This is a genomic window from Reichenbachiella sp., from assembly GCF_039941815.1.
In the GTDB taxonomy this organism is placed as follows: domain Bacteria; phylum Bacteroidota; class Bacteroidia; order Cytophagales; family Cyclobacteriaceae; genus Reichenbachiella.
This window is the reverse complement of record NZ_JBDVDW010000026.1, coordinates 115,344-173,014: the sequence shown is the minus strand read 5'-3', so window position 1 is coordinate 173,014 and position 57,671 is coordinate 115,344. Positions and strand designations below refer to the sequence as shown.

General features: G+C 41.8%; 52 protein-coding genes (1 of these 52 only partly in view). 22 read left to right on the top strand and 30 right to left on the bottom strand.

The window, feature by feature from the left end; genetic code table 11:
• Positions 1 to 282 carry the 5' portion of an aspartate 1-decarboxylase gene (panD, locus tag ABJF11_RS05425; RefSeq protein WP_348118620.1) on the bottom strand. Its footprint begins 87 nt before the window's first position, so only the first 282 of its 369 coding nucleotides appear in the window; the start codon lies at positions 280 to 282; its stop codon lies beyond the left edge, outside the window.
• A gap of 247 nt (positions 283 to 529) precedes the next feature.
• On the opposite strand from panD, the gene ABJF11_RS05420 reads away from it, so the two are divergent.
• Genes ABJF11_RS05420 through ABJF11_RS05410 form a run of 3 tightly spaced genes read left to right on the top strand, consistent with a single transcriptional unit; the run spans position 530 to position 3,034 of the window.
• Positions 530 to 937, top strand: a complete 408-nt coding sequence (locus ABJF11_RS05420; protein ID WP_348118618.1) for a YciI family protein — start codon at positions 530 to 532, stop codon at positions 935 to 937.
• A gap of 37 nt (positions 938 to 974) precedes the next feature.
• The gene (locus ABJF11_RS05415) at positions 975 to 1,646 is read left to right on the top strand and encodes an arylesterase (protein ID WP_348118617.1); all 672 of its coding nucleotides are present in this window, start codon (positions 975 to 977) and stop codon (positions 1,644 to 1,646) included.
• Between the two features lie 14 nt (positions 1,647 to 1,660).
• Entirely contained in the window at positions 1,661 to 3,034 is a 1,374-nt protein-coding gene (locus ABJF11_RS05410; protein ID WP_348118616.1) for an alanine/glycine:cation symporter family protein, read from the top strand.
• A 56-nt stretch (positions 3,035 to 3,090) separates the two neighbouring features.
• Here the strand turns inward: ABJF11_RS05410 and ABJF11_RS05405 are convergent, their stop codons facing one another.
• Both ABJF11_RS05405 and ABJF11_RS05400 read right to left on the bottom strand, forming a co-directional pair.
• Positions 3,091 to 4,059, bottom strand: coding sequence for a YpdA family putative bacillithiol disulfide reductase (locus ABJF11_RS05405; RefSeq protein WP_348118615.1), 969 nt, complete (start codon positions 4,057 to 4,059; stop codon positions 3,091 to 3,093).
• Positions 4,060 to 4,068: 9 nt separating this feature from the next.
• Positions 4,069 to 4,662 carry a 5-formyltetrahydrofolate cyclo-ligase gene (locus ABJF11_RS05400; RefSeq protein ID WP_348118614.1) on the bottom strand — a complete coding sequence of 198 codons (594 nt, stop codon included), beginning with the start codon at positions 4,660 to 4,662 and terminating at the stop codon, positions 4,069 to 4,071.
• Positions 4,663 to 4,773: 111 nt separating this feature from the next.
• Between ABJF11_RS05400 and ABJF11_RS05395 the strand changes: the two genes are divergently transcribed.
• From ABJF11_RS05395 to ABJF11_RS05385, 3 genes are all read left to right on the top strand, one after another.
• On the top strand, positions 4,774 to 5,352 hold the full coding sequence (locus ABJF11_RS05395) for a sigma-70 family RNA polymerase sigma factor (RefSeq protein WP_348118613.1): 579 nt from the start codon (positions 4,774 to 4,776) through the stop codon (positions 5,350 to 5,352).
• A complete protein-coding gene (locus ABJF11_RS05390) occupies positions 5,345 to 5,605 on the top strand; it encodes a hypothetical protein (RefSeq protein ID WP_348118611.1) in 261 nt (86 codons plus the stop codon). The genes ABJF11_RS05395 and ABJF11_RS05390 overlap by 8 nt, the downstream gene beginning before the upstream one ends.
• An 87-nt stretch (positions 5,606 to 5,692) precedes the next feature.
• Positions 5,693 to 6,367, top strand: coding sequence for an energy transducer TonB (locus ABJF11_RS05385; RefSeq protein WP_348118610.1), 675 nt, complete (start codon positions 5,693 to 5,695; stop codon positions 6,365 to 6,367).
• A 52-nt stretch (positions 6,368 to 6,419) separates the two neighbouring features.
• Here the strand turns inward: ABJF11_RS05385 and ABJF11_RS05380 are convergent, their stop codons facing one another.
• Positions 6,420 to 7,619: a hypothetical protein gene (locus ABJF11_RS05380; protein ID WP_348118608.1), complete on the bottom strand. Its 1,200-nt coding sequence runs from the start codon at positions 7,617 to 7,619 to the stop codon at positions 6,420 to 6,422.
• Positions 7,620 to 8,020: 401 nt separating this feature from the next.
• On the opposite strand from ABJF11_RS05380, the gene ABJF11_RS05375 reads away from it, so the two are divergent.
• The 5 genes from ABJF11_RS05375 (at position 8,021) to ABJF11_RS05355 (ending at position 15,504) form a co-directional block, all read left to right on the top strand.
• A complete protein-coding gene (locus ABJF11_RS05375) occupies positions 8,021 to 8,434 on the top strand; it encodes a TerB family tellurite resistance protein (RefSeq protein ID WP_348118607.1) in 414 nt (137 codons plus the stop codon).
• Between the two features lie 42 nt (positions 8,435 to 8,476).
• The gene (locus tag ABJF11_RS05370; RefSeq protein ID WP_348118606.1) at positions 8,477 to 8,872 is read left to right on the top strand and encodes a TerB family tellurite resistance protein; all 396 of its coding nucleotides are present in this window, start codon (positions 8,477 to 8,479) and stop codon (positions 8,870 to 8,872) included.
• A 160-nt stretch (positions 8,873 to 9,032) separates the two neighbouring features.
• Entirely contained in the window at positions 9,033 to 11,441 is a 2,409-nt protein-coding gene (locus tag ABJF11_RS05365; protein ID WP_348118605.1) for an MMPL family transporter, read from the top strand.
• Between the two features lie 41 nt (positions 11,442 to 11,482).
• Positions 11,483 to 14,857 (top strand): isoleucine--tRNA ligase, encoded by a 3,375-nt coding sequence (gene ileS, locus ABJF11_RS05360; protein ID WP_348118604.1) that lies wholly within the window; start codon positions 11,483 to 11,485, stop codon positions 14,855 to 14,857.
• Between the two features lie 11 nt (positions 14,858 to 14,868).
• Entirely contained in the window at positions 14,869 to 15,504 is a 636-nt protein-coding gene (locus tag ABJF11_RS05355) for a lipoprotein signal peptidase (RefSeq protein WP_348118603.1), read from the top strand.
• 66 nt (positions 15,505 to 15,570) lie between these two features.
• Here ABJF11_RS05355 and accD read toward each other — a convergent pair whose 3' ends face one another.
• From accD to ABJF11_RS05310, 9 genes are all read right to left on the bottom strand, one after another.
• A complete protein-coding gene (gene accD / locus ABJF11_RS05350) occupies positions 15,571 to 16,413 on the bottom strand; it encodes an acetyl-CoA carboxylase, carboxyltransferase subunit beta (RefSeq protein ID WP_348118601.1) in 843 nt (280 codons plus the stop codon).
• 82 nt (positions 16,414 to 16,495) lie between these two features.
• Positions 16,496 to 17,707 (bottom strand): NAD(P)-dependent oxidoreductase, encoded by a 1,212-nt coding sequence (locus tag ABJF11_RS05345; RefSeq protein ID WP_348118600.1) that lies wholly within the window; start codon positions 17,705 to 17,707, stop codon positions 16,496 to 16,498.
• A 121-nt stretch (positions 17,708 to 17,828) separates the two neighbouring features.
• Entirely contained in the window at positions 17,829 to 18,596 is a 768-nt protein-coding gene (locus ABJF11_RS05340; protein WP_348118599.1) for a TIGR00266 family protein, read from the bottom strand.
• A 31-nt stretch (positions 18,597 to 18,627) separates the two neighbouring features.
• Positions 18,628 to 18,813 (bottom strand): hypothetical protein, encoded by a 186-nt coding sequence (locus ABJF11_RS05335; RefSeq protein WP_348118598.1) that lies wholly within the window; start codon positions 18,811 to 18,813, stop codon positions 18,628 to 18,630.
• Complete coding sequence (gltX, locus tag ABJF11_RS05330) at positions 18,806 to 20,350, bottom strand: glutamate--tRNA ligase (RefSeq protein WP_348118597.1); 1,545 nt, start codon at positions 20,348 to 20,350, stop codon at positions 18,806 to 18,808. The genes ABJF11_RS05335 and gltX overlap by 8 nt, the downstream gene beginning before the upstream one ends.
• 72 nt (positions 20,351 to 20,422) lie before the next feature.
• Positions 20,423 to 20,800, bottom strand: a complete 378-nt coding sequence (locus tag ABJF11_RS05325; RefSeq protein WP_348118596.1) for a RidA family protein — start codon at positions 20,798 to 20,800, stop codon at positions 20,423 to 20,425.
• A gap of 3 nt (positions 20,801 to 20,803) precedes the next feature.
• Positions 20,804 to 22,639 carry a glutamine--fructose-6-phosphate transaminase (isomerizing) gene (glmS, locus tag ABJF11_RS05320; RefSeq protein ID WP_348118594.1) on the bottom strand — a complete coding sequence of 612 codons (1,836 nt, stop codon included), beginning with the start codon at positions 22,637 to 22,639 and terminating at the stop codon, positions 20,804 to 20,806.
• Between the two features lie 6 nt (positions 22,640 to 22,645).
• Positions 22,646 to 24,046 carry a DUF4270 family protein gene (locus ABJF11_RS05315; protein WP_348118593.1) on the bottom strand — a complete coding sequence of 467 codons (1,401 nt, stop codon included), beginning with the start codon at positions 24,044 to 24,046 and terminating at the stop codon, positions 22,646 to 22,648.
• Positions 24,030 to 24,842 (bottom strand): glycogen/starch synthase, encoded by an 813-nt coding sequence (locus ABJF11_RS05310; RefSeq protein ID WP_348118591.1) that lies wholly within the window; start codon positions 24,840 to 24,842, stop codon positions 24,030 to 24,032. The genes ABJF11_RS05315 and ABJF11_RS05310 overlap by 17 nt, the downstream gene beginning before the upstream one ends.
• A gap of 114 nt (positions 24,843 to 24,956) precedes the next feature.
• Here ABJF11_RS05310 and panC point away from each other — a divergent pair, with 114 nt between their 5' ends.
• The 5 genes from panC (at position 24,957) to ABJF11_RS05285 (ending at position 29,933) form a co-directional block, all read left to right on the top strand.
• Complete coding sequence (panC, locus tag ABJF11_RS05305; RefSeq protein WP_348118589.1) at positions 24,957 to 25,817, top strand: pantoate--beta-alanine ligase; 861 nt, start codon at positions 24,957 to 24,959, stop codon at positions 25,815 to 25,817.
• Positions 25,814 to 26,827: a lysylphosphatidylglycerol synthase transmembrane domain-containing protein gene (locus ABJF11_RS05300; protein ID WP_348118588.1), complete on the top strand. Its 1,014-nt coding sequence runs from the start codon at positions 25,814 to 25,816 to the stop codon at positions 26,825 to 26,827. The genes panC and ABJF11_RS05300 overlap by 4 nt, the downstream gene beginning before the upstream one ends.
• 38 nt (positions 26,828 to 26,865) lie before the next feature.
• On the top strand, positions 26,866 to 27,552 hold the full coding sequence (locus ABJF11_RS05295) for a zinc metallopeptidase (protein WP_348118586.1): 687 nt from the start codon (positions 26,866 to 26,868) through the stop codon (positions 27,550 to 27,552).
• Between the two features lie 197 nt (positions 27,553 to 27,749).
• On the top strand, positions 27,750 to 28,889 hold the full coding sequence (locus ABJF11_RS05290; RefSeq protein ID WP_348118584.1) for an acyl-CoA dehydrogenase: 1,140 nt from the start codon (positions 27,750 to 27,752) through the stop codon (positions 28,887 to 28,889).
• 123 nt (positions 28,890 to 29,012) lie between these two features.
• Positions 29,013 to 29,933: an AraC family transcriptional regulator gene (locus ABJF11_RS05285; RefSeq protein WP_348118583.1), complete on the top strand. Its 921-nt coding sequence runs from the start codon at positions 29,013 to 29,015 to the stop codon at positions 29,931 to 29,933.
• Here the strand turns inward: ABJF11_RS05285 and ABJF11_RS05280 are convergent.
• The 12 genes from ABJF11_RS05280 to ABJF11_RS05225 all read right to left on the bottom strand — a co-directional run bounded on the left by ABJF11_RS05280 (position 29,919) and on the right by ABJF11_RS05225 (position 41,546).
• Positions 29,919 to 30,683 (bottom strand): geranylgeranylglyceryl/heptaprenylglyceryl phosphate synthase, encoded by a 765-nt coding sequence (locus ABJF11_RS05280; RefSeq protein WP_348118582.1) that lies wholly within the window; start codon positions 30,681 to 30,683, stop codon positions 29,919 to 29,921. The genes ABJF11_RS05285 and ABJF11_RS05280 overlap by 15 nt on opposite strands.
• Complete coding sequence (locus ABJF11_RS05275; protein ID WP_348118580.1) at positions 30,652 to 31,029, bottom strand: hypothetical protein; 378 nt, start codon at positions 31,027 to 31,029, stop codon at positions 30,652 to 30,654. Before ABJF11_RS05275 ends, ABJF11_RS05280 begins: the two co-directional genes overlap by 32 nt.
• The gene (locus tag ABJF11_RS05270; protein WP_348118579.1) at positions 31,026 to 31,379 is read right to left on the bottom strand and encodes a phage holin family protein; all 354 of its coding nucleotides are present in this window, start codon (positions 31,377 to 31,379) and stop codon (positions 31,026 to 31,028) included. Before ABJF11_RS05270 ends, ABJF11_RS05275 begins: the two co-directional genes overlap by 4 nt.
• A gap of 56 nt (positions 31,380 to 31,435) precedes the next feature.
• Entirely contained in the window at positions 31,436 to 32,875 is a 1,440-nt protein-coding gene (locus ABJF11_RS05265; protein ID WP_348118577.1) for an SLC13 family permease, read from the bottom strand.
• Positions 32,872 to 34,065, bottom strand: a complete 1,194-nt coding sequence (locus ABJF11_RS05260) for a M20 family metallopeptidase (RefSeq protein WP_348118576.1) — start codon at positions 34,063 to 34,065, stop codon at positions 32,872 to 32,874. Before ABJF11_RS05260 ends, ABJF11_RS05265 begins: the two co-directional genes overlap by 4 nt.
• 129 nt (positions 34,066 to 34,194) lie before the next feature.
• Positions 34,195 to 34,731: a hypothetical protein gene (locus ABJF11_RS05255; protein WP_348118575.1), complete on the bottom strand. Its 537-nt coding sequence runs from the start codon at positions 34,729 to 34,731 to the stop codon at positions 34,195 to 34,197.
• 51 nt (positions 34,732 to 34,782) lie between these two features.
• Positions 34,783 to 38,136, bottom strand: coding sequence for a preprotein translocase subunit SecA (gene secA, locus ABJF11_RS05250; protein WP_348118574.1), 3,354 nt, complete (start codon positions 38,134 to 38,136; stop codon positions 34,783 to 34,785).
• 97 nt (positions 38,137 to 38,233) lie between these two features.
• Positions 38,234 to 39,004, bottom strand: a complete 771-nt coding sequence (dapF, locus tag ABJF11_RS05245) for a diaminopimelate epimerase (RefSeq protein WP_348118573.1) — start codon at positions 39,002 to 39,004, stop codon at positions 38,234 to 38,236.
• Positions 39,005 to 39,101: 97 nt separating this feature from the next.
• Positions 39,102 to 39,455 carry a 50S ribosomal protein L19 gene (gene rplS / locus ABJF11_RS05240; protein WP_348118571.1) on the bottom strand — a complete coding sequence of 118 codons (354 nt, stop codon included), beginning with the start codon at positions 39,453 to 39,455 and terminating at the stop codon, positions 39,102 to 39,104.
• 101 nt (positions 39,456 to 39,556) lie between these two features.
• Positions 39,557 to 40,249 carry a tRNA (guanosine(37)-N1)-methyltransferase TrmD gene (gene trmD / locus ABJF11_RS05235; protein WP_348118570.1) on the bottom strand — a complete coding sequence of 231 codons (693 nt, stop codon included), beginning with the start codon at positions 40,247 to 40,249 and terminating at the stop codon, positions 39,557 to 39,559.
• Positions 40,239 to 40,772 carry a ribosome maturation factor RimM gene (gene rimM, locus ABJF11_RS05230; RefSeq protein WP_348118569.1) on the bottom strand — a complete coding sequence of 178 codons (534 nt, stop codon included), beginning with the start codon at positions 40,770 to 40,772 and terminating at the stop codon, positions 40,239 to 40,241. The genes trmD and rimM overlap by 11 nt, the downstream gene beginning before the upstream one ends.
• 6 nt (positions 40,773 to 40,778) lie before the next feature.
• Positions 40,779 to 41,546, bottom strand: a complete 768-nt coding sequence (locus ABJF11_RS05225; protein ID WP_348118568.1) for a 30S ribosomal protein S16 — start codon at positions 41,544 to 41,546, stop codon at positions 40,779 to 40,781.
• Between the two features lie 231 nt (positions 41,547 to 41,777).
• Between ABJF11_RS05225 and ABJF11_RS05220 the strand changes: the two genes are divergently transcribed.
• From ABJF11_RS05220 to lpdA, 4 genes are all read left to right on the top strand, one after another.
• Positions 41,778 to 44,498 (top strand): 2-oxoglutarate dehydrogenase E1 component, encoded by a 2,721-nt coding sequence (locus ABJF11_RS05220; protein ID WP_348118567.1) that lies wholly within the window; start codon positions 41,778 to 41,780, stop codon positions 44,496 to 44,498.
• Between the two features lie 34 nt (positions 44,499 to 44,532).
• Positions 44,533 to 46,050, top strand: coding sequence for a 2-oxoglutarate dehydrogenase complex dihydrolipoyllysine-residue succinyltransferase (gene odhB / locus ABJF11_RS05215; RefSeq protein WP_348118566.1), 1,518 nt, complete (start codon positions 44,533 to 44,535; stop codon positions 46,048 to 46,050).
• A gap of 100 nt (positions 46,051 to 46,150) precedes the next feature.
• Positions 46,151 to 46,498 (top strand): four helix bundle protein, encoded by a 348-nt coding sequence (locus tag ABJF11_RS05210; protein ID WP_348118565.1) that lies wholly within the window; start codon positions 46,151 to 46,153, stop codon positions 46,496 to 46,498.
• A gap of 101 nt (positions 46,499 to 46,599) precedes the next feature.
• A complete protein-coding gene (gene lpdA, locus ABJF11_RS05205; protein ID WP_348118564.1) occupies positions 46,600 to 47,994 on the top strand; it encodes a dihydrolipoyl dehydrogenase in 1,395 nt (464 codons plus the stop codon).
• Between the two features lie 244 nt (positions 47,995 to 48,238).
• Here the strand turns inward: lpdA and ABJF11_RS05200 are convergent, their stop codons facing one another.
• Positions 48,239 to 52,399: a T9SS type A sorting domain-containing protein gene (locus ABJF11_RS05200; RefSeq protein ID WP_348118563.1), complete on the bottom strand. Its 4,161-nt coding sequence runs from the start codon at positions 52,397 to 52,399 to the stop codon at positions 48,239 to 48,241.
• Between the two features lie 419 nt (positions 52,400 to 52,818).
• Between ABJF11_RS05200 and ABJF11_RS05195 the strand changes: the two genes are divergently transcribed.
• Positions 52,819 to 52,983, top strand: coding sequence for a hypothetical protein (locus tag ABJF11_RS05195; protein WP_348118561.1), 165 nt, complete (start codon positions 52,819 to 52,821; stop codon positions 52,981 to 52,983).
• A gap of 77 nt (positions 52,984 to 53,060) precedes the next feature.
• Here the strand turns inward: ABJF11_RS05195 and ABJF11_RS05190 are convergent, their stop codons facing one another.
• Positions 53,061 to 53,405: a DoxX family protein gene (locus tag ABJF11_RS05190; protein WP_348118560.1), complete on the bottom strand. Its 345-nt coding sequence runs from the start codon at positions 53,403 to 53,405 to the stop codon at positions 53,061 to 53,063.
• A 100-nt stretch (positions 53,406 to 53,505) separates the two neighbouring features.
• Between ABJF11_RS05190 and ABJF11_RS05185 the strand changes: the two genes are divergently transcribed.
• Entirely contained in the window at positions 53,506 to 55,089 is a 1,584-nt protein-coding gene (locus ABJF11_RS05185) for a hypothetical protein (RefSeq protein ID WP_348118558.1), read from the top strand.
• On the opposite strand, the gene ABJF11_RS05180 is transcribed toward ABJF11_RS05185, so the two are convergent.
• The 3 genes from ABJF11_RS05180 to ABJF11_RS05170 all read right to left on the bottom strand — a co-directional run bounded on the left by ABJF11_RS05180 (position 55,086) and on the right by ABJF11_RS05170 (position 57,621).
• Entirely contained in the window at positions 55,086 to 55,838 is a 753-nt protein-coding gene (locus tag ABJF11_RS05180) for a hypothetical protein (protein WP_348118557.1), read from the bottom strand. The two genes, ABJF11_RS05185 and ABJF11_RS05180, sit on opposite strands and share 4 nt — an antisense overlap.
• Before the next feature lie 36 nt (positions 55,839 to 55,874).
• On the bottom strand, positions 55,875 to 56,966 hold the full coding sequence (locus ABJF11_RS05175) for a BT_3928 family protein (RefSeq protein ID WP_348118556.1): 1,092 nt from the start codon (positions 56,964 to 56,966) through the stop codon (positions 55,875 to 55,877).
• Between the two features lie 103 nt (positions 56,967 to 57,069).
• Positions 57,070 to 57,621, bottom strand: a complete 552-nt coding sequence (locus tag ABJF11_RS05170; RefSeq protein WP_348118554.1) for a DUF1599 domain-containing protein — start codon at positions 57,619 to 57,621, stop codon at positions 57,070 to 57,072.
• Positions 57,622 to 57,671 lie beyond the last annotated feature (50 nt).

The following is a 57,671-nucleotide window of genomic DNA, read 5'->3' as shown; positions in this document are numbered from 1 at the left end:
CGGTTTGATTTCCTGATCAGTAAGCTCATAGCCCATGATAATGATCTCCTCACCCTCTTTTATGAGATGAGCCGCTGCTCCATTCATACAGATGGCACCTGACCCCCGAGGTCCTTCGATTACATAAGTCTCCAGACGCGAACCAGATGTATTACTTACAATCTGTACCTTTTCACCTTTTCTTAATCCAACCAAGTCGATCAGATCTCGGTCAATTGTGATACTGCCCACATAGTTTAGATTCGCTTCAGTTACTACCGCTTTGTGAATCTTTGATCTCATGATCCATCTCATACGCTTCTTGACTTTAATGTTGATTGCGCCGCGAATTTAAATAAAACTCAGAGCATAATAATGTACATCTGCAAAATTAGGGGTTTTTACCTAAACTGAGTTGCGAATAAAAAGGTTCGAATTATTCAAACATAGAAGTGCTCCAATTATGTCATCTCAAGAGCCTTTAATCCGAATTCTGGATCTATACTTTCTTCGGTAATTGAATAATGTTTATCTTTTGAAAAAAACCAATATGAAAAAAATAACAGTACTAGCCGCGCTGGTTCTCATCATTTGGAATGCCTCTGCTCAGGCACCGAGGGAATTTGAAATGAAAGATGGTGACACTACCTACGTCATGAAGCAATATTTTATGGGATTTTTGATGCGAGTTCCTGACAAACCCGAACTTGACTCTGCTAAAGTCATGGAAATTCAAATGGCACATCAAGCTTACATGAGCGCCAATGCGAAAACTGGGACATTGCTAATCGCAGGTCCATTTGGTGATGATGGAGACATGCGGGGAATAGTTATATATGACGTGGCTACCAAAGCTGAAGCAGATAGTATTATCAACAATGACCCTGCGGTAAAAGCTGGTAGACTAGCCATTGACGTCAAACCCTGGTGGGCAGCCAAAGGGAGCGTGTTGAAGTAAAGGGTAATCATTTCACAGAAATTCCTATCTTCGACGAATGAATAGGTCAATTGCTCTTATATGCTTCGTATTTTTATTTAGCTGTCAGCCAGAGAAGAAAACCGAGAAAGTAGAAACCTCAAAACCAAACCAGACAAAGGACATACAACAAGAATCCAAAAAGAAAACCATTCTCTTTTTTGGCAATAGTATTACCGCTGGTTATCAACTTGACCTTTCTGAGGCGTTTCCTGCTTTGATTCAGGAGCGGCTGGACTCATTGGCTCTGGACTATCGGGCCGTCAATGCCGGATTGAGTGGAGAGACTACGGCAAGCGGCAATTCGCGCATAGAGTGGGTGATGAAAAACCCAATGGATATTTTCGTACTTGAGCTCGGAGCCAATGATGGACTCAGAGGAATAAGTACAGCAGAAACACGAAAAAATCTGAAAGCGATTATCGAAAAGGTGAAGGCAAAATTTCCTGATTGCAGGATCGTCCTGGCAGGAATGATGATTCCACCTAATATGGGACAGGAGTACACAGAGAGCTTTCAACAGATATATCCAGAGTTGTCCGAAGAGTACGACATTCCTTTGATACCCTTTCTGCTGGAAGGTGTAGCGGGCAATCCCGAACTCAACCTTGCAGATGGCATCCATCCTACAGCTGAGGGGCACAAAATATTGGCTGAAAACGTCTGGAAAGTGCTCTCCACACTACTTTAAATAGATAAAAAAATATGTTTGAATTGCTTCAATCCCTTGAGAATTTTTTCAATGCAGCCGTGGGGTATGTCTGGGGAATGCCACTTTTGATCTTGCTATTAGGAGGGGGATTGTTTTTCACAATTTATGCTCGGTTTCTTCCATTCAGATATTTCAAGCATGGAATAGATGTGCTCAGAGGGAAATATGACAACCCAGAAGAAAAAGGAGAAATCAGCCATTTTCAAGCTTTGTCCGGACATTTGGCAGCCACAGTAGGCATGGGCAATATCAGTGGCGTAGCACTCGCCATAGTGGCTGGTGGCCCTGGAGCAATTTTTTGGATGTGGATCAGTGCGTTGCTGGGAATCACGACCAAATTTTTCACCTGCTCCCTGGCTGTCATGTATAGAGGTAGAGATAGTCAAGGAGACCTGCAAGGAGGGCCGATGTATGTGATTCGCGAAGGCATGCCCAAGATATGGAAGCCCCTCGCGGCGTTTTTCTGTATCGCAGGCCTGTTCGGAGCGACACCGATATTTCAAGCCAATCAAATCGTACAAGTGACCAAGGATGTACTGCTTCGTCCCATGGGATTGGTTGGGGAAAATGAGTTAATGATCAATATTATCATTGGCCTGATCATAACTTTTTTTACCGCACTTGTCATTTTTGGAGGAATCAAGAGAATCGCTGATGTGGCGTCAAAACTGGTGCCAGCCATGGTAGTGATTTATGGATTCAGTGTGTTGATTATTATGATGATCAATGCAGATGCAGTAATTACAAACTTCCTATTAATTTTTGAGGATGCTTTCACCGCAAATGCGGTCTTAGGAGGAGCTGTTGGAGCCGTGATCATAGAAGGAGCTAAGCGTGCGGCGTTTTCCAATGAGGCTGGTATTGGTACTGCCCCTATGATGCATGGGGCAGCTAAAACTGATGAACCGATAAGAGAAGGTTTGGTAGCTATGCTTGGGCCAGTAATAGACACACTCATCGTTTGTACGATGACAGGTCTTTGTATCCTTTCTACAGGTGTTTGGCAGACCGGCGGTCAGGATGGAATCTCACTTACAGCCCAGGCTTTTGATCAATCGATTCCTGTTGTCGGCTCGTACATTCTGTTTATTCCAGTATTGATTTTTGCTTTCACCACAGTATTTGGAATGGCCTACTATGGAAAGAAATGTTTCTCTTTTCTTTTTGGTGCTGAGAACGGCCATTATTTCAATTACTGGTATGTAGCTATTATTGTGATAGGTTCTGTTTGGTCATTGAATGGAGTGGTTAATCTGATATTTGTGATGTACGGTCTTATGGCCATACCCACTATGATTTCTGCCATCTACCTTTCACCAAAAGTGATTAAAGAAGCCAAGAGGTATTTTTCTAGTTTGAACGAATAGATAATCAAAATAGAAAAGCTTCCTCCAGAAGAAGGATCAGGTAGGATAAGAATCAATTACTGCTGATTTTTCAATATTTGCTTGATTATCACTTCAGCATGCACACGAGAGTTTTCAATAAACCATTTATTGGTTTGAAGTCCACCACAAATTACACCAGCGAGAAAAATACCCTTGATGTTTGATTCCATTGTCTCTGCATTGTGGGTAGGCGTTTTCATTTCATCCGTACCGATAGTTATGCCCAGAGACTGTAAGAAGGTAAAATCTGGTTGGTATCCAGTCATAGCGAGTACAAAGTCATTAGCAAGTGTAGTACTGCCTGATGGAGTCCTGATATCCACTTCTGTTTCGCGTATCTCTGTGATATTGGATTCGAAATAGGCCTTGATAGATGATTCTTTGATTCGGTTTTCTATATCAGGACGTACCCAATACTTTACCCTCGGATTGATTTCAGGCTCTCTCACCACCATTGTCACCTCAGCTCCTTTTCTATAGGTTTCCAGCGCTACGTCCACTGCAGAATTGGCAGCGCCTACCACGATTATTTTTTGTCCGAAGTATGGGTGAGGCTCATCGTAATAGTGTTTCACCTTTGGCAGGTTTTCACCAGGGACATTCAGCAGAAAGGGCAAATCATAAAACCCAGTCGCTATGATGAGGTTTTTGGCCTTGTATGAGTGCTTCTCAGAAGTTATTTCAAAAACATCGCCCTTTTTTATATCTGATACCCCCTCATAGAGGTTTACATTTAGATTCCAGCTGGTAGTGACTCTGCGGTAGTATTCTAGGGCTTCGGACCGGGTAGGCTTGTTGTTGTGCGAGATAAATGGAACCCCGCCTATCTCCAGCTTATCAGCTGTGGAGAAAAACGTCATATTCATTGGGTAGTTGTATAGAGAATTGACGAGACATCCCTTTTCCAATATTTGATAGGAGAGCTGGTTTTTTTGGGCTTCAATGCCACATGCGAGGCCAATGGGTCCAGCCCCAATAATCAATACGTCGAGAGAATTGTTCATAAGGCTAAATTAGGTCTTGAAATCGTAGATCCCCAAAGGAGTAATACAATAGTCCATGGCAACGTCATGAGCCTCAGAAAAAGGGATTTTATCCAACGGGGGAGCCAGGCTCAAGCCAATTTTTAGGCAGTCAGATGAGCACGCTGCCAAAAAACGGTCATAGTACCCTGCTCCGTATCCAATTCTTTGTCCCAGGCGGTCAAAGACAATTAAGGGAATTAAGACCGCGTTAATAGAATCAGGTGTGATTTCAATTCCATGCTGGGGTTCGGGTATACCATAGGAGCTTTCTTTGAGCTGATCATAATTTTCGAACAGGTAGTGTGTAAGCTCATTGCTGTTGGTACTACATCTGGAAATTGCAATTTGTTTTCCTTGAGTTCGAAGCCATTCGACCAACGGCCAGGTATTGACCTCCTTATTTTTCGAAATAGAGAGAAAAGAGTGTACAAGCGATGCGCTGGAGGAGTCGAAAAAACGGTGAAAGTGGTAGAGCAGCCTCGCATTTTTCAGATCAAAATCCTTGGAGGAAAGCATCCTTCTTTTCCTCAGATAAACCGTACGATATTTTTTTTTGTCAATGACTGATTGGCTCTCGCTCATAGCTCTAATTTAATGCATTCTGAGAGGCATAGAAGAACAGGCTATTTTTTTTGGTAAGAAAGTTGTGACTTTTTTTATACAGAACGATTATACCTACAAAACATTAATCAATTGGATACAAATACTGATCGTAATGATGTGGAAGACGAAGAAGCAATGATCGCTCTAGCGAAAAAGGATTTGCAGCACTTCGAGCCCATCTACAACAGGTATTACGAGTCGATTTTTAGATATGTATTCAGGAAAACAGATGACGAAGACGTAGCTGCAGACCTGACATCAAAAGTGTTTATGAATGCCATGAATGCCATTCATAAATTTGAATATCGAGGGGTCCCATTTGGTGCATGGTTGTATCGAATTGCAGCTAATGAGGCCAATAAGTATTTTAGAGAAAGCAAAAGGCAACTGCTGGCGTTAGAGGACCATAAAGTAAGAATGGTCATGAACTGTGGCAACTTGGAAGAGGCTGACGCCGAACAAAAGCAAAAAGTGCTGGCAGAGCTCATTCGGGAGTTGGATGATGAGGAGATACAAATTTTGGAGTTAAAATTTTTTGAAAACAAAAACTTTAAGGAAATAGCCTTCATTTTAGAAAAGAAGGAGAGTGCCGTAAAAATGAAAATGTATCGATCTTTGAACAAGTTGAAAGAGAGATATGAAAAAATGAATAAGTTAGGGGATGACTAAATACGACATCAGACTGAGAAGGAAGGCTTTGAGCAAAGGTCAGATTGAAAGACACAAGGATTTCAAGGGGCTTTATCATAAGGAATCTTCGGATAGAAGAAGAGGCAGCGGCTGGTTTAGAATTTTGGCCATAGTGCTGGCCACCCTGGCTATAGTTGCTATGGTAGTGGCGGGAGTAAAACGACTCCAAGAGAAAAGAGTACCTGTAGAACAGGACGATACTGACATATTTGACGAATTCAAAACAGAATAAATAAGAGTACAAGACTCGCCCGGGAAAGTCTTAATTCTAGTTCACCAAGGCGGTGAGCACATTATCTTAACTATAAATAGTATAATCATGGAATTAAGAAAAAATCCAAAGATTGATTTGGAAAAGAAAAGGAGTGCGTTTTTCAATATAGGCTTGGCCATTAGTCTGGTACTAGTCACCTCCGCATTTGAATGGAAATTTTATGATGATGGAAAATTCGTTGTTCTTGACGAACCAGATTCGGATTTCGATGAGTTAATAGATTTACCTCCGACCGTTCACCCAATACCGCCACCACCAGTGGTAGTGTTACCTAAAATAATCGAAATTGAGGACGAAGTAGAAATAATAGAGCAGGTGAAGGTTATTATAGATACTGAGGTAAGTGAAGACGATATAATTGAAGCCCTAGTTTTCGATGAGCCCATTGAAGATGAAGAGACGGACGAAATCATAGATATCGTTGAAGTAAACCCTGCTCCCCTCGGTGGAATGAATGCTTTCTATAAGTATGTAAGCAAAAACATGAGATACCCAAGTCAAGCTAGAAAAATGGGTATTGAGGGCCGTGTTTTTGTTCAATTTGTTGTGGACCAGAATGGTAAGTTGATTATGGTCAAAGCAATCAAAGGTATAGGTGGTGGTTGCGACGAGGAGGCTGTAAGGGTCATCAGTAATGCTGCTCCTTGGTCTCCGGGAAAACAAAGAGGGCGCCCGGTCAAGGTAAGAATGGTGCTACCGGTGACTTTCAGGTTGAAGTAACAAAAAAGGCGAATCGGGAGATTCGCCTTTTCAATTTTTTTGTAGAAAGAGTTTAATTGATACTTAGCACTCTCACAGTAGATACAAGGAAGTCAGCTATAGAAGCTGCCAATTCGTTGTCAGCACTTCTGCCAATGATGTAGGCAATAAATAGGAAGTATATAATCAACAGCATGAAAGCTTTAAGTTTTCCAATATACTTAGTCGAAGTGAATATCACCACTGCCAGAATTGTCAGCAACAAGAGTAAGAAACGCAACTCACTACTCAAATCTACAATCTCTGGGGGCATATGAATAGGCCCATGAATGATACAGAAAATAAATAGTGGGAAGCCTAGAGCAAAACACACATCGAATATATTACTACCTAGCGCATTTGAAATCGCATCATCGTACTGCCCTCTCTGGGCATCCTTAATAGAGATGATAGTGTCAGGGAAACTGGAAGCTGCGGAAGCCAATACCAAGGCAACAAACATAAGTGGAATGCCAAGACCATTAAACGATCCTAAGTAAGGCACTTCGTATACTTCTGCCCCCATCCATTCACAGGCCACTACCAATAGATAGCATACCAGGGCGATAGATAAGGTAGAGAAAAACAGTAGAGGCCAGGCATTTTTGCCAGAGACCTTGTTGTTTCTGATGAATAAATCCTCCAGATTGAAAGTGAGCAAGCTTAAGAAAAACGACGGAGCAGGGCCTCTGTCTTCCTCTTCCTCCTCCTCTTCTTCTTCTTCAACTTTTCCTGTGTCAGCTTTTTTCTGGCTACTTCTCATGGACATAAACATGTAAGTGATGTATACCACATAAACACCCATCAAGATAAGCCCATGATACCAGTCTAGCTTAGAGCCACTAATCAGAACTAAGAATATCATTTCGGTAATAATCAGTGCAATACCATCTCTGAGCATCACTTTTTTTGATACTTCGATCCTTTTTGCCAGACCTATACCTATTACCGCTATTACAGATACTGCTGGAATAACCATGCTATTGAAAATTGCACTACCAGCCGTAGTTCCAATTCCGCCCGAAAATCCTGAAGCGTCCATCAATACAAAAAGAAAAAATAGGGAGGTAAATACTTCTGGCATTGAACTGGCTATGGCGTTGATTGATGCTCCTCTAACACCTTCCGATAGGTTTCTGCCGATATATTCTGATGCTGTCATAAAGCCATCTCCAGCTCTCCAAATCACCACACAGCTAATGGCTATTAATATCAACGGTATAATTATGCCCATATATTTTACTATTTTAAGTTATGCTAAGCACAGAAAAATATTAATTCAAGAAAGCACAACTCAATATATATAATGTTTTTAAAATGCTGATTGGGATTCTAAATTAAAGTATTTTTTTAAACATACAGCAACTGAAGGTCAATTATGTAAAAGTTGCAATAAGTAAATTCTGGAGCCCTGACGTGTTGTTTTGCATGGAATGTAAGGGAGCAAGCGGTTTAAGCGCCATTAGAAGCTTGAGTCAAACAATCTTAGCCAGAGTTCTGAATGTATCATAAATCGTCATTCAGGATTATTTCACTGTAGGGATGTCATTTTTTGCTCTTTTAAGACACTTTATTGGGCTTCCATAAATCTTAATATTTTTTGTATCTTTAATGCAAAGCGTTGAAGCATTATTCATGGACTTTCGTACCCAGATGAGCATTCTTATTCAACTTTCTCTTGTCGACAATCAATTGTCTCCACCAGAGAAAAGAATGATTTATGCGCTGGGCGAAGCGAACAAAATCCCTGAATCCGAAATCGATGAATTATTCGAAAAGCTATTGGCAAAAAAAAGCCACGAACTCCCTCCAATCGTGAATCTCACTGATGAAGATAAGTTTGAATACCTCTATAGTTTAATTCAACTCATGAAAGTAGATAAAAAAGTATATTTGAGTGAAATTCGATTTTGTGAAGAATTAGCCACGAGACTTGGTTATAAAAAGCATGTGGTAAGCGCACTGAGTACAAGGATATTTGGTGATGCGGCATTTGGAGCGACCAGAGAAAATTTGCAGGCATTGGCAAATAAGTATAAATCGACTTAACTAGACTGAAACATAATACGCATTAATAAACTGTAAGTAATAATGAGCATAAAATCACAACTTAGTATGTTGGTGAAGTTGGCAAATATAGACAACGACTTCGCAGACGATGAGAAGGATATGATTCTGATGGTGGGTAAAGCCAATGGTGTCACAGAAGACGAAATCACTGGTCTGTTGGAGAATCCAGAGCCATTGCCACCTTTGAGTACCATGACTGATGATGAGAAGTTTGAATACCTGTTCAATGTGGTCCAACTCATGAAGATAGATAAGGAAGTATTTTTAAGCGAAGTGAAATATTGTGAAGAAGTAGCAGTCAAGCTCGGCTTCAAGAAAGCTGTAATTGCAGAGTTATCAGCCAAGGTCTATTCTGATCCTACTATAGTTGCCAATCGAGACTCGTTGAAAAAAGCTGTACTAAAGTATCAGAACTAGCGTTAATACGAAATTAACAAGACAAAAAGGAGGAAAATTTTCCTCCTTTTTTTGTGTTAACGGACTCGAGATTTCATGGATAAAATGGGTCATATGATTATCAAAAACACGCCTTATATAAATAGTAAAAATCCTTACCTTTGCAGATTCATTTTTACTCATGTGGTATAAACTTTCTCAGATAATTCTTAAGTACAGGCTCATACTGATCCTGACGCTCTTTGGCATTACAGGCTTTATGGCCTATAAAGCGCAATTCGTCCAGTGGTCCTTTAGTCTCGCCAATATTGTCCCGAATACGGATCCAGAGATGATCTATTTCAAAAATTTCAAAAAGGAATTTGGGGAAGACGGAAACATCCTTGCGATAGGAATTAAGGACAGTTCAGTTTTCGAAGAAGATAACTTTCGTATGCTCAAATACATGACTGATGAGCTTGAAAATATTAAATATGTAAAAGATGTATTGAGTATCCCTAGCTTGAAAAGACTGGTCAGAGACAAAGAGGAAAAACGATTTGAACTTGTAAATGTCTTTGATGAAGTGCCACAGAGTCAAGCCAAACTCGATAGCCTCATTGCCTATTGCCTAAGTCTAAAATTTTATAGCGGCCAACTCATTAACTCGGAGAATGGAGCCAATATGGTGCTTGTCACTATAGAAAACGAAGTGATGAACTCTAAGGCGCGTAACACTGTAGTGGGCGATGTCTTACAGGTAACTGAGCAATTCAAAGAACATACTGGAATAAATCTGAGGTATGCCGGCCTGCCTTTTGTGCGATATATCAATACCGTAAAAATCAAGAAGGAACTCAATATGTTTCTGATCTTCTCGGTGATGGTTACCGGCTTTATACTTTTCTTGTTTTTCAGATCATTTAAAGTGGTCATAGTAGCTCTTGTCATTATAGGTATGATCGTAGTGTGGGTCATGGGGACATTAGCTCTTTTTGATTTTCAAATCACCTTACTCACCGGACTGATTCCACCCATTATAGTAGTGATCGGCATCCCCAATGCGGTATACATGCTCAACAAGTACCATCAGGAGTATTTCCTACATGGTGACCAAAGAAAAGCACTCGAACGTATCATTCGAAAAATTGGGATTGTTACACTAATCACCAATTTCACTACTGCGGTAGGGTTTCTCGTCTTGGCCTTTACAGATATTGTAGTTCTTAGGGAATTTGGAATCATTGCGGGGGTAAATATTCTGGCCACTTTTGTAGTGAGTCTTATCATGATTCCAGCAGTGTTTTCATATCTCAAACCACCATCGAGTCGTCATCTTAGACATCTCAAATTCGCCCCGCTGGACAAAGTGCTTACCGGTTTGGATCTGCTCGTGCATAGACATAAGTATTACATTTTTGCAGGAGCTACTATCATTGTTGGTTTATCTGCCTATGGCATCACGAAAATCGAAGCCCGATCCTACATGGTCGATGATTTACCAGAGGAAAGTCAGGTAAAGCAAGATTTAAAATTCTTTGAAGACAATTTTGCCGGAGTCATGCCGCTCGAAATCATCATTGATACCGGGACTAAAAAGGGAGTACAAAGCCTTAAAAACCTTAAAAAGATAGATGAATTTGAAACATTTCTCAATTCACTAGACGATGTGTCCCAGCCGCTTTCTGTGGTGAGTTTTATAAAGGCTACAAGGCAGGCGTTCTATAATGACAACCCGTCGAAGTATTCACTGCCTAATAACAGAGACAAAAATTTCATATTCAGATACCTTAAAAAGGAATCTGATCAGCAAGGCATATCTAAGGCATTTGTTGATTCAACTGGGCAGAAAATACGGGTATCATTAAAAATTGCGGACATTGGCTCCAACAAGCTAGATTCACTTGTGAATCAAGTCATCCAACCACAAATTGATGAGATCTTTGGAAGTACTAAGATGAACGTGACTATTACAGGCACAACACTGCTCTTTATCAAAGGAAATAGGTTTTTGATCGACAACCTAATTACCAGTATGATCATTGCATTCGTAATCATTGCCTTTATTATGGCCTTGTTATTCAAGAATTTCAAGATGATCATATTGTGTCTGATACCTAATATTATTCCATTGATGATCACCGGCGGTATGATGGGATTTGCGGGGATTCCGCTCAAACCAAGTACAGCACTGATATTCAGCATAGCGTTTGGTATATCCGTAGATGACTCCATTCACTTTCTCGCTAAGTATAGACAAGAGCTGTTTGCCAACAACTTTTTTGTGCCATTGGCAGTAAGTAAAAGCTTAAGAGAAACTGGCGCAAGCATGATTTATACTTCGATTATTTTATTCTTCGGGTTTGTCATATTTGCAGCATCTGAATTTGGAGGTACAGTTGCTCTTGGTGCTTTGACATCCACCACACTACTTATGGCCATGCTCACCAACTTGATCGTATTGCCGGCCTTGTTGTTGAGATTTGATACCGGAAGTAGCAGTAGAGAAAACCATCCTCTCATTGAAAAATATCCCGAATTCTATGATGAATTCGAAGATGAGGAAATTGATATCGATATGATCGAAGTGGCTGATAAGGACAACGATTGACCCCGTATAGAAGACTTTTGTAAGAATTAGAAATTAAGAAATTGAGTTATAAAGAGTATAAGAATATCAACTATGCCGAAGTGGCAGATGAGGTATTGGGTTATTGGAAAAACAACAACATTTTTCAAAAGTCAATAGATGAAAGAGAAGGCGCCGAGACTTTCGTGTTTTACGAGGGACCACCTTCTGCCAATGGTACTCCGGGCATTCATCATGTGATGGCTCGAGCAGTAAAGGATATTTTTTGCAGATACAAAACCTTAAAAGGCTTTCAGGTAAAAAGAAAAGGTGGATGGGATACCCATGGACTTCCGGTTGAGCTACAAGTAGAGAAGGAGCTTGGAATCACGAAAGAAGACATAGGGAAGAAAATTACGGTCGAAGAGTACAATGCAAAATGCCGAGAGGCAGTCATGAAATTCAAAGACCAATGGGATGATCTGACTGAGAAGATGGGGTATTGGGTAGACCTTGATGACCCTTATATTACCTTCGAAAAGGAGTATATCGAAAGCCTTTGGCACCTACTCAAGAAATTTCACGATAAGGGGTTATTGTATAAAGGATACACAGTTCAGCCTTTTTCTCCTGCCGCAGGGACAGGACTTAGTTCTCATGAACTCAATCAGCCTGGAACATATAGAGATGTCAAGGACACCTCGGTTGTGGCGCAGTTCAAAGTCAAAAAAAATGAGGTTTCGAATAAACTATTCTCGAAGGATGAGGAAGTGTTTTTCCTAGCCTGGACCACTACACCATGGACGTTGCCTTCAAACGGTGCTCTGGTGGTTGGCAAAAAGATTAAGTATGTCAAAGTTCGAACCTTCAATCAATATACATTTCAACCCATAGCCGTGATTTTGGCTAAGGATCTGGTCGGCAAGCACTTTTCCGATAAGTCCAAAGATATTAGTCTGGAAGATTACAAAGAGGGTGACAAACTCATCCCATGGCAAATAGAGTCGGAATATGTGGGTGCAGATCTACTGGATGTCAGATATGAACAGCTGTTTCCATATGTTACAAATACTGAGTTGGAAGCTGATGCTTTCAAGGTGATCCCAGGTGATTATGTAACGACAGAGGATGGTACGGGAATCGTGCATGCTGCAGCTTTGTTCGGGGCGGACGATTATTTTGTTTCGAAGGCAGCAGGTGTACCGCCAGTTGTAGCCAAGGATGAAAAAGGAGATGATATTCCACTTGTAGATAAGCAAGGACGATTTATCAATGAGGTTACCGACTTTGCTGGGAAGTATGTAAAGGAAGAGTATTACTCTGATCAAGAGCGTGCGGCACCAGACTTTAAACCTACTGATGTCCTGATTGCCATCCATCTCAAGGAGACCAATAGAGCATTCAAAGTCGAAAAATATGAGCACAGTTATCCGCATTGCTGGAGAACTGACAAGCCCGTATTGTACTATCCATTGGATTCCTGGTTTATCAAGACTACGGCCTATAAGGATCGTCTGGTAGAATTAAATAATACTATCAATTGGAAGCCCGCCTCGACAGGAAGTGGACGGTTTGGCAATTGGCTAGAAAACCTTGTGGACTGGAATTTGAGCCGATCCAGGTATTGGGGCACACCTTTACCTATTTGGGTGACCGAAGATCGTCAAGAGCAAAAATGTATTGGGTCTATCGCAGAGCTGGAAGAAGAAGTGAAAAAATCAGTAGCTGCTGGTTTTATGGAAACTGAACTGAGTGAAGATTTCGACCTTCATCGTCCGTATGTTGACGATATATTTTTGGTGAGTGATTCTGGCAAAAGGATGACCAGAGAGCCAGATTTGATAGATGTATGGTTTGACTCCGGTGCAATGCCGTATGCCCAATTTCATTTTATGGGCGACGACCCAAAAGCTGCGTCTCAGGCCGATGGAGGACTTAACGATGTATATCCGGCAGATTTTATTGCGGAAGGGGTAGATCAGACCAGAGGCTGGTTTTTCACTTTGCATGCCATTGCTGTGATGCTTTTTGATCAGGTCTCCTTCAAAAATGTAATAGCAAATGGGCTGGTGCTGGATAAGAAAGGCAATAAAATGTCTAAACGTTTGGGCAACGCTGTCAATCCATTTGAGACCTTGAAAAAATATGGGCCTGATGCCACCAGGTGGTACATGATATCTAATGCCAACCCTTGGGACAATCTCAAATTTGATATTGAAGGTGTGGCTGAGGTACAAAGGAGGTTTTTTGGCACCCTTTACAATACCTATTCATTTTTCTCACTGTATGCTAATTTGGACAATTTCAGCTATAGCGAAAGCGAAGTAGATCAGGGTAAAAGAACGGAAAGTGATCGATGGATAATTAGTAAACTCAATACACTGATCAATCAGGTGGACGAGGCCTACAATGAGTACGAACCTACTAAAGCAGCTCGATTGATACAGGATTTTGTGATCGATGACATGAGCAACTGGTATGTCCGACTCAATAGAAAACGTTTTTGGAAAGGAGATTATAATGAGGATAAGATGGCTGCATACCAGGCATTGTATACCTGCTTGAAGACTATAGCCAAATTGGCTTCACCAATAGCGCCATTTTACATGGACAGGCTCTACTGTGATCTGAATGCTGTATCTGGGCATGAAAACCATGATTCCGTGCATCTTTCGAACTATCCTAAAGCGGATGCTGGATTGATCGATGCAGCCTTGGAGATCAGAATGGAAATGGCTCAAAAAATTTCCTCACTAGTACATTCTCTGAGAAAAAAGGAAAAGTTGAAGGTAAGACAGCCGCTTTCCAGAATTATGATTCCTGTCCTCAATAAGGATACTAAAGCTCATGTGATGGCTGTGGAAGAATTGATTCTGAGCGAGGTCAATGTGAAGGCAATAGAATTTATTGACGATACTTCTGGTATTCTGGTAAAATCGATTAAACCTAATTTTAGAAAATTGGGTAAAGAGCATGGCTCGCGGATGAAAGATATTTCGCAGAAAATTACATCTTTCTCTAAGGAAGATATTTCTGAATTGGAACGAGAAAATAATTTTTTACTTGATTTAGGTGATCAAAAGATTACGCTGACCTTGGAGGATGTGGAAATTTCCTCACAGGATATTCCGGGATGGTTGGTAGCAAGTGAGAATGGACTTACAGTAGCTCTTGATATACAGCTTTCTGATGACCTAAAGCATGAAGGAATTGCAAGGGATTTGGTGAATCGAATTCAAAACCTGAGAAAGGATAGTGGATTAGAAGTGCAAGACAAGATTGCAGTCCAGTTGAAAAGCGATGATGATTTTGTAAAGGCATCGATCGAATCATTTAGAGACTATATTTGTCAGGAAACGCAAGCAAATGAGCTGGTACTCGTTACTTCAATTCAAGGAGGAGAGAAGCTGGAAATGGATGCGTTTGAGGTGGAGGTGAAGTTGAATGTATTAAATTAGAATTGATAAGCGTGAAGTACTACAAATATTATTTATTGAGCCTTGGGGTGATTTTATTAGATCAGGTAGTTAAGCTACTTGTACATTTCAATATGGACATGGGGATGCCCGGACAGATACATGTGGTCGGAGACTTTTTCAAATTATATTATCTGACTAATCCAGGGATGGCATTTGGAATGAAGCTCGGCACAGAATACGGAAAGCTTTTCCTTACACTTTTTCGTTTGGTGGCCATGGTCGGTATAGGGTACTACTTGTATACTCTGGTCAATAGAGGTGTACATAAAGGAATGCTCATTTGTATAGCCATGATTCTTGGTGGAGCCATTGGCAACGTGATAGATAGTACTTTTTACGGAGTCTTTTTAGACAATGCGCCCATTGGTTCTCCTACACCTTGGTTTTATGGGCAGGTAGTAGATATGTTTTATGTTGATATATGGGAAGGGCATATACCAGACTGGATTCCTTTTATGGGTGGAAAATACATGTCCCTTTGGCCTGTTTTCAATGTGGCTGACGCATCAATTTTTCTTGGCGTATTTACCATACTGATCTTTCAGAAGACATTCTTTCACGAAGAGATGGAAGAGGACAGCAATGACCCATCAGTAGAAGCCGAGACAGTAGAGGTACGAAACTGATTTCATCGAAAAACAAAAAGGGGCTCAAATGTAAATTTGAGCCCCTTTTTGTTTGCCTTTACGCTTCTAATTTTCTAGAAGCTGAAGTAGCGTATCGAGTTTCTTTTTTAAGCTTCTACGATCAACTATGAAATCCAAAAAGCCGTGATCAAGCACGAATTCAGCGCTTTGGAAACCTTTGGGTAAATCTTTTCCAATTGTTTCTCTAATTATTCGAGGTCCTGCAAAACCGATCAGTGCACCTGGCTCAGCTATGTTGAAATCACCAAGCATCGCATATGATGCGGTTACACCTCCGGTAGTTGGGTCAGTGAGCAAAGAAATGTAAGGAACTTTTGCTTCCGACAACAAAGCTAATTTGGCTGAGGTTTTCGCCATTTGCATAAGAGAAAAACCCGCTTCCATCATTCTGGCACCGCCAGATTTTGAAATCATAAGAAATGGAATTTTATTCTTTAGTGAATGATCAATGGCTCTTGCAATTTTCTCACCTACTACAGAACCCATAGAGCCACCAATAAACCCAAAATCCATGCATGCAATCACGATAGGTCGATTATGCAGTTTACCTACCGCACTACGAACGGCATCCTTTAAACCAGACTTTTTTTGTGAAGCCTCTATTCTTGCTGGATAGGGTTTAGAATCAACGAATTTCAATGGATCTGCTGAACTCATGTCAGCATCAAGCTCTTCGAACTTGTTGTCATCAAATAGAATTTCGAAATATTCTTTAGATCCAATTCTTACATGGTAGTCGTCTTCCGGACTCACATATGAATTGTTTCTCAGTTCACGCATATGTACAATTTTTCCGCTAGGAGTTTTGTACCAGATGCCATCAGGGGCTTCTTTTTTTGCAGTAGTGGGCGTTTGGATACCCTTGTCTTTTCTATTAAACCAAGCCATAAATTACCTTTTGTTCGAAGGATTGCAAAGATATATCAGTTATCACACTTTCGAATATTATTCTCAGTTAGTTATTCAATTCTTACTCCTTTCCATCAGCATAATCTTGCAAATACGCATAATGCGAGGTCAGTTTACCCTTATCTGTGATGGTTGCTCTTTCAATTATACGGTCAGGGTCTTCTCCAAGCAGACAAGGCAGTACATTTTTGATCAGTTCGGCACCAAAGTCCTCAGAGGCATTTCTAGGCAACTCACAGGGCAGGTTATCCACGGACATCACTGTAATATTACCTTCATCAGAAAAGACGGGCTTTTCTGCACCTGTTGTTGCGTCAAAGTCAAATACAGGATCATCTATAGTTGTAGGCCGGACTGTAGAAGGTATTGACCCTTCTATATCACAGGTTACATCTGCAATAATTTTTATTTTGAAATCACGCAAGGTGGCTTGTTCTCTTGTAAATAAGACCGGTGCCGCAGGATTCCAAAATGCACAGGCTATAAGCAGATCTGTACACTTGGCATATTGAAAAAAGTCAGACTCAAAGTGTTCAGGATGATCAAAAAACTCTGCTCTGGAAAACTCTCTCCCCTCTTCCGGTTTGTTATAATCACGGCTGTTGAGTTGTGTAAATACAGGTTCATTAAAATCTTCGTTGACATATCGCTCCGGGGTCACCTGTCGTACACCCAATCCCAAAAGCACTTCCATAGCCCCTTTTGCCACTCGGCCACCGCCGGTTATTGCTATTTTTATGACAGGCAGCTTTACCTTATCGTACTCTGTTCGCATATCAGCAAGATCGAAGCATTCGTGCGCTCTTCTGATATTGAAGAGGTTGTACCTCTTGCCAAACGACCATATCCCGTTATACGCACCTACAATTCCGGCATATCGGCCAAATGCAATTATTCTTTGACCATCGGCACTGGTGAGCGTTTCGTAATCAATAAGACGAACGTTCTTGTCGAGTGCTTCATTTAAAAGCTCCCTGTTGTAGTCCTGTTTTTTGATTGTATGCGAAAAGAAAAAATAAGTCTTGTCTGGTATGAGCTGACCTAGAGGAACCTCTTTTACTCCAAAAATAATGTCGCAGTCATCGACATGGTCTACCATTTCAATGGACTCCTCTATATAGTCCTGGTCAGAAAAACATCGAATCTCACTTTTTTGACAAACTAGCTCCAAGTCACTAAAACTTTCTTTTATTTGACTGGCTTGGTGAGGGGTAATAGCAACTCTTTTATCAACAGGGATTTTGCCTTCTTTTAGAATACCAATTTTGGTCATTTTCGATGAATTCTGAGTTAATAATTATGCCTGCAAATATGTGATATTTTTAGTCCATAAGGAATATACCGCAAGGCTATTTGAGGATCTCACATTAAAGGGTATTGGGAAGACTGACAGTTTACTCTAATAAGTTGCCAAGAATAGATGAGGCCTCCTTGGTTGCATTTTTCCCATAAGGGGCGATCGCCTGTATCAATTTACGGATCGGCATAGATTGCAACCATACTTTACCAGTTCCTCGCATAGTAGCGAGAAACATGCCCTCTCCACCAAATATCATTGACTTGAGTCCACCTGCGGACTGTATATCGAAATCCAATGTAGATTCGAAAGCCACCACACATCCGGTATCGATTCTTAGTGTCTCGTTGTTTAGTTCCTTTTCTATAACCGTACCTCCCGCATGAACGAACGCCATACCATCACCCTGAAGTTTTTGAAGAATAAACCCTTCGCCACCTATCAGTCCCGAGCCTAATTTCCGATTGAGGGTAATAGACACTTTGGTGCCGAGGGCTGCACATAAGAAGCCGTCTTTTTGAACTATCAATTCCTGATTAGGTGATTGCTGCAGATCTATTGGGATCACAGTACCAGGATAGGGAGCCGAGAAAGCGGCCTTCTTTTTGCCACTGCCTTGATTAGTGAAGTGAGTCATAAACAGAGATTCACCAGTAAGTGCCCTCGATCCGGCGGAGATCAACTTGCCTAGAAAACCTTGATCGGGCTGCGAGCCGTCACCCATTTTGGTCTCAAATGCTATGCCGTCTTCCATGTACAACATGGCTCCAGCTTCTGCCACAACAGTTTCTTGTGGGTCCAGCTCAATTTCTACGATCTGGATGCTCTCACCCTTGATTTCATAATCAATTTCGTGACTTCTCATGTTGATAGGATTTAATGTATGGAAAGTCCGCTTAAGATTTGTCTTCGAAATCTTCTCGATCCTTCAGTTTTTTGTCTTCGACGTTTTTGTTCAAAAATTGATTTAACTCATCAATTTTCATCGTGGACTTTATTTCACCAAAAGAGTTGATATTGACTTCAAATCCGTCTAATTCAGAATTAACTTTTGGTTTGGTTTTCTTTTTGTTCTTACTCATTTTCAGGGGTCTGATCAAATGCTGTGATTGCATTTTTTATACGTTCCAATACGGCTTTTGTTCCCAGCACCTCCATGATCTTCATCAAATCTGGCCCACCTGATTCTCCAGTCAGCGCAACTCTTAGTATTTGCATAACCGCACCAACGCTCACTTCGTTGGACGCAGTAGCTTGCTCCAGAAAGGCTTGATAGTTTTCTGCTTTTAGATCAGAGCCATTGGCAAGTAGTTCTGAAAAGCTATTGAATACATTCCTGGCGGAATCATTCCACTTTTTCCTGACGATTTTTTCTACATAAGAAACCGGCACTTCGAAGAAGTATCTCCCTTTCGACAACAATTCAGGTATATAGTCAATTCTTTCTTGAAGGAGATCTGCTATAGCTACGGCTTTAGACTTGTCACATGTGATGTTCTCGGTGGTGGTTTGTTCTATAAGCATTTTTGCTAGCGCTGAGGAATCCATTTTCCGAATGTACTGCTGGTTGAACCATACAGCCTTGTCTATGTCAAATTTGGCTCCGGCTTTGCTTACCCGTTCTATTGAAAAGGCAGCTACCAATTCATCAAGACTAAATATTTCTTCTTCATTTCCCGGATTCCAGCCTAATAGTGCCAGAAAGTTGACGAAGGCGGTATTTAAGTATCCTTCTTCCTTGAAACCTTTTAGAGAGGCATCTTCTTCTGAGAGTTTCCATTCCATAGGAAAAATCGGAAAACCATGTTTTGCAGCGTCTCTCTTACTCAGTTTACCATTGCCATCAGGCTTTAATAACAACGGCAAATGGGCGAATTTAGGCATGCTGTCTTCCCAGCCTAAAAATCTATATAGTAGTACATGAAGAGGAGCTGATGGTAGCCATTCTTCACCTCGGATCACGTGGGTAATTTTCATTAAATAGTCGTCGACTACATTGGCCAAATGATAGGTAGGCATGCCGTCCGACTTCATTAAGACCTTATCATCCATAGTAGAGGTATGCACGTTGACCCATCCACGTATCATATCGTTTAGTCGGATGTCTTCCTTGGCCGGAACCTTGATTCTGATTACATAGGGATCGCCAGAGTCAATTCGCTCCTTTACTTCCTCAGGAGAAAGTGTAAGCGAATTTTTCATTGTATTTCTGGTAATTGAGTTGTAGTTCAATGAATTCGCCTTTGCCTTTTTCAGGGTTTCGCGCATTTCATCTAACTCTTCGGCAGTATCAAAGGCATAATAAGCGGTACCATCATCAATCATCTGCTGAGCATACTTCTTGTAGAGCTCCTTTCTCTCGGATTGTTTGTATGGAGCATATGCTCCTCCTTCATCTGTCCCTTCATCTATTTGAATCCCGCACCAGGCGAGTGCATCTTTGATGTACTGCTCAGCCCCTTCAACAAATCGAGCCTGGTCTGTATCTTCTATTCTCAATATGAACTTGCCGCCGTGTTTCTTGGCAAATAGATAGTTATATAGTGCTGTACGGACTCCCCCGATGTGAAGTACACCTGTTGGGCTTGGGGCAAATCTTACTCTTACTTCGCTACTCATGGACTCAGTTTTATCAAAAAAATATGCCGGATAAAATCCGGCATGGCAAATTTATCAATATTTCGGGCTAGATTATAATACTGCGATACAGGAAATCTCTACATTCACTTTTTTTGGAAGACAGCTTACTTCCACGGTTTCTCTTGCAGGTGGATTGGATTGAAAATATTCACCATAGACCGCATTGATCTTAGCAAAATTTCCCATGTCGCTGACAAAAATCCCGCATTTTACCACATTTGTGTAATCACCTCCAGCAGCTTTTAGAATGACACCCATGTTTTTCATCACTTGGTGTGTTTCTTTTTCAATATCCTCGATCAGCAATTGATCCGTACCTGGTACGATCGCGATTTGCCCTGACACATATAAGGTATTGCCTGCCAGGGTTGATTGGCTATATGGCCCAATTGGAGCAGGGGCGTTTTCGGTGTTTATAATTTTATGCATGGTTTACTCTACAGTTACGGATTTGGCTAAATTTCTTGGTTGATCTACGTTGCACCCTCGCATCACGGCTATATGGTAGGACAGTAGCTGCAAAGGGATTACTGAAACGATTGGCATCAAGGCTTCTTCACATGGGGGAACCTCAATAACATAATCGGCGATGGTAGGAATTAGGGAGTCTCCCTTGGTTACAACCGCTATTACTATACCCTTTCTGGCTTTCACTTCTTGAATATTCGAGACCACCTTGTCATATGAGCTGTCACGTGTTGCAATGAATACGACCGGCATTTCTTCATCTATCAGTGCAATAGGTCCATGTTTCATCTCAGCAGCAGGGTATCCCTCAGCATGAATATATGATATCTCCTTGAGTTTGAGTGCTCCTTCCAGTGCTACTGGAAAATTGTATCCTCGACCCAGGTAGATAAAATTCTTAGCGTCTTTAAAACGTTCAGCAATTTCTTCTACTACACTGTTGTTGTCTAGTACTTCTTTGATTTTAGCCGGGATCCGCGCCATTTCTACCAGCAGTTCTTTATATCTGGTTTGTGTGATGGTGCCTTTTTTGTACGCGACACTCAGTGCTATCATGGTCAGGACTGAGAGCTGACCTGTAAAGGCTTTAGTACTGGCTACTCCGATTTCCGGTCCGGTATGCAAATAGGCTCCTTCATGTGTGACTCTAGAAATAGAAGATCCTACAACATTTACTATTCCAAGAATAATAGCGCCTTTCGATTTTGCTAGCTCTATGGCTGCTAGGGTGTCCGCAGTTTCTCCAGATTGAGAGATGGCTATGACGATATCGCCTTCATAAATGACAGGATTTCTATACCTAAACTCTGAAGCGTATTCTACTTCAACAGGGATACGACAGTATTCTTCAAAAAGGTATTCGGCTACCAAGCCTGAGTGCCACGAGGTACCACAGGCTAGTACTACGATTCTTCTTGCATTGATCAGTGCTTGCGAATACTCATAGATTCCCCCTAAGGTAAGGGTGCCATTGGTGGCATCCAACCGCCCTCTCATACTGTCTGCAATAGAGTTTGGCTGCTCGAATATTTCTTTGAGCATGAAATGTTCATAGCCTCCTTTTTCAAGTTCTTCAAGCTTTAACTCCACCTTTTGGATATAGGGAGTTTGCTCAATATCATCTATGGTGGTGATTTTGAAGCTGTCTCTGTTTACCACAACGATTTCGCTATCATTTAAGTAGACCACTTCGTTGGTATATTCTATTATGGGAGTTGCGTCAGAGGCAATGAAATATTCTCCATTACCAATACCAAGTACCATTGGGCTGCCTTTTCTGGCAGCGATAATTTGATCGGGATTATCTTTACTCAATATTACTATGGCGTAGGCACCTTCTACGGCGTGGAGTGCTGAGCGCACGGCCATTTCTAAATCACCACCGTTTTGTTTTTTTATGTCCTCGATGAATGTAATGAGGACTTCGGTGTCGGTATCACTTTTGAATGAATAGCCTTTTGAAAGAAGCTGCTGTTTGATGGTGTCGTAGTTTTCTATGATACCATTATGTATGATAGAAAGAGATTCATCCGCTGAGAAATGAGGGTGAGCGTTTTTGTCATTAGGCTCTCCATGAGTGGCCCATCGCGTATGTCCTATTCCTATTGTTCCCGTGATGACTTGTCCGCTGATAGCATCTTCAAGATCGGAAACCTTACCCGCCTTTTTAAATATCCTTAATGCTCCATTGTTGACAGACACCCCTGTACTATCATATCCTCTGTATTCTAATCTCTTTAAACCTTTTATGATAAGGGGTAAGGCCTCTTGATGACCTATGTAAGCAACAATTCCGCACATAGTACCTTATTCGGGAAGTGTATAATAAAGTTTTATTTTGATGCCGTTTTCTTGATCAAGGATAGAAAAATCTGGCGTACTCACATCTGTTGGCATAAGAATCATGTGATCCACTGTCAGTGTTCCAGACTCAACAAGCTGTGCAAAGAATGTAGGAATTCCAGTATAAATCAAAGAGCTTTCATCTAGTGGGGCCACGATAATTTCAGGGATTCCAGCCAAATATCCGTTATCACTCATCACAGCGGTTTCAAATGGATTGTTGTTGATTAGTCCAGACGGATCTATTCTAGACCCATCAGCTCCATCGACATATAAGAAGCGCAAATTTCCAACATTCGCCTCATATTTACTATTCTCGCTAGTTTCTATGGCAAATTCCATTCTGTTAATTTGAATATTAGGATTTGCTGCCATGAATTTAACCAATGTATCGAGGTTCGCTTTAGGGTAAATGCCGGAGGCAGGTTGCAAGTAAACATTTCCATCTCCGGCCGAGAAGCTATTGTAGGCTCCTGTTTCTGCGTCCATGAGTGCGCCTGATCTGTCGACAGTGATTCCGTTGTAAAAAGCACTATTGAGAGATAATATCATAGAAAGTGAATCTGTGAATAGCGAGTCGGTTTCCATCGAATTTTCGTCCAGGTAATGGTCTCTAATATGATAGTGTATTCTTATACTGGATGAATCTCCCGGGGTAAATCCAACAAGCGCAGTATTGGCCTCGTCACCCACAATAGCAATGCCTTTATAATCAAAAAACAACCTACTACTCGCTGTGGCTGGTTCATCTTCCACATATGAAAATATTTTCTCCGCAAAACTATCACTCAGACGACTTGTCAAGACATACTGTAAACTATCCTTGTCTCTGATCCTATCTTCATTGAGTGTTACGCTCAACTGGCCCTCCAGCTGGTCGGTCAGATAGGGGGTATTGAAATCTGACAAGTAGCTCGGCCCTGAGAATAACGTATCACCTAGCTGATATATGTTATAAACCTGATCTGTCGTAAACGAGGTTGAATGCACCTTCGATACCTGTAGGTATAGCATCGCAGAATCTACAAAGTATATTTGCTTGCCGCGCTTGTCTCTATCATTCAAAAGAGAGGTATCGGATGTGATCAGTACGTTGGCATAGGACAGTCTACAGTAGGCATTAGAAACTATATCCCCAAAAATGGGATCGGAGTTTCTACCAACAAGCAGCCTGGTGTCTGAGCTCGTTCTGATGCTATCAATAAGTACATTTGTAGTCTCTAGAGGCAGTTCTGCATAGAGTACGTTTAGTCTGGTGCCATCAGGATCCAATCCAAGTCCAATGTCATTGGAATCCTCACACGAAAAAATGGACAGGGTTGCGACTATCAGCAACCCAAACCAATTTTTATCCAACAAGTTCATTATATAAGTTATAGTAGGAGTCTAAAAAGTTGTCGTCTTTCTGAATGGTTTCTACTTTCTTGTCTTTAGGAGCAGATGAAATCAATTTATCAATGATTTTGTTTGTCTCATTCTTAGACTTAATGACAGCATCGGCATATTCGATGCCCAGCTTTACAAAACCTTCGAAATCTTTTGTATTTAAATGCTCAAGCATGCTCTCTTCAATATCCATCATCATTACCTTATTGATGAGATCTCCTTCGAATTTGTGTTCGAATTCGTTATCATATAGGGTGAATACTGACTTCGCATCTTTGAATATAGGATCGTTTTTGTAAGTGGTCTTCAAGTACAGCGGAATCAAAGCTGTCATCCAATCATTACAATGGACAATGTCCGGTGACCATCCCAATTTCTTAACTGTTTCCAATACTCCCTTGCAAAAGAATATGGCACGCTCGTCATTGTCGGCATGGAAATTCTCTTCTTTGTCAAAAAAGACAGACTTTCTGTGGAAATAGTCTTCATTGTCGATAAAATAAACTTGAAGTTTAGCATTAGGGATAGATGCCACTTTGATAATCAATGGCTTTTCTTCATCGCCTACTGCAATATTTATCCCTGATAATCTTACGACTTCATGAAGTCTGTTTTTTCTTTCATTAATCAATCCAAAGCGCGGAACCAGTATCCTAATCTCCATTCCTCTCTCCTGCATCGCCTGTGGAAGTGCTCTCACAAAATCGGCTACCTCTGTGGTTTGTAAAAAAGGATTAATTTCACTCGCCACATATAGTATTTTGTACTTTGACATAAACCGTGTTTTTAGTTTGATAATTTCAAAATGACCACAAAATTACACTATTTTTGGATCATTTTCAATACCGCAATATGGTTTAACCGGATATACTGCTTGAAGTAGCAGGAAATGATGAAAATATTTAATCGAATAGCAGAGTTGCGCCACAATTTAGATCTGGAGAGAAAAAAAGGCCACTCTATTGGGCTTGTACCGACCATGGGTGCTTTGCATCATGGGCATGCTCAACTCATCAAATCTTCTGTAGAGTCTTGCGATCTGACCGTTTGCAGCATATTTGTAAACCCAACTCAATTCAACAATAGCGAAGACTTAATCAATTATCCTAAGCGCCAGGAAGCGGATGAGCGCTTGTTAGCTGAAGAAGGATGTGATGTGATTTTTGCTCCTTCGGTTGAAGAAATGTACCCCAATGGTCAGCAAGTGCTCAATATGGGGTTTGGTTTTTTGGAAACGGTCCTGGAGGGAGAGTTCAGACCGGGGCACTTTTCTGGTGTAGGAGTCGTAGTGGCCAAACTGCTTAATATGGTGCAACCTGACAAGGCTTTTTTCGGCCAAAAGGATTTGCAACAGCTGGCCGTAATAAAAAAACTAGTGCATGACTTAAATATTCCATCAGAGATAGTTTCAGTGCAAACCATCCGTGAGCCTAGTGGTTTGGCGATGTCTTCACGTAACCTTCGACTGTCTGAAGTTGAAAAAAAAATAGCAACAAATCTCTATAAAACCATGCAAAAACTGAAGGCAGAAGTGTTGGACGGGATAGCTATTGTACAGGCCTTGAATCATGCAAAAGCGGACTTAACGGACCTTGATTCATTTAGTCTTGAGTACTTGGAAGTGGTCAATTCTGACACCATGCAGCATGTGGATGATATAAAAATGGCAGAAAATGTATCTATTTGCGCCGCAGCTCATGTCGGCGAGGTGAGAATTATAGATAATATATACTTAAAACAACACGGTTGAAGATTTCATCAATAATAAAATACAGCCTATCTCTACTCTTGGCTGGAGCACTATTCTACTTTGCTTTCAGAAAAGTGTCAGTCGAAGAATTTATTGAAAAGATAGCCTACGTCAATTATTCCTGGGTTTTGCTATCTATCGTATTATCTGTCCTAAGCCACTGGCTTAGAGGATATCGGTGGAACTTGGTTTTACGCCCGTTAGGTTATGATAAACTATCCAATGGGCGCACTTTTCTTGCCGTCATGACTGGATACCTTGCCAATCTTGCATTTCCCAGGCTGGGAGAGGTGACCAGGTGCGGCGTGATGAAAAAAAATGACAAGATTCCAATGAGCATCTCATTCGGGACTGTAATCACTGAAAGAGCTTTGGATTTTCTGATCTTACTATCCTTAATTTTTCTTGATTTTATTGTTGAATTTGATTTGGTCTATGGCTTTTTCAGCTCATCAGTTGGCTGGGATACAAGTGTAGATCATACTGCGGATATAGCCATCATCTTGGCCGTGCTTATTGCTTTGGGGGTCGCTGGAATATTGATTTTGAAGCGAATCTTGGAGCATGAATTCAAAAACACATTTTTACAAAAGGCTCATAGGGTATTGACTGATGTGGTCAATGGACTGCTGTCTATAAGGAAAGTTGAAAACATTCCAGGTTTTATTCTGTCGACGATTGGTATCTGGTTTTTTTATTTTTTGATGAGCTATGTGATCTTTTTCGCTATCCCTGAGACGTCTGAACTTGGGTTTGGCGCTGGACTATCGATACTAGCAGCTGCCGGAGTGGCTATGGCTATGCCTGTACAAGGGGGCATTGGCGCTTACCATACTTTAGTCAGCGGTGTGCTGATTATTTATGGAGTAGAGGCCACCAGTAGTTTATTCTTTGCAACCTTACTTCATACCTCGCAGTTAGTAACTATTCTTTTGGTAGGAGGGTTTAGCGCACTCCTCACACTATTTATTGCTCGAAAGAGAAAAACAGAATTGGCTCTGGAATCGTAAAGAGTACTAGGTAAATTGAAAAATTAAATTATATAGAAATGTTTATTTTATTAATAGTCTTTTTTGTGCTTGGTTTTTTAGTGAGCAACCGGCTCAAAAACAAGTTTAAAAAGTATTCCCAACTTGGACTTAGAAGCGGACTTTCAGGTCGTGAAATTGCGGAAATGATGCTGGCGGATCATGGTATCACAGATGTGAAAGTGATCTCAGTACAAGGGCATTTATCTGATCATTATAACCCAGCGAATAAAACTGTAAACCTAAGCCCCGAAGTTTACTCGGGTAGAAGTGCTGCAGCCGCAGCTGTTGCTTCTCACGAATGCGGGCACGCTGTTCAGCATGCCACCGCCTACAGCTTTTTGCAACTAAGATCAGCAATGGTACCTATTCAGAATGTCAGCGCGAAGATTCTTAATTTCATCATCTTCGGGATGTTTTTCTTTGGGTTCGCTATGAAATCTTTTGGAATGGACACCATCTTCATGGTCGTAGTAGCCGCTCAATTTGTGATTACACTATTTTCTTTGATCACACTTCCAGTCGAGTTTGACGCGAGTAAGCGAGCGATGGCCTGGATAGACCAAAGAGGTATAGTCACAAGCCAGGAACATGAAATGGCAAAAGATGCCTTGCATTGGGCCGCCATGACCTATGTAGTGGCGGCATTGGCTGCTGTCACTCAACTTCTGTACTTTGTGATGATGTTCCTCGGAGGGAGAGACTGATACTAGTCAGAATAAGGATAATATGTAAAGGATTTGAACTATGTTCAAGTCCTTTTTTTATATATTTGTATGCATACATACTATCTCTATTCAGAATAATATGTTGATAATTAAGTAATTGAACCTCTATATGAAATTTATAGTACATTAATTCAATTAATAACAAATTATATTTCGAAACTATAACAAATCCCAAAATGAATTTCGCATTGACAGAAGAACAACTAGCAGTACGTGACGCCGCCAGAGAATTTGCGCAGACGGAGCTTTTAACTGGTGTGATTGAGCGTGATGAAAAGCAGCAGTTCCCTGCGGAGCAGATCAAGAAGATGGGCGAACTGGGATTTATGGGGATGATGGTGGATCCAAAGTATAATGGCGGCGGCATGGATACCGTATCTTATGTGCTGGCCATGGAAGAAATATCGAAAGTGGACGCCTCCTGCTCTGTGGCTATGTCGGTGAACAACTCTTTAGTTTGCTGGGGACTTGAAAAATTTGGTACAGAAGAGCAGAAACAAAAATATTTAACCAAGCTGGCAACCGGCGAAATCATAGGTGCCTTTTGCCTTTCTGAGCCTGAAGCTGGCTCCGATGCTACTTCACAAAGGACTACTGCTGAAGACAAGGGAGACCACTATTTATTAAATGGAACAAAAAATTGGATTACAAATGGCAACAGTGCCTCGGTTTATATAGTAATCGCACAAACGGACATTGAGAAAAGACATCGGGGTATCAATGCGCTGATCGTTGAGAAGGGCGCAGAAGGTTTTACAGTTGGCCCGAAAGAAAACAAATTAGGAATCAGAGGATCCGATACGCACTCACTGATGTTTCAAGATGTGAAAGTCCCTAAGGAAAACAGAATCGGAGAAGATGGCTTTGGTTTTTCTATGGCTATGCAGGTGCTCAATGGAGGTCGAATAGGCATTGCATCTCAGGCTTTGGGTATCGCTAGTGGTGCACTTGAGCTTGCACTGAATTATTCAAAAGAAAGAAAATCATTCGGTAAAGCCATCTGCGAGCACCAGGGAATCCAGTTTAAACTTTCGGAAATGGCGACTAATATTGAAGCTGCCAGAATGCTTTGCTTGCAGGCGGCTACGAAAAAAGATAACAAAGAAGACTTCGTGAAAGAAGCAGCTATGGCCAAGTTATTTGCCTCTAAAGTAGCTATGGAAACCACCGTAGAGGCGGTTCAGGTGCATGGTGGTTATGGTTTTGTTAAGGAGTTTCATGTAGAAAGATTGATGCGCGATGCCAAGATTACACAGATCTACGAAGGCACTTCTGAAATCCAAAAAATCGTAATTGCGAGAGAAATATTAAAATAGTATAAATAGCCCCAGGTATTAAATTATTTATTAATCTTTGTATTTATTATACATTATATTAGATTTATACAATAATACCAATGGAAATTAGCTCAAATCGAAGGGCTACTCCAAAATAATTCAATGGAGGACTATAACAAGATCATCGAGTCTCTTTCAGTAAGATTCATCTCAGCTAAGAATATTAATATTTTGCAACCGCTGACGGTTGAAAACTATTATGATGTTGAAAATGTGTTCATCTATGTGCACAAGGGAGAGGTGAAATTTGGCAAGGAAAAAGAGGTGGTAAAAGAGAATGAAATACTCTTTGTACCAGGAGGGAAAATGGTAGGATTGACCTACGGTAGTGGCAATTCTATGAACCTGTCAAATGATGATTTTATCAACAACAAAGAGAAATTTTTCCAAACCAGCGAAGAATTTGTGCCCGCCCCTGTGCACGAGAATATTACGATGATCAACTTCGAAGCTAAAGTTTTTGACACGGTCAATTTCTTTGCTTCATTGGATATTCCAGCGTTTGTAATCAAAGCTAATCACAATCTGATTTCGCTAGTCAAGCTCATTGTATCTGAGATTTATTCCGATGCTCCTGGTAAAGCGAGAGTGGTAAATCTTGAAACGGACCATTTGGTAGTGGAGCTTATCAGACACATTCTCAACAAAGGGCTTTTTGTAGAACAGCTAGCCACAAACTCTACCTATTTCAAGGATCCTAGGCTAATTGATATTTTCTCTTTTATCAAAGACAATCTGCAAGACGACCTCTCTAACAAGGTATTGGCCAATGTTGCCAACGTCTCAGAGGACTATGTGGGTCAATACTTTAAGATGCTAACTGGTATCAATCCTCAAGACTATATTGAATACCAGCGCATGGAAATGGCTGTAAATATGCTTCGAACTTCCAAGAAGAGTATTAGGGAAATAGGCAAAGAGGTGGGGTACAAAGATACCGCCTACTTCTGTAGAAGGTTCAAGATGATGTTTGGAATCCCTGCCGGCAAGATGCGTCGCAGAGAGACCTTAATGAATGTCTAAGTTTTTGTTGATGGCGTGAATGCGATCCGAAATCTGAATCAATAACCTTTCTTCTTTTTCCAGAGCATTTCCAATCACAATCATATCTGCACCAGCTTCAAGCGCCAGATTGACTTTCCCTATGGCATTGAGCCCTCCACCAACAATGAGTGGCACATCTATCGATCGGGCTACGGTGGATATTATTTTTTGGGGTATTGCCTCTTCGGCACCACTTCCAGCATCTAGATAGATGGACTGAAGACCAAGCATTTCTCCAGCCATGGCGGTACATGCCGCTATAGTCGGTTTGTCTGATGGCAGCGGTACTGTACTGCTCATATAACTAGCGGAGGTAGGTGCACCAGAATTGACCAGCATGTACCCCATAGGAATGATTTCCAACTCACTCTTTTTCAGGATGGGAGCAGCCAATACGTGCTGACCTATGAGAAAGTCAGGATTTCTGCCTGAGATTAGTGATAAGAGAAAAATGGCATCTGCGTTAGAATCTATTTGAATATGATTACCCGGAAAGATGACGACTGGAATGTTGCAATTTGACTTCATGATTGCAATCACTTTAGAGAATGCATCATTGGCAATCAGACTGCCACCGACCAGCAGGTAGTCCACTTTGTTTTCCACGCATAGATTGATGAGCCGAACTAGCTGACCATGGTCTGATGCCTTGTCCGGATCTATCAATACGGCCAAAGACTTCTCTTTCCGAGTCTTTTTATCTCGAAGCTGACTTAGTAGCGTGTTCATTTTTTGTGTCTTTGCTATTGAATGATGAAATCTTTTCCAATGCCAGTGGCAGCAGCTTCTGAATCACTAATGATATTACGGAAGCTGTAATAGGTGAGGGCATGCTACTCGTTACCTTCTTTCTTTTTTCGCTTTTTTTCTCTTTGGGCTTTTCGTCATCAGAGGCTATCAATTTGTATAGGGCTATTGCTGTTAGCAATCCCGCGCCTGCAATGGCCAGTGTTTTTAGTCCACTTTGAACTTTAGATTCTAGGACTACTGTTTCTTGCTCCAGATCAGCAGCGATTTTCTTTTCTTCAGATTGCAGTCGTTTTCTTTTCTCCTCTATCGCCTTGTTCCTGCTCATTTTTTTGGACTTTGATCTGATATATTATCCATTAATTTGCTTTCAAAAAAAGCTTTCAATTTGCCAGACCTGAGCAAATAATATACAATTAGAAGAAGCACAAAATAAAGGCCAGCAACAATCAAATATCCAATAGAATCACCTTCGAAATAGGCATTCAAAAAATTGGCCAATGCAATGCTAAGAAAGGTGACTACAAGTCCAGATATGATAAGAATGATAATGTAAGCGATCATCTGTGCCAGTACATTGGATAGATGCTCGGTAAGATCCAGTTTGAACAGCTCAATCCTGACTCTTATATAGTCAGTAATAGTCTCCTTTAATTTACTAATCTTAAAAATGTCCACGGCTCCCTTTCAGTATTTTAAGGCATAAATATAAGGCATAACTACTAGATCAGAAATCACTTTACTCCAGATAAAAATTGGGAGAGATCTAGCGTCCACACTATTGGCATGATCACATATACTACAAATGTGATTATCAGTACGGAGAGCAGGTTGAGCACGATACCCACCTTTATCATATCGCCCATTTTGATAGTGCCACTGCTGAAGGCGATTGCATTCGGGGCTGTGGCTACTGGCAGCATAAAGGCGCAAGAAGCGGCCAGGATAGCACCCACCATTAGGTAGTATGGATGAATTTCGATCGAAATCGCCAGAGCTGCCAGAATAGGCAGTACCATACTGGCTGTGGCAATATTGGAAGTAATTTCAGTCATGAAGTTGACTGCCGCCACAATTAATAGAATCAGGAGTACCAACTCAATGTTGCCCCAATGATTGAGTAGATCGCCGATCCAACCCGCTAAATCAGTTTGTGCGAAAGCGTTGGCAAGAGAGAGTCCGCCACCATAAAGTACCAAAACACCCCAAGGCACTTTATTCATCATTTTCCAATCGAGTAACCTTCCACTTCTTGTGTTCGGTATAATAAATAACAAAAGTCCACCGAATATGGCAATGGTGGTGTCGTTTAGAGATGGAATAATCGGGTTTAGTAAGAAGCTTCGCGTGATCCAACAAGTAGCTGTAAAAGCAAAAACGGCAAGTACTCGTTTTTCTTCTATAGACATATTTCCTAATTCAGCAATTTTCTCTTTGATGCCAGTATCACCAGAATTATGATCGTGAGATAGTTTGAATGAGAATCTGGTGATTACAAGCCAGGTAATTAAGATCATAAGGCTGGAGAAGGGTAGACCTATCATCATCCACTCTAGAAAGTTGATTTCTATTCCAAAAGTATCCTTGACCACACCAGCAAATACTATATTGGGTGGAGTACCAATAAGTGTAGCCATGCCGCCAATAGATGCTGAATAGGCGATGGCCAGAGGCAGAGCTTTAGCAAAACTTTTGTCATTACTGAGATTTGAGATGACTGACAGACCAATCGGAATCATCATCAAAGTAGTGGCCGTGTTGGAAATCCACATAGATAGAAACCCTGTTGCTAACATAAAACCCAGCACTAGCTGTCTGGGATTGGATCCGAGAATTGAAATAATATTGAGTGCGATGCGCTTATGTAAATTCCATTTTTCTATGGCAATAGCGATCATAAACCCACCCAAAAACAAAAATATAAGGGGATGAGCGTAGGGGAATGTGGTAGATTTCATTGACAATGCTCCTGTAAGAGGAAATAGAACCATTGGCAGTAATGCGGTAGCCTCGATCGGGATAGCTTCAGTGATCCACCAGATACCAATCCAAACAGTAGTAGCCAATACTCCTCGGCCTTCGTTGCTCAACCCTTCTAAGGGAAGTAGGAAGTAGGTCATGAGAAACAACAATGGCCCCAAGACCCGTCCCAGAAGTTTGATATTTATTCTCATTCAGAGGTCAACTCATTTATGGCCAGCCAGGCCATCAGGCCAGGCCCATGAGCCAGCGCATCTTCGTCAATATCGAAGGTCGGGGTGTGTACTCCCGAAATTATGCCCTTTTCATCATTGCGGGTGCCTAGGCGGTAGAAGCAGGCATCGACTTCTTGAGAGTAGTAAGAGAAGTCTTCGGCAGCCATCCATATATCGAGGTCAACCACATTTTCTTTACCCATATAGGCTATTGCAGACTGCTTGGCTCGCTCAGTAAGCTCGGGTTCATTTTTTAGAAATGGGTAACCTACTTGTATGTTGAAATCACATGATCCACCCATGGATTCTGCTATACCTTCGGCCATTTTTTTCATTTTAGTATGCGCCTCTTTTCTCCATTCTTCATCCAATGTTCGAAAGGTGCCTTCGATTTTTACTTCGTTTGGGATTACATTGGTAGCCCCGTTGGCCTGTACTTTCCCAAAGCTCAGTACACTAGGGATCTTTGGTGCAGCCATTCTGCTTACTATCTGCTGAAGGGCTACAATAATATGTGAGGCGATCACCACAGGATCTATATTGTGCTCAGGAAGAGCCCCATGTCCTCCTTTGCCGGTTACAGTGACGTATATTTCATCCGCACTAGCCATGTACATTCCTTTTCTAAATCCGATTTTACCTATCGGCACCAGAGGCATTACATGCTGTCCGAAAATCGCATTGGGCTTCGGGTTATCCAGGATTCCCTCTTTGATCATGAGCGAAGCTCCACCTGGGAAAACCTCTTCACCAGGTTGGAAAATAAATTTTATTGTGCCCTCAAATTCATCTTTTATCTCGTTGAGAATATAGGCGGTGGACAATAACGAGGAGGTATGCACATCGTGGCCACAGGCATGCATGACACCATCATTTTTGGATTTGTAGGGTTTATTGCTTTCTTCTATGATCGGTAGCGCGTCCATATCCGCACGGAGGGCTATAGTTTTTTTAGAAGGATTTTTGCCTTCGATTATGGCTTCTATGCCGTTGCCAGCTATGCCTGACTTTGTAGAAATCCCCATAGTATTGAGCTGCTCCAATACATACTTGGCAGTTTCAGTTTCTTCGAATGACAACTCTGGATGTGCATGTAGATGTTGCCTATATGCAACTGTCTGCTGATGGCAGGATTGAGAAAGCGACTTTATTTTTTCTATTAACGCCATGGGTAATTTTTTGACAATTTAATGAATTTAGCCTAGTTCTGGTGGCCGTAATTGTGGCTGTGGCTAAATTTTAAATCTCTCCAAATAAAGGTGGGTAATCTTGCCATAATGGCAAATAGCAGTAAGGAATTATTCGTCGATTTTGATCTTTATAGGAACTAATACTGCTCGTGAGAAATGCTTTCTAAGAAGAACAAAATTAGAGTTGGCCTCCATTCTAGAGAAGTATTCGCCTACCCTCACTTTGTAGTTGGGCTGTTCGTAACTCACCTTGGGCCTTAGATCTTCAAGTACCTCATACGATTTTACCTTTACTTGATTGGCCCTATCTCTACTATTTCCTGAGTAGAGTTGGATAGAAAACCCGTCTACATATTTAATATGTTCTTTGGATTTTTTTATTCTATACAACACGGTGTCCAATTCCGATTTGATAGCATTGGTGGGAGTGACATATTCCTCTTCTGAGGTAGCTTCAGGCACTTTTACTGTCTCCTCCTGGCTAACTTCTACTAAAGGAGTAGGCTCAGGTCTATAGACCGACAAATCCTCCTCATAGACTGAGCTGGAAGAGTTGGTTGCTATGGTCGGTGCACAAAATTGCAACAGGGTAGCAATACTGACAATTGGAAACACTAGGCTTATTTTTGATGCAATACTTTTCAAAATACGAAATTTTAGATAATTGATCAATTACACAAGGTACTTAGTCCGACTTTAATTTTCAACAATTACGCATTTTCCACTGGCCACATCGGCTTCGACACTCTTATATTTAACATCAGATTTGACTGTACCATCGGCATATTGAGCGGATACCCGGTCATTTCTTCCGTAAATTTTATCGGACTTAATTGGAGCCGTTTTTTCTACAGGTGCTGTTCTATTATTGCCTGTCAGTGCAGACCCACTTTCAGCTTTAGATTCGTTATAGTTACGTGATGCTCTTTGTTGAGTGGGAGTGGCTGCATTTACCTGATCAGCTTCTTGCACTGTAATTTCAGCTTTAGTCAGAAAGGAGACCGTATCTTCATTTACACGTGCCAGGAATCTTTTGAACATTTCGAAGGCCTCAAACTTATAAATAAGAAGAGGATCTTTTTGTTCGTGCACAGCCATTCGTACAGATTGCTTCAAATCGTCCATCTCGCGGAGATGCTCTTTCCAGCTTTGGTCAATAATGGCAAGGGCGATCATTTTTTCCATCGCCTTAATCATCTTTCTTCCCTCTGATTGGATAGATTCTTCCAGATCTGCTACTACCTTAATCAGTTTCTTTCCATCTGAAAATGGGATTTCAATCATTTTATATGTAGCCCCTTTGTTCGTATGGATCCCTTTGAGCACCGGCATTGCACGTTGGGCCACCATTCTGTTTTTGGCGTGGTAGGCCTCGAGGCTCTCGTGGTATAGCTGCTCTCCCAACTGCTCCGGAGGGGTGCTGGTAAATACCTCAGCACCAATTTTGGTGCTCATCCCAAGTATACCAAGGCAATTCAATTTCAAGCTGTCGTAGTCTCCCGCGGTTTTTGCATTGATGGCAATATCCTCTGCCGTGTCATACAGCATGTTAAGTATATCAAGGTCTAATCTTTCGCCGTAAAGTGCATTTTTCCTTCTTGTGTAGATTACCTCGCGTTGAGAGTTCATGACATCATCATACTCCAGCAAGTTTTTTCTAGTAGCGAAATTATTTTCCTCCACTTTGGTTTGTGCTCGTTCGATGGACTTGGTGATCATGCTGTGCTGAATGACCTCACCTTCTTCAAGGCCAAGTCTATCCATGATTCTGGCGATTCGTTCTGATCCGAATAGACGCATTAGGTTATCTTCCAGACATACAAAAAACTGTGAAGACCCTACGTCTCCTTGTCTACCAGATCGACCGCGAAGCTGACGATCTACACGTCTGGATTCATGTCTTTCTGTACCGATGATGGCTAGTCCTCCGGCCGCTTTTGATTCAGGGGTCAGCTTAATATCCGTACCACGACCAGCCATATTGGTAGCGATGGTCACTGTACCTGGTTTACCAGCTTCTGCCACGACTTCAGCTTCACGTGCGTGCTGTTTGGCATTCAGTACCTGATGCTTAATGCTTTTCATGGTTAGCATTCGGCTGATCAGTTCTGATATTTCCACCGATGTGGTACCTACGAGTACTGGTCTTCCAGCTTTGGTGAGCTCTACTATTTCGTCTGCCACCGCATTGAACTTCTCACGTATGGTCTTGTAGACTTTGTCTTCCATGTCCTTTCTGGCAATCGGACGATTGGTTGGTATGACGATCACGTCGAGCTTGTAAATTTCCATAAATTCGCCAGCCTCAGTTTCTGCCGTACCAGTCATCCCTGCCAGTTTGTGGTACATTCGGAAGTAGTTCTGCAAAGTGATGGTCGCATAGGTTTGCGTTGCATCCTCCACTTTTACATTTTCTTTGGCTTCTATAGCTTGATGAAGCCCATCAGAGTATCTTCTGCCGTCCATAACACGGCCTGTTTGCTCATCTACAATTTTCACCTTCTCGTCTACCACGATATACTCAGTATCCTTCTCAAACAAAGTATAGGCTTTGAGCAATTGATTGACAGAGTGGATTCTTTGCCCCTTCACAGAATAGTCTCGAATCAACTCCTCTTTTTTGTGAAGCATATCATTTTCACTGAGTGAGGTATCCTGCTCAAGTTGAGCGATTTCCAACCCGATGTCTGGAAGAATAAAAAAATTGGTGTCTTCACCTTCTCCCGTGATCAGGTCTATGCCTTTATCTGTGAGTTCTATTGCGTTGGTTTTTTCGTCGATGGTGAAGTAGAGCGGTTCGTCTGCTTCGGGCATCAATTTCTGATTTTCTGCCAGATAGATATTTTCAGTTTTTTGAAGAATCTGGCGAATACCTGTTTCACTCAGGTACTTGATCAACGGTTTGTATTTAGGGAGTCCTCTAAAGGCTCTGAATAAAGCCAAACCACCCTCAGAGTCATTGCCCTCGGCAATCATTTTTTTGGCATCATTCAAAAATTGCGAGGCCGTTTTTCTTTGTGCGTCTACTAACTTGCTGATGCGAGGTTTCAACTCATGAAACTCGTGTTCGTCTCCTCTCGGAATTGGGCCAGAAATAATGAGCGGGGTTCTGGCATCATCTATCAGAACTGAATCCACTTCATCCACCATGGCAAAGTGGTGCTTGCCTTGCATGAGCTCGTCAGGATGACGTGCCATGTTATCTCTTAGATAGTCAAACCCAAATTCGTTGTTTGTTCCATAGATAATGTCGCTCTCATAAGCGGCCTTTCTCTGTGGAGAGTTGGGCTGGTGTTTGTCTATACAATCTACTTTGAGTCCGTGAAATTCGAATAGAGGTGCATTCCACTCGGCATCTCTTTTGGCAAGGTAGTCGTTGACGGTAATCACGTGCACACCTCTACCGCTCAGCCCGTTCAAAAATGCTGGCAATGTGGCAACGAGTGTTTTTCCTTCTCCGGTTGCCATCTCGGCAATCTTTCCCTGATGCAGCACTACTCCACCTAAGAGCTGTACATCGTAGTGAATCATGTTCCACTCTACGTCTTGGCCAAACGCCACCCATTTGTTGTGCCATGTGGCGGTGTCCCCATCTATTTCGATATGAGCTTTATTGGCGGCCAGCATTTTATCCATCATGGTGGCTTGGACCTTTAGCTGCTTGTTCTCCGTGAGTCTTCTGGCAGTTTCTTTTACTATGGCAAAAGCCCTTGGAAGGATTTCCAAAAGCTTTACTTCCAGTGCTTCATCTCTTTGTTTTTCGAGCTCATCAATGTTGTTAAATATATTCTCTTTCTCAACAATGTCAAGTTCGGGGTTGTCCTCAATTTGCTGATGCAATGCTGCCATTTGGTCATCTATGTCCTTTAGATGTAGAGCTATCTCATCTTTCAACTCCTGAGTTTTACCACGAAGCTCGTCATCTGATATTTGTGGCAGTTTCTGATATTCACCATTGATTAAATCCACGTAAGGCAAGAGGTCCTTCAAATCTCTATCTGCTTTTGTACCAAATACTTTGGCTATGCCTTTTGTAATAATATTTAACATGAATATTTACGTTTTAATAAGTCGGTAAATTTAATTTCTTTTTTCTTCTAGATATGAATCTGAGCAGGCTATTAGCAAAAAATGAACCGCATAGACTTTATCTGTCAATTCGTCCGCTAAAAACCTGCACTGCCGGACCGATAAGCCAGATGTTTTCAAAAGATTTATCTTCTTTTTGATCGAATCGTACTTCTAGCTGGCCGCCTTTGGTTTGAATTGTGATTGGACTACTAAGTCCTTGGTCGACTGCAGCAAGTGCTGAGGCTGTGATCCCAGTGCCACAGGATAGAGTTTCATCCTCTACCCCACGTTCGTACGTACGGACATAAATCTGATTACCTTCTTTAATCTCCACAAAATTCACATTGGTACCCGCGGGCTTGTAGCTGTCTGCATATCTTATTGATGCCCCCAGGCTATAGACGTCCTGATTGTCGGCCAGGTCTACGAACTGAATATGGTGAGGCGAGCCGTTGTTTAGAAAATAATGATCTTCGATTTTTTTGGGGCGATGCTGGTTGCGCATGTGTAAGTACACCAGGTCATCCTTCAAGTTTGCTTGATATTCACCATCGATGGTTTGAAATTTACATTGATCTCCAATAATGCCTAGATGATTCGCAAAACTGACAGCACATCTGCTTCCATTTCCGCAAAGGCTCTGGCTGCCGTCGGCGTTGAAATAGATCATTTCAAAGTCGAGTGTATCATGGTTTTCTATTAGGATAAGTCCATCTGCACCAATACCAAATCTACGGTCACATAGATGGGTCACTTGCTGTGTGTTATGCTCAAACACATCGTCACGATTGTCTATCATGATGAAATCGTTGCCTGTGCCTTGATATTTGTAAAATGAAATGCTCATATATAATCAACTTACGAGAGTCGGAAGAATGAGGTGTAAAGCTAGAAAACAAAAAAGCCACGTAAACGTGGCCTTCATTTTTTTTAGAGCGACTAAATTAAAGTCTTTCTTTAATTCTTGCAGCCTTACCTTTTCTACCCCTTAGGTAATAAAGTTTTGCTCTTCTCACTTTACCTTTTCTCAATACTTCGATTTTCTCAATGTTTGGAGATAGCATAGGGAAAATTCTTTCAACAGCTATACCGCTGGAAATTTTTCTTACTGTGAAGGTTTCGCCATTAGAGCTAGGGTTTTTGATTTGCAAAACAGTTCCCTGAAACTGCTGAATTCTTTCTTTATTGCCCTCTTTGATCTTCACGTGAACATTCACGGTATCGCCAGGCTTGAAAGAGGCTATCGCAGCTCTCTTCTCTTTGTATTCTTCTTCGATCAATTTAATTAACTCGCTCATTTTATTAGCTTTATGTGCCCTTCAAAAATTCGGACTGCAAATATAGAAATTAATTTCTTAAATAATCCCAACGCTTTTAAAATTAATTTATAGCAATTGGGTCAATCTTTTGACTCTTTATTTTTCAGGAGATCTGGCCTTTTCTCTTTTGTTCTTTTTACCTGCTGGTTAAACCTCCATTCTTCGATTTTAGCCTGATGTCCTGAGGTGAGCACCTCTGGCACTGACCAGTTGTTGTATTGAGCCGGGCGTGTATACACCGGTGGGGCTATTAAATCATCCTGAAAGGAGTCTGTCAACGCAGAAGTTTCGTCATTCATTACGCCAGGGAGCAATCGAACAATAGAATCAGCTACTACAGCAGCTGCAAGTTCGCCTCCGGTGAGCACATAGTCTCCAATGCTGATCTCCCGAGTGATCAAATGTTCGCGTACGCGTTCATCCACACCTTTATAGTGTCCGCAAAGCATGATGATGTTTTTGTTTAGGCTCAGTTCGTTGGCCATGCCTTGTGATAGTTGCTCTCCATCCGGACTCATATAGATCACCTCATCATAGCTACGCTCGGATTTGAGATTGGCAATGCACTTGTCGATGGGTTCTATCATGAGCACCATTCCTGCTCCCCCACCAAAAGCATAGTCATCAATTTGATTGTGCTTATTGACTGCATAGTCTCTAAGGTCATGGATATGAATCTGTGCCAGGCCTTTGTCACCAGCACGCTTCAGAATACTCTGGTCCACCATGCCATTAAAAATGGCGGGAACACATGTGATAATATCAATTCTCATCGTCTTCCAGGTAAATGTCTATAAGACCATCGGGGATGTCTGCCTCTATTTTGTTGTTTTTTACATCCACTTTCAGGAGGATTTCATCCTTTATGGGGATGAGTACCTCTTTATTTTGATGTATAACAGAGATGAGTTCCTGCGGGCCTATTTCAAACAATTCTTTGACAGTCCCGATTAATTTTCCCTTGTCATACAATTCCATACCGACCAATTGGTGAAGGTAGTATTCTCCATCATCAAGGTCTGGCAGTAAGCTGAGGGGCAGATAGATTTGGCAGGCCACCAAACTTTTGGCTTGCTCTATTTCATCTATCTCTTCAAATTTGACAATGGCCTTGTTGGCATTGATCTGGAGATATTCAACAAAAAAAGGAACCAATGTATTGTTCTGATGAACAAACATTGATTCCAAATCTTGGTATTCTGAAGGATTGTCTACATCTAAAAAAAGTTGTACTTCTCCTTTTAAGCCGTGAGTCTTGATGACATGACCAATTTGGTAGCAATCATCAATAGTCATATCGAATTATTCGGCGGCCTTATCTTCTTTCTTAGAAGCTTCTTCTTCTGGCTTTTCTTCAGCCGCAGGTGCTTCTTCTTTAGCTTCAGCTACAGGTGCTTCCTCCTTAGCGGGGGCTTCTTCTACTGCTGGAGCTTCTTCCGCTTTAGCTTCTGCTGCTGGAGCTTCCTCCACTGCTGGAGTTGCTTCTGCTACAGGCGCATCTTCAGTTGCCTTAGGGGCTTCTTCAACAGCCTCTGCCGCCGGAGCTTCTTCCGCTGCTGGAGCTTCCTCAGCTTTGGCTTCTGCCGCCGCAGTTGCTTCTGCTTCTTCTATTACTAATCTTTTCTTAGCAATTTCTTCAGCTCTTGCTGCATTCACTTTCGCTTCTGCTTCTAGTCTTTTCTTCGCTTCAGAATCTTTATCTTTTGCTAATGAATCAACTTTGCCTTGAATCTTACTTTCTTTCTCATTCATCCATGCTTCAAATTTCTTGTCAGCATCCTCCTGAGTGATCGCACCTTTATTTACACCTACTTGTAGATGTTTTTTGTACATCACGCCTCTGTAAGAAAGTATCGCTCTAGCGGTTTCTGTAGGTTGCGCACCATCCATTACCCATTTCAATGCACTTTCTTCATTGATATCAATGAATGCAGGATTTGAGTTAGGGTTGTACGATCCTAGCTTTTCGATAAATCGGCCATCTCGTGGCGCACGGGCATCTGCTACGACTACATCGTAAATTGCCTGTTTTTTTCGCCCTCTTCGGGCTAGTCTAATTTTTACTGCCATTATATATTATGGTATAGTTTAAATGTTGTGGATCACGTCCACATGTATTAAAAAGTCCGCAAATGTAGTGCTTTTTTATTTATTATGTAAATCAATAGTCCTTATACTTCTATCAGAAATTGACAACCTTCCAAAACAACGCTGAATACAATATATTTGTTTAGGCGGTTATACGGTTTTTGATTCATAGATGCACATACTATATTTGTGCCAGCAAAGACTAAATAGCCGATGGACAAATATACCTATATCGCCAATGCACACAGTGGAGTGATTGATGATATGTACCAATCTTTTAAAGCTGACCCTAATTCTGTAGATGTATCATGGCAGCGATTTTTTGAAGGTTTTGAATTCTCACTTCAGAAATATGGAGAGGACGGCGAAGTTGCTACCGGGCCGGTCTCGAATAAAGAATTAGCCGTGAGGGATTTGATCCATGCCTACAGATCTCGCGGACACCTAAAATCTAAAACCAACCCGGTCCGAGAAAGAAAAGATCGAAAGGCTTTGTTGGATATTCAGGATTTTGGTTTGACAAAAGAAGATCTGGACTTAGAATTCGATTCTGGTAATATCATCGGCATTGGAAGGGCTCCTTTGAAAAAAATCATAGCCTCACTTCGAGACATATATGAAGGCTCGGTTGGGTTTGAATATATGTATATCAGAAGACCCGATATTCTGGAGTGGTTCAAAGAAAAAGTAGAGCGAGAAGCTCTGTTTTTCAATCCTAAAATTGAGGAAAAGAAACAGATCCTGTCAAAACTGAATGAGGCAGTAGTATTTGAAAACTTCCTACACACTAAATACTTGGGTCAAAAGCGATTCTCACTAGAAGGAGGGGAGACCACAATCCCCGCATTGGATGCAGCAATCAACAAAGGTGCAGAGCTGGGAGTCCAGGAAGTAGTAATGGGAATGGCTCACCGTGGTAGACTCAACGTACTTGTAAACATCATGGGTAAAACCTATGAGCAGGTTTTCAACGAATTTGAAGGAGGATATGTACCAGATCAGACCATGGGCGATGGAGATGTGAAGTACCACATGGGCTTTTCTTCTCAGATTGTGACTCCGTCGGGTAATACAGTTGACTTGAAATTGGCACCAAACCCTTCGCACCTTGAGGCGGTAAATCCGGTAGTTGAAGGTTTTGCCAGAGCAAAAATTGATGGGTTGTATGAAAATGACAATTCCAAGATCATGCCGATCTTGATTCACGGTGATGCGGCTATCGCAGGTCAGGGTATTGGCTATGAGCTGATACAAATGTCGAAACTTGATGCCTACTCCACAGGAGGCACGATCCACTTTGTGATCAACAACCAAGTGGGGTTTACTACTGATTTTGATGAAGCCAGATCGAGCATTTACTGTACAGACGTGGCTAAGACTATTGACGCACCTGTCCTGCATGTGAATGGTGACAGCCCTGAGGCAGTTGTATTTTGTATGAAAGTGGCTGTTGAGTATCGTCAGAAATTCAAGAGAGACATTTTTGTAGACATGGTTTGTTATAGACGTCATGGACACAACGAATCGGACGAACCAAAATTTACTCAGCCTTCTCTATACAACACCATATCGAAACATGCCAACCCAAGAGAGGTATACAACAAGTCTCTTATAGAAAGGGGAGATATTGACGGCAGTCTGGCCAAAACCATGGACAAAGAGTTTAAGGCGATGCTACAGGATCGACTGAATCAGGTGAAGCAAGACAAGCTGCCTTACACTCTTCAACAGAGTGAAAAGGAATTCTCTCAAATGCGTTTGTCTAAGCCTGAAGACTTTGACGCCTCACCAGATACATCAATCACCAATGCTGTGGTAAAAAAAGTAGGTGAAGCTATGATGCAGGTGCCGAAAGGATTTAAGCCGCTCAAGCAAATAGATAAGGTACTGAAGCAGCGAAAAGAAATGTTCTTTGATAAAAAGGAATTGAATTGGGCCTCCGCTGAAATGCTAGCCTATGGTTCTTTATTGCTGGATAATAAGACGGTCAGAATATCAGGACAGGATACAAAAAGAGGTACGTTCTCTCATCGACATGCGGTCGTCAGGGACATGAATACAAACGAACCTTATAGCTTTCTCAATCATATCGAAGGCTGTGAAAAGGAATTCAAAATTTATAACTCATTGCTATCCGAATTTGGTTGTATGGGATTTGAATTTGGCTATGCCATGGCTGATCCAAACGCTGTCGTAATATGGGAAGCGCAATTTGGAGATTTTGCTAACGGCGCGCAGGTGATGATAGATCAGTTCATTTCGTGCTCATATACAAAATGGAGAAGAATGAACGGTTTGGTGCTGCTCCTACCTCATGGGTATGAAGGTCAAGGCCCAGAGCATTCCAATGCCAGGCCTGAGCGATACTTGCAGCTAGCCTCGGGCAACAATATGTATATCTGCAACCTGACCACGCCTGCCAACTATTTTCATATGATTAGAAGGCAGCTGGCTATGCCATTCCGCATGCCATGCATTCTGATGTCGCCAAAGTCCTTGTTTAGACACCCACTGGTGGTATCAAAGATGGACGAGTTTACCAAAGGTAAATTCAGAGAGGTGATTGGAGATGACTATGCAGATCCGAAGAAGGTAAAAAAGGTGCTGCTGTGTAATGGAAAGGTTTACTTTGATCTGCTAGAGAAGCAGCAAGCTGACAAGCGAAAAGATGTAGCGATCATCAGAGTAGAACAGCTGCATCCATTCCCGAAAAAACAAGTAATGGCTGAGCTCAAAAAGTACAAAGTAGACATGGTCTACTGGGTACAGGAAGAGCCTGAAAATATGGGCGCGTGGTCATTTATTCTCAGAGTATTTAGAGAGGTGACCAAGGATGTAATCTCAAGAAAGGCTGCGGCTTCACCGGCAACAGGATATTCCAAGGTGCACAAACAAGAGCAGGAAAGCATTGTAAATCAGGCCTTTGCCAAATAGATAAAAAAGACTAAAGAATTTTAAGGATAAAAAAATGATTGAAGTTAAAATACCAACCGTAGGAGAATCAATCACCGAAGTGACTGTTTCACAATGGTCAAAACAAAGCGGTGATTATGTCGAAATGGACGAAGTGATCTGCGAGCTGGAATCTGACAAAGCAACCTTCGAACTCAACGCTGAGGCTGCAGGTATCCTGACCATCAAAGTAGAAGAAGGAGAAACTATAGAAATAGGGACAGTAGTCTGTACCATAGATGATTCTGCATCCTCTTCTCAAGCTGCTTCCGCCGCACCTAAAGCCACTGCTGCCGAGACCTCAACTGCGCCAGCAAAGGTTGGCAAGACTGGCGAAACACTAGAAATGAAAGTGCCTACCGTAGGGGAGTCTATCACAGAAGTAACGATTGGCACCTGGATGAAGCAGGACGGCGATATCGTAGAGCTAGATGAGCCAATAGCAGAAATAGAATCCGATAAGGCAACATTTGAGCTGGCTGCAGAGGCCAGAGGGGTGTTGAAAATAGTTGCTCAGGAAGGGGACACCATTGAGATCGGTGCACTGATATGTAAGATTGAGGTGATGGAGGGCGGTGCCACAGCACCAGCACCAGCATCTGCAGCTACTATAGAGACTCCAGTGGGAACTCCAGGCTATGCTGCCGGACACCCTTCTCCTGCTGCGGCCAAGATTTTGGCTGAGAAAGGAATCCCGGCAAGTGAACTGACCGGATCAGGCGTGGGTGGAAGAATAACTAAAGATGATGCACAGGCAGCTCAAAAAGCAGCACCAGTGGCTGCAGCCAAGTCTGCGGCAGAGGCTGCTCCAGCAGCTCCAAAAGTGGCCGGAGCAAGAGAGCAAACGAGAAAGAAACTAACGCCGCTCAGAAAAACCGTAGCCAGACGATTGGTAGCGGTGAAGAACGAAACCGCCATGTTGACTACCTTCAATGAGGTAGACATGAAACCGGTGATGGATCTGCGTAAAAAATACAAGGACGCTTTCAAAGATAAATACGAAGTAGGCTTGGGATTCATGTCCTTTTTTATCAAAGCGGCTTGCCAGGCGCTACAAGAATGGCCCGCGGTAAATGCTCAAATTGACGGAAACGAAATTGTTTATAATGATTTCTGTGATGTTTCAATTGCAGTGTCCGCACCAAAGGGGCTTGTTGTACCTGTGATTCGCAATGCCGAGTCGTTGTCCTTTAATCAGATCGAGAGCGAGGTAGTTCGATTGGCGAAGAAGGCAAGAGACAATAAATTGAGCATAGATGAAATGCAAGGGGGAACGTTTACCGTGACCAACGGAGGAATCTTTGGCTCGATGCTCTCGACTCCGATCATCAACGCTCCTCAGTCGGCGATATTAGGAATGCATAATATTGTAGAACGACCCGTAGCGATCAACGGGCAAGTAGAGATCAGACCGATTATGTATTTGGCGCTGTCATACGATCATAGAATCATTGATGGCAAAGAATCAGTCAGCTTCTTAGTCCGGATCAAAGAATTGTTGGAAGATCCTGCAAGATTGATGTTGGGAATTTGATATGTTGAAATTATTGATGTATTGAGATTATTAGTATCGGGTATTGAGACCTGATAACGGTGACTTTAGTAAGTTTACTACCGAACCAAAACCTAATGTCATGCATAATTATAAAGAGCTCATGGTTTGGAAAAGATCTATTGAACTGGCTGAATTAATGTATTTAAAGACAAATGTTTTTCCTGATTCTGAAAAATTTGGATTGACTAGCCAGATGAGAAGATGTGCGGTTTCAATTGCTTCTAATATAGCGGAGGGAGCTGGCAGGAACGGAAAAGGAGAATTTAGGCAATTTCTTGGATATGCCTATGGCTCTAGTTGTGAACTGGAAACTCAATCGATTATCTCAAAAAATGTTGGTCTGATTGAAGTGAAAGATCAAAATGAAATTAACAGATTAATTCAAGTAATTCAAAAAATGATTTTCAATCTAAAAAAAACACTCTAACTGTCAATATACATTGAATCTAACTCATTACTTACTACCCAATACCCAAGACCCATTGCTCAATACCCAATATTTAATACCTAGAACCCAATACTAAAAAAATGAAATACGACGTAACTGTAATAGGATCTGGCCCTGGAGGATATGTGGCAGCCATCAGATGTGCTCAACTAGGATTTAAAACTGCGATAGTAGAGAAATACAACTCACTGGGAGGTACATGTCTCAATGTTGGTTGTATCCCTTCTAAGGCATTGTTGGACTCTTCCGAGCATTTTCACAATGCCGAACATACTTTTAAAACGCATGGAATAGATATACCTGCACCAAAGGTCAATTTCAAGCAAATGATTGCCAGAAAAAGTGATGTGGTGAAGCAGAACACAGATGGTATTCAGTTTTTGATGAAAAAAAATAAGATTGACGTCTTTCATGGCCATGGCTCTTTTGTGGACAAAAACACCATCAAAGTGTTAGGAGAAAAAGAAGAGACCCTCTCGACAGATAAGGTCATTATCGCTACCGGCTCCAAACCATCGTCCTTGCCCTTTATCAATATTGACAAGAAAAGAGTCATTACCAGTACGGAAGCACTTGAGCTCAAGGAAGTACCCAAGCACATGATCATCATAGGAGGTGGCGTCATCGGTCTGGAGTTAGGCTCAGTATACAAAAGACTCGGTGCCGAAGTCTCAGTTGTTGAGTTCTTTGATAGAATCATTCCAGGGATGGACAGTACCATGTCCAAGGAACTGACCAAGTCCTTGAAAAAGTTAGGTGTTAAATTTTACCTGAAGCATAAAGTGACTGGCGTAGAGGCCAAAGGCAAAAACGTGACGGTCAAAGCCGATACTCCGAAGGGAGAAGTGCTGGAGCTGAAAGGAGACTACTGCCTGGTGTCTATAGGCAGGAGAGCTTACACCGACGGCTTGGGTCTTGAGAAGGTAGGCATTCAGACGGATAAGGCTGGTCGAATTGAGACGGATGGACATCTCAGGACCTCTGCGGACAATATCTACGCCATCGGTGATGTAGTGAAAGGAGCTATGCTTGCACACAAAGCCGAAGAAGAAGGTGTCTTGGTGGCCGAACAGCTTGCAGGTCAGAAGCCACACATCAATTACAATCTGATTCCCGGGGTAGTCTATACCTGGCCAGAAGTGGCAGCCGTAGGGCAGACCGAGGAGCAGCTCAAAGAATCTGGGATAGCATACAAAGTAGGATCTTTTCCATATAAGGCGCTAGGCCGTGCGCGTGCGAGCATGGACACGGACGGTTTGGTCAAAATATTGGCCGACAAAGCCACAGATGAAGTACTAGGGGTACATATCATCGGGGCGAGAGCTGCGGATATGATTGCTGCCGGAGTCACCGCCATGGAATTCAGAGCATCGGCCGAGGATATCTCAAGAATGTCGCATGCCCACCCTACTTATATGGAAGCAGTAAAAGAAGCATGCCTGGCTGCAACAGATGGCCGTCCAATACATATGTAAAAATTGCCAATTCTTTGTGCTGGAAGCCAGATCGTGTCCGTATGATCTGGAGTTATATTTGTATTTTCTCCATGAGTATTTGCTATAATACTAAGCATAAAAAAACAGTGAAAGTAGGATTCTACCACACTTTCACTGTTTTTTTTTAGAGAAGTCAACTGATCAACTAGCTTGAGCTATACATTTGCTCGTGTTGGATTAGTATCTCCTTGATTGCTCCTCATTTTCATCCTGAGTGTACTCCCTATTTCAAGAGTAGTTTTGTCACGGCATTTGTCGTGCTAGTCTCCAGTTCGAGCACATATATGCCTGCTGCCAACCCTCCTATAAGAAGCTCCTTGCGCTGAGCGGTCATCACCTCCCATGTACCCTGCATGACCGTTGTGCCGTTTAGATCAACCAGGCGATAGGCCATCGTGCCTGATTCTTCACCCTGGATGTCTATGAATACGATTTCACTTGCCGGATTTGGATAAACCAGCACCTGAGTGCCATCAAGATCAACAGTGATCGTTTGTTCTTCGTCTACTTCTCCGATTCGCCCACCAGAGGCGGAACCGCTGTAAACCAAATAATTGTTTTGCGACAAGCTGTTAGTACTATTATTCGGAATTCCATTTCTATCGACCCAAAACTTTTTGGTCCCTTGATAGATTTTCAATGCGCTACTACTGGATAAATCCGTACCGGATAGCACCTTCCTGCCATATTTCAAATCATAGTATAGCTCCAAAGCGTTTTTTTGGTTATCAGTCATGGTGGTTGGAGTAGAGTTTGTATCAAACCACTCCAAGGCATTGGTGACTTTGGGTGGCACACCCATAGAACTCCCTTCCTGACCTGTCCACGCTCCTTTATAACCGTCGCTGCCATTAAAAAACTTTTCCAGATCAGTGATGGTTTTCACCCACCGATCTATTCTGTATCCTCGAGAGGGGGCGTATGAGATCCATGGCAACCATCTTTGATAACTCTGCTGCTGACTACCAGTAGTTTGATCACTCAATTTACTGAAAACATCACCCGCTACGGTAGAGTAATTAGCAGGATCATTAATTACGTTGGACTCATTAATAAAAGTTGCATCCTTGCTGCCACTGCCCATATGTCTGACCCATTGATTCTGCCAGCTTTCCGGCCATTCATCCTGTGGGTCATAATTTCCAATACTGAAATAATTGTATATTGCAAATTGGTCAAAATAGTCTTCATTATCAATCGTCCAATAATATTCATCCCAATATCCATTGTTTTTAGAAAACCTATGGTTAAAGTTAAAACTTGCTCCATTTTCCGGATTGTCTTTGTCTCTCAATCCGTCTTGGTACAAAAACTTACTCTGAAAGCTGTCTATTCTACAAACATATAAGTCTTCATAACCTGTTTCAGCAGACGACATATTGTGCAAGTATCCTATTTCGGTATCAGTTATTCTGCTGCAATACACTGTACCTTGATCGCTATTAGGGTAGTCTTTCACTTTTATGCTAATCTGTCCAGGATATTTTGAGTTCATAAAGTTGGCTTTGATGAGATACTGACCTGGCTCGGAAAAGTCCACATTCTCAAAATATCTGGTATTGTTTTCCTCTCTTATGAGTTTTTGATTCTGAGTTGTTTGGTTCAGCTTAAATAGCTCGTAGGTTAATGCTTTCGCTACACTATCTTCGTGAGGTGCTCTCGCGATATCACTCCATGGGGTATAGGGATCAAACTCCCGACTCCAGGTTCGTCCTACATCCACTGCACTAAAAGATAATTTAGTGCCAACTGGCACGACATATTCCCTCCAGTATTTACTGTATTGGGTGACATGACTGCTAGTGATAGGGTTGTATGACGTCACTTCGAAATAATAATCTTCTTGCGGATAGCTCCTCAGATCTTCTATCGATTCATTGACACGCTCACCTCGTCCCTCTTTCAGATCAAGATTGTCGCTTGCAACTATATCCGCCCACTTGTCATCATCTTCTGTGACCATTTCTTCGGGAGTTGAGCCCGGGGCAGTCAATGATCCGACCAGTCCTGCCGCTTGTATGTCACGACCGGCGATGATCACCTTGCCATGACCAGTATCATAGTAAGCAACTATAGCTCCCCAGCCGTTGGTAAAAGCAAAATCCCTAGAAAGTGTACCCTTATCTTTGTCATATACTGGTTGTGAGGTGTTTTTATTGCTTTCTGTCAAAGTCGTTCCTTTGCCTGAGGCATAGTATTCATACTCTAAAGAATACCTATCAGACTCCTTCTTACTCATATCTGTTGGCAACCCAACCAAATTGTAAGTAAATAACTCGTCTGTATAGGCGTCGGTCATTGGCCACTGTGTACCTTTGATGGATCCATGAAATCCATGATCGGTTGCTTGGGGTGATTTTACTTTCAGATGAAACAAAGTCTTAGCCCCATCTGCCGATGTGATTTTCACTTTTCCAGGGTGCTGATTATTTTCGAATTTATTCTCACTTGGTCTCATATGGGGGTTGAAATAACAGTTTCTGGCACATACACCTGGTTTGTTATTACTACGTACTATGGCTGACCCCATTGGGCTGTCTCTTCTAAACATGCGATGATCTTCGATTTCGTATCCGGAAAAGTAGGTATTGTGATTCGCGTTCCCATTTTCTGTTTCTTTGAACTTGCGATAGGCCGTGATATAATCGTTGAGCAAAAAACCGCCCGATGGAAAACCGCGATCATCATAGGTATAGGAATACAGATCATTACCAGAGCCAGTTCCAAGCTTCTCCTCGTCCCACATATGGAGCCAGTTGTATTTGCCATTTGATGAGTATTCTGGTATTTTTAATAAGTTATTATTTGTATCGATTTTCTTCGTAGGGTAGAGATACTCATCGCCATCCATCCCCAGTGAATAAGCCGGAGATTCGTTGAAAGTAGAGTAACTTGTATTACTTCCATTTTCGACATTGTTGTTCCAGTAGTGAAGCCACTCGGCAAACCATCCATCGGTTTGATTCTCTCGCTGTGTTTTGGATTCATCCCAATTGTATCCTTTTGTTCTTGGAAATTCTACTTGAGATTGATACATATTTTTGTTTGGATCTGTCCTACGCTGCGCGATCCAGCTCCACTCATTGACAGCTCCTTTAACTTCCCAATCTGGTCTCTTGATCATAAAACCATCCGGATATTGGTTGATCGCCTTGTAGTGGGTGTGACTTTCCCATGGGATGTACGGGGTGTACTCTCCGGGGCGAGTGTCTGCCTCGCAGATAAACCTTCTTTTTGCAGCAAATCCTGAGAGCCAGATAGAGGGTACACCTTCTATGTCTATAGGACTTTGTATGCCCGGTACGTGGAAGGTGACCTGATCTCCCATGACCGTCGATATTATTTCATCATTATCTACACCTTTCTCTAGATAAGTTTTGGTGACTTGGCCATTTGCATCTTCGACCTTGACTACAATATCTTCAGGTTGGAATATTGCTCGGGGTTCAAAGGTCCCTACCCCGGGGATTGAGATTTTAGAAATATTTATTTCACCACCGTCTGGGTTATGTACAGATAATTTTATAATCAAGGGAAGGTTTGTCTCACCTTGAGGATATGTTTCAGTCAAGGAATAGGTGAAAGTTTCTGGATCATACGTATGAAACCCTTGATGAGTATAAAGTACAAATGTTCCAGTTACTCCAGTTGTTGCAATTACTCCAGCAAGGATAGGCATAGTACTATAACCTAACGCATAAGGAACTCCTGCTCCTGTAGCAATTAACCCGACAAACACCACTACATACGGTGCGTAATGAGCCGCACGAGAGAAGAAGGGTTCATCAGGGCTATTATGAGTGATTAATTTTCTGGTGTTTGTCGATTTATATTTTTCATTGTAGTAATACCCATGAGAGTTGTCTCCGGAGGTATAATCTGATGCTTTCAGCTTTTTGATAGTCCATTTATTTTCCTCAACATGAGACTTGGTTACTCTTCCTCCATAGATCATTTTGCCACGAGTGCCTTCTGGTTTTGTCAAATATACCTTCAGTAATAATTTGAGGTTTGATGTATTGCCTCCTTTTACTTCAATGTAACCTTCGGGCAGATTGATACTTGATGATAATAAGTGAGTTTTATTCAAACCTATAAATTTACCCTGCGATAAGTCTTCATTAGTATGCGGGGTGTTTAATTCATAATTGTTATTAGAAATGGTAAGGCTTCCATCCGACTCCCAAGTCTGGGCCTCCGCTGTGCTCGGAGCCAAGAAGGCCATAGTGACCAGGAGGATAACTAGTGCTCTCCCTCTTCCAAAAATATGATCTACTGACACTCGGTCTACCTGGAGTGGGCAATAGTAGTTTGTTTTTTGTGATGGCCTATTTGGTAGGAGTGAGCCAAAAATGTGAAGTATTTTAGTAGTAATCTTTTTCATCGTATTTGCTTTGTATGCATCACCTATGGCGGGGGGGCCAATAGCAATTGGTTAAATAATTATTATTAGTGGTATATACTATTGTACTTTTTCCCTCCTAGTGTGGCTTTACATACAGAAGAGAAGGGTACAAAACGGGACAGAGCTGTCTGCCCTGGTGGCCTTAGAAGGTCGGGCCATGCGTTTTAGATTTGCGTCTCATCACCGATTTAGCTTTTATTGTAGAGTTGCGGCTAAGGCATTAGTCACTCCACCTATCGGATACTCGAAGCAAGTATAGTTGGGAAGTTGATCGATCTTGTCAGGCCCTATGCTCGGGATAGTGGAGTGTACGTCGACAGTTGGTAGGCCATGGATTTAGCTTTTGCTTTTTTGTACTAGAAGAGTGCTCATTTATTGAATTCATATGTATACAGGTTTTGTCAGATTATGAAATTACCACGGTGGTTGGTTTAATAAATGGTAAGCAAATCTATAATGCAGGAGGACAACTATTCAGTCATATTGAGGGTACAAAACAGGCGTTATTTAGAAATGAAGAAGAATTCAACGGTCCCTACTCCAATGGTATTGACCCTGGGTAGGTGGGTATATTCCGATAGATGATACAACAAAAATCCAAAATCCGACTAAAATTTTCTTATTGAAAGGTAAGTGGGCTCTATATTTTCTTACCAAAAATGTAAGAAACGATCAATAGTACCAGAGCGATCACCGCGCCAAAATGTTCGCCATCCTGGGCTTCCCAGTGGGCAGCAAAAGCGAGTATGAAATCAAAGAAGAATCCTGCATATGCCCACTCCAGTATCCGGCTTGACCTTCTGGTGAGGATCGCAACGATCCCAAGTATTTTGGCCACGGCCAAGGGAATCACGATGTAGGTGGGGTAGTTAAAGCCCTCGAAGATACCTTTGATCTCTTCTGTGTTTATAAAGTACATGCCTGCCGACATGAGCATCATCACACTAAGCAGGCCGGTTGCTACCCAATAGATAATTTTGTTCATTTTCATGACCTTAAGATAAAAAAACCTTTTCATTTTGGCTGCTACGCCATTCAAATAAGTAGTAATAATTAAGTAGAATTGTAATAAAAGCCTTCATTTTATGAGATCATGTTGTTTGCTAGTCTTAGCTTTTCCTCTTTTCTTTCAAACTCAGACCTTGAGTGGTCAGGATCCGACCGATCAGGATAGTTTGGTGCTGATTCAGGACCTTCGGTTCTCTTCTGATTTTGAGGCTACGCAATTCCGAAAACTGCTGGCTGGAGAAGAAGTGGTATTTGAAGCCTTGATGGCGATCAACCTGGAGGCGCGAGCTCAGAATGTGCAACTCGACAAGCAAATGTTTTTTAATGAAATCGGACAGTTGAAGCAAATTAGCAGCGCCACGGGATCGGGAGAATTAAAATACTACAAGCAAATCTATGACCATGTACATGAGAGATTTTTTCAAAAATATGAGCTCAGCCATTATTTCAATGAAGTATTTTCCAACGGCACTTATAATTGTGTCTCGGGCACCGCTATCTATGCATTGATATTTGAAGAGCTGGATATTGCTTATTCCATCAAAGAAACACCGACTCACGTGTACATCGTACTGGAGTCAAACGGAAATCAGTATTTGCTTGAGACTACAGACCCTACTGGGAAATTTAACAAGTTCAGCAAAAATTTTAAATCACATTTTATTAGGGAGCTTGAGGAGGCGAAGCTGATCAGTAGTCAGGAAGTACAAAGCTCCAACACGGAGGCGTTATTTGAAAAATACTACTTCACTGATATTAACCTGACGTTGACCCAGCTGGTAGGTGTGCAGTATTGGAATGACGCCGTTTACAAATTTAGAAAGGAGGACTACGATGGGGCTATACACGCCTTGCAGAAATGCTACCTGCTCTATCCAAACGACAAGGTGAAAGAAATGCTATTGGCATCCTTAGGTATAGCTATATCAAAAACCAGCTACAGCATATTTGAAGAAGTATCTTATCTGGCAAGCCTGTCTAGATTTAGCGAGCCAGAGGTCAGCGATGTACAGCTGAAGAATGAATTTCTCAGACTCAATGCCTATCAGCTAATCGATCAGGGAAATCAAACGCTGTATACCAGGAGCTACAACTATCTCATGGCGCAAGTCTCTCGTAAATCCCTACGCAGCGAAATCGACTTTGTCTATAACTATGAACGGGCCAGGCTCCTGCACAATCGTGGCCGATACCGGACTGCCATCAAGTATGCCGAACAGGCCTTTGATCTAAAGCCAGCCAACCTCGATGCAGAAACGTTGTTTTTATCTACGCTCAGCCAATATCTACAATACAGCAATGACCAACAAGAATCGTACAATATGCTGGATAGTTTGGTCAGCAGCCATGGGTCTTTGATGGAGAACAATAAGTTTGGTGGCCTCTTTCTAGATTTTACCCTGATACAAATGGCGGATCTGTTTGGGGAGAATAAGAAAACGGAAGGAAGCACATTCAAGGATAAATTTGAAAACTTGTACGATGAGAATCCAGGATATCAAGTCAACAAAGACTTAATAGGCCATGCTTACTCACGGGCTGCAGTCTATTATTTTAGACGGGGGTATTATACCTCAGCCAAGAAGATCTTGCAGAAAGGGATGTCTTATGCACCATATAATCATGAGCTGAAAACCAGGATGCGCGCTATCAACGACTAACCTTCAATGGCCAGATTGAACACCAAATTTCGAATCAGATAATTACCTCGTTTGGTCTTTACTTTTCCAATAACAGGGATTTTTTTCATAGCGAACTGCCCTGGGCCAGGTTTGAAAGTGAGTACTCCTTGCGCATTGACCTCTGGCATCTGCTCTAAGGTGGATCGATCAAAATATTTACCATCGATTAACTCGCCTATATAGAATTCTGCTCTATTGTTGTCCTTAGTAAAATAAAATTTCACGGTGTACTCTCCAGTTTGCATCAATCTATCGACCACCTGGTATTTCAATTCTGGATAGGTCGAGAGTTCTTTTCCGGACTTCACATACTCCTTCAAATCATTGCCGGGCATATCATCCTTATAGGTCACCGAGGATGAGAGGTTGCCATTAGTGAAGTAGGACATCAGCGGCCCATTTTTTCTATCCAGCTTATAAGTGGTGGATCTTCGTACTTCCCCATTGTCATAGTAGATTTTGGAGACTCCATTTTTATAGCCTTGCTCATATATTATTTCATTCTGGATTTTTCCAGACTTACTGTAGCTTTTGGCTAATCCATGTTTTATCCCATCCTTATAGTTGATCTCCGAGTACAGACTGCCATCCTTTCTTTTGTTTACCACAAGGCCATCCTTCTTCCTGGGAGTAGCAGCTTCCTGAGTTTGTTCTGATGGGAGCCAGGTCAGTCTGTCACAGGCTGGAAGCAGTAATAAAAGAGAAAAAATGATTATGTAGCTTCTCATGCGTGTTTTGTGTTATTGGCTGAAATTAGGAATTAATCACTGGATTAAATCCAAAATTTTTGCATAATTAGGCACATCATTGTAGTGCCACTTTCCCATGACCGTGCCGTCCTTCATGAGCCAAAGGCCTGGGTTGGACCGGACAATAGTCTTTAGTACAGTTGCATCAGTATAATAATATGGAATATTGAGCTGAGCCTCACGCTGGAATGTTTCGAACGTCGATCCATCAGAAGCCGTCAGTGCATATACCTCAATCTTATCGCCAAGTGATTTGATGAGCGCATTGATGTCCGCTATACTTTCGACGTCCGCCTTGGTGACATCATACAGGATAACAAATAGTTTGCTTCCGCTAAATACTTCTGAGGTAAAGTCTCCCTCGTCATTCCACACACCAAAATCAGTAATTTTAGGTGCCGCCTCCGGATTGAGATGATTCATTGCCACAAATTTGTACTCCCCATCCGAAGGATAGGAATCGAAGGTATATTCCTTGCCGTCCTTTTCCATCACATATTCATAGATATACTCTGCCGATGGTTGCATCTCAGTCGGGATATGATTGCCAATTTTGTAAGCCCTAAAATCAAGGAATGGCAAATGTGCTACCGCATACATCGCAAGGCCAAGGGAGAGTGCAAGTGATCCACCAACTATAAAATGACTCCTCTTTTCTGCGGCAGGAGATTGAATGCTGTGCTCGCTGAGATAGAGAAAAACGATCATGATCAGGAGTACAATATCTTTAGAGAAGGACTCCCAGGGTGTCAGTTTGATCGCGTCACCAAAACAGCCACAGTCAGTCACGCTATTGGTGATAGCCGAGTAGCCGGTCAGGGCTGTAAAAAACAAAATGATGACCATCAATGATTTGAGGGTAAGATTCTGTTTGTAGTTGAAAATCAATGCCACACCCAATACCACTTCAAGCACCACCAGAAAAATGGAAATCGGTAGCGCTATGGGTACCAGATAGTGGAAGAACCCTGCAATATCGAGTGAAAAAATCTCGAAATATTCTTCCATCTTGATGGCTGTGCCTACTGGATCATTTACCTTGATCAAGCCGGAGAAAATAAATAACCCCCCTACAAGAAATCTTACAACTGAAAGTGCTGGTTTCATAAACTGATAATTTTTAAGTCTAAATTAATCAAGTATCCGTTGTCCTGCAGGCCGCTGGCCAGCAATAACATAATATTAACAGACGGCGTATAGAAAAGCGATCTTAACTCTTCTCTGCAAAATCTAATTTAATCAGGCAGAATACCGAATAATTGATCATATCCTGGTAGTTTGCCTCTATACCTTCAGAAATCAAAGTCTTGCCTTGATTATCCTCTATTTGTTTGGTCCTCAGTATTTTCATGAGAATGATGTCCGTCATAGACGACACCCGCATATCTCTCCATGCTTCGTCATAGTCATGGTTTTTATTGGCCAATAGGTCTCGCGTTTCTTCCGCAATAGACGTATAGATAGGATCCAGCCTGCTATATGGGATTTCCATGCCCTCGTCACCATTCATTCGTATCTGCATGATGGCCATAATGCAATAGTTGATAATAGCCACAAATTCACCTGAAATATCCTCCTGCACTTTCTGCTCGCCTTTCTCCTGAATGGAGCGGATTCTCTTGGCCTTGATGAAGATCTGATCTGTAAGTGATGAAGCCCTTAAAATCCGCCATGCTGTGCCATAGTCCTTGGTTTTCTTTTCAAAAATATCTTTACAAGCCTTTATAACTTCCGTATATTCGCCTAGCGTTTTTTCTTCCACTATTTCGTCAGTTTTTGTTGAATCGAGCGGATAAAATTAAAGTGTAAAAG

What these genes read in the sequence shown, in the direction of transcription:
- ABJF11_RS05175 (WP_348118556.1), bottom strand. Translation starts at nt 56,966, where the DNA reads ATGAAACCAGCACTTTCAGTTGTAAGATTTCTTGTAGGGGGGTTATTT.
- ABJF11_RS05390 (WP_348118611.1), top strand. Translation starts at nt 5,345, where the DNA reads ATGACTAAATACGACATCAGACTGAGAAGGAAGGCTTTGAGCAAAGGT.
- odhB (WP_348118566.1), top strand. Translation starts at nt 44,533, where the DNA reads ATGATTGAAGTTAAAATACCAACCGTAGGAGAATCAATCACCGAAGTG.
- lpdA (WP_348118564.1), top strand. Translation starts at nt 46,600, where the DNA reads ATGAAATACGACGTAACTGTAATAGGATCTGGCCCTGGAGGATATGTG.
- trmD (WP_348118570.1), bottom strand. Translation starts at nt 40,249, where the DNA reads ATGAGAATTGATATTATCACATGTGTTCCCGCCATTTTTAATGGCATG.
- ABJF11_RS05385 (WP_348118610.1), top strand. Translation starts at nt 5,693, where the DNA reads ATGGAATTAAGAAAAAATCCAAAGATTGATTTGGAAAAGAAAAGGAGT.
- accD (WP_348118601.1), bottom strand. Translation starts at nt 16,413, where the DNA reads ATGGCTTGGTTTAATAGAAAAGACAAGGGTATCCAAACGCCCACTACT.
- ABJF11_RS05185 (WP_348118558.1), top strand. Translation starts at nt 53,506, where the DNA reads ATGAGATCATGTTGTTTGCTAGTCTTAGCTTTTCCTCTTTTCTTTCAA.
- ABJF11_RS05415 (WP_348118617.1), top strand. Translation starts at nt 975, where the DNA reads ATGAATAGGTCAATTGCTCTTATATGCTTCGTATTTTTATTTAGCTGT.
- ABJF11_RS05325 (WP_348118596.1), bottom strand. Translation starts at nt 20,800, where the DNA reads ATGCATAAAATTATAAACACCGAAAACGCCCCTGCTCCAATTGGGCCA.
- ABJF11_RS05220 (WP_348118567.1), top strand. Translation starts at nt 41,778, where the DNA reads ATGGACAAATATACCTATATCGCCAATGCACACAGTGGAGTGATTGAT.
- ABJF11_RS05295 (WP_348118586.1), top strand. Translation starts at nt 26,866, where the DNA reads ATGTTTATTTTATTAATAGTCTTTTTTGTGCTTGGTTTTTTAGTGAGC.
- rplS (WP_348118571.1), bottom strand. Translation starts at nt 39,455, where the DNA reads ATGAGCGAGTTAATTAAATTGATCGAAGAAGAATACAAAGAGAAGAGA.
- ABJF11_RS05290 (WP_348118584.1), top strand. Translation starts at nt 27,750, where the DNA reads ATGAATTTCGCATTGACAGAAGAACAACTAGCAGTACGTGACGCCGCC.
- glmS (WP_348118594.1), bottom strand. Translation starts at nt 22,639, where the DNA reads ATGTGCGGAATTGTTGCTTACATAGGTCATCAAGAGGCCTTACCCCTT.
- ABJF11_RS05280 (WP_348118582.1), bottom strand. Translation starts at nt 30,683, where the DNA reads ATGAACACGCTACTAAGTCAGCTTCGAGATAAAAAGACTCGGAAAGAG.
- ABJF11_RS05310 (WP_348118591.1), bottom strand. Translation starts at nt 24,842, where the DNA reads ATGTCAAAGTACAAAATACTATATGTGGCGAGTGAAATTAATCCTTTT.
- ABJF11_RS05275 (WP_348118580.1), bottom strand. Translation starts at nt 31,029, where the DNA reads ATGAGCAGGAACAAGGCGATAGAGGAGAAAAGAAAACGACTGCAATCT.
- rimM (WP_348118569.1), bottom strand. Translation starts at nt 40,772, where the DNA reads ATGACTATTGATGATTGCTACCAAATTGGTCATGTCATCAAGACTCAC.
- panC (WP_348118589.1), top strand. Translation starts at nt 24,957, where the DNA reads ATGATGAAAATATTTAATCGAATAGCAGAGTTGCGCCACAATTTAGAT.
- ABJF11_RS05375 (WP_348118607.1), top strand. Translation starts at nt 8,021, where the DNA reads ATGGACTTTCGTACCCAGATGAGCATTCTTATTCAACTTTCTCTTGTC.
- ABJF11_RS05315 (WP_348118593.1), bottom strand. Translation starts at nt 24,046, where the DNA reads ATGAACTTGTTGGATAAAAATTGGTTTGGGTTGCTGATAGTCGCAACC.
- ABJF11_RS05210 (WP_348118565.1), top strand. Translation starts at nt 46,151, where the DNA reads ATGCATAATTATAAAGAGCTCATGGTTTGGAAAAGATCTATTGAACTG.
- ABJF11_RS05335 (WP_348118598.1), bottom strand. Translation starts at nt 18,813, where the DNA reads ATGAGTAAGAACAAAAAGAAAACCAAACCAAAAGTTAATTCTGAATTA.
- ABJF11_RS05420 (WP_348118618.1), top strand. Translation starts at nt 530, where the DNA reads ATGAAAAAAATAACAGTACTAGCCGCGCTGGTTCTCATCATTTGGAAT.
- ABJF11_RS05200 (WP_348118563.1), bottom strand. Translation starts at nt 52,399, where the DNA reads ATGAAAAAGATTACTACTAAAATACTTCACATTTTTGGCTCACTCCTA.
- ABJF11_RS05345 (WP_348118600.1), bottom strand. Translation starts at nt 17,707, where the DNA reads ATGACCAAAATTGGTATTCTAAAAGAAGGCAAAATCCCTGTTGATAAA.
- ABJF11_RS05365 (WP_348118605.1), top strand. Translation starts at nt 9,033, where the DNA reads ATGTGGTATAAACTTTCTCAGATAATTCTTAAGTACAGGCTCATACTG.
- ABJF11_RS05225 (WP_348118568.1), bottom strand. Translation starts at nt 41,546, where the DNA reads ATGGCAGTAAAAATTAGACTAGCCCGAAGAGGGCGAAAAAAACAGGCA.
- ABJF11_RS05285 (WP_348118583.1), top strand. Translation starts at nt 29,013, where the DNA reads ATGGAGGACTATAACAAGATCATCGAGTCTCTTTCAGTAAGATTCATC.
- ABJF11_RS05265 (WP_348118577.1), bottom strand. Translation starts at nt 32,875, where the DNA reads ATGAGAATAAATATCAAACTTCTGGGACGGGTCTTGGGGCCATTGTTG.
- secA (WP_348118574.1), bottom strand. Translation starts at nt 38,136, where the DNA reads ATGTTAAATATTATTACAAAAGGCATAGCCAAAGTATTTGGTACAAAA.
- ABJF11_RS05400 (WP_348118614.1), bottom strand. Translation starts at nt 4,662, where the DNA reads ATGAGCGAGAGCCAATCAGTCATTGACAAAAAAAAATATCGTACGGTT.
- ABJF11_RS05190 (WP_348118560.1), bottom strand. Translation starts at nt 53,405, where the DNA reads ATGAACAAAATTATCTATTGGGTAGCAACCGGCCTGCTTAGTGTGATG.
- ABJF11_RS05180 (WP_348118557.1), bottom strand. Translation starts at nt 55,838, where the DNA reads ATGAGAAGCTACATAATCATTTTTTCTCTTTTATTACTGCTTCCAGCC.
- dapF (WP_348118573.1), bottom strand. Translation starts at nt 39,004, where the DNA reads ATGAGCATTTCATTTTACAAATATCAAGGCACAGGCAACGATTTCATC.
- ABJF11_RS05260 (WP_348118576.1), bottom strand. Translation starts at nt 34,065, where the DNA reads ATGGCGTTAATAGAAAAAATAAAGTCGCTTTCTCAATCCTGCCATCAG.
- ABJF11_RS05405 (WP_348118615.1), bottom strand. Translation starts at nt 4,059, where the DNA reads ATGAACAATTCTCTCGACGTATTGATTATTGGGGCTGGACCCATTGGC.
- gltX (WP_348118597.1), bottom strand. Translation starts at nt 20,350, where the DNA reads ATGAGTAGCGAAGTAAGAGTAAGATTTGCCCCAAGCCCAACAGGTGTA.
- ABJF11_RS05410 (WP_348118616.1), top strand. Translation starts at nt 1,661, where the DNA reads ATGTTTGAATTGCTTCAATCCCTTGAGAATTTTTTCAATGCAGCCGTG.
- ABJF11_RS05340 (WP_348118599.1), bottom strand. Translation starts at nt 18,596, where the DNA reads ATGAGAAGTCACGAAATTGATTATGAAATCAAGGGTGAGAGCATCCAG.
- ABJF11_RS05380 (WP_348118608.1), bottom strand. Translation starts at nt 7,619, where the DNA reads ATGGGCATAATTATACCGTTGATATTAATAGCCATTAGCTGTGTGGTG.
- ABJF11_RS05370 (WP_348118606.1), top strand. Translation starts at nt 8,477, where the DNA reads ATGAGCATAAAATCACAACTTAGTATGTTGGTGAAGTTGGCAAATATA.